Raw genomic sequence first — 40,673 nt, 5'->3', positions numbered from 1 at the left:
AAAGAGAGCTGGGGGAGCGGGGGAGGCTGGGGGAGAAAATATTAATCTATCTGCATAGCCTCTAATCTCCCTCATCTCCCTCATCTCCCTCATCTCCTCACTGGGGATAAATCAATATCTTGTAGGTTTCCGGAGTCGGAGCGATCGCTTGTTCTACGGCTTTTGATAAATTTTGTAATGGGTAGCGATCGCTAATTAATGCTTGCACATCTATGCGCCGATTAAATACAATGTCAACCGACAAATTCTGAAGGCGGTACGATGAACTGTAGCTGCCCATCAAGTCGATTTCGCGGCGATAGAGAATATTGGGATTAATAGGTATTTCTAATTCATCGGGGAATTCCGCGAAAAACAAGATTTTGCCACCTTTGCGGGTACAGTCAAGTGCTTGAGCGAAGGCTTTCTCGCTAGGGACAGCCAGCAGGGTGACATCAACACCCATACCATCGGTAAGGGCATGAATTTTCGCAGGTAAATCGGAATCGCGTGCGTCGAAAGCTGCTTCTGCGCCGACATTTACAGCTTTTTCAATTCTAGAGGGCAGTAAATCGGTGGCGATCGCTTTGGCTCCGAAATACTTCACCAACATCACAAACATTAATCCAATTGGCCCGGCTCCCGTGACTAAAACAGTTTGTCCGGGGGCAATTTGAGCTTTTTTCACTGCTTTGAGACAGCAGTTGGTCGGTTCTACAAAACTCGCTTCTTCAAAACTAATGCGATCGGGAATGGGAATTAACCCACCATTTTGCACAATATGTCCTGGAACCTTGACATACTCAGCAAAACCGCCACCGCTGGCATTAAATCCAGCTGTCGTGGAGATGTTTTTGTAGACATCGCACATGGAAAAATTATCATTTAGGCAGTAAGCGCAACGCATACAAGGGATGTGGTGCATCACCGCTACTCGTTGTCCCACTTGCCAAGCTTTGACTTCAGAACCTACTGCGGCGATCGTGCCAGCAGTTTCATGTCCAAATATACGCGGTGGTTCGTACAGAGGATAACGAATTTTTTTGATATCTGACTGACACAAACCCACGACTTGTACCTGTACCAGCACTTCATCCGGTTCCAGAGTCGGTACTGGGATCTCTTCGTAAGAAAGTTGATTTACGCCTCTAAATACCTGTGCTTTCACGTTGATTTTTTACCGCTCAACGATATTAGATGTAACATTAGCGGTCAACGTTCAGCTATGAATTTTTGGATTTGTACGACAAAATATAGCCAGCAAAGTCTGGTACTTTTTTGCTCAATAGTTCAAGTAGTGTAGTTGTGCAAAATTCATCGGTAGCTTTTTGAGACTTTGAGACTGTAATTCCAGTATTTTAACCATTTTCTCTGGATCGAGGTTGTATAGCTAAGTCAGAAATTGATCTGTAGACTGCGCTTGTATCTTCCTAAAGGCAAGATCCTTTTCTTCAAAGTGCTTAATATTTACTGTTGCCAATGTGTTGGACTGGGGAACATTGGCTGCTCGCAGAGGTCTAAGTGAATACGCCTTTCCTCTACTTTAAAAAGGTGCTTCTTAAATTTTGTATTTTTCTCATGAGGAGAAAAACGCATACAACAACATTAGCATGTTACACTGAATAAAATCGCGCATAACATACTAAAACAGCCCTTGTGCTGTTTTTATCAGAGAAGCAGACTTCTATGCCACTAGAAGCCCACTTCTTCGTCAAAAACAATTTACTGTAGTTGTTTTTGACGACTAGTTGTTGTCATCTACATATAGGGGGCTACTTCCCCCTCTGCTATTATGCCCCATAACACTCGGAAATGGGACGCAAAATCTTCCCAACGATTAAAAACTTACGTTGCTTGTACGGATAAGCCTACGGAATTTTACAGAAAACTATTCCTAAAATACTACTCGTGCACCGCAATTTTAGCAAAACCAGGTTGCGGTGATTCGTTTCTTCTATGGAGAACGGCATTCCGACAGCCTGTTTTAGAGATGTCTGATTTATTAGTGAATAAATAAACAAAACAAATGTTCATTTTTATGAAATTTGAAAAATGAGCGTTTGTTTAATATTTGTTGCTCGTTGATTTTGAAGGATTAATCGGGGGATCTATTTCGATGTCCAATGACTGCAATGTCTGTGTTCTCGAAAGTCCTATAAAAAGCACCATGACTCATTATGTCTTTAATGAGGTGCTGGTGACTGATCCCACAGGACATTGACCATGAAAAACCATAACAACAAACAGCAACCGAGAAAATTTGTCTGGCAGTGGTGGTTGCAAGATCATAACCCTTTTAAAAAAATAACGTACCCCCATTACCAGGTACGCAAACAGCAGCGCCAGAAACGCTACGTTAAAAACGCACCGCCGCGTACCTGGCAGCAGCGAACGGTCGATATATACCGTGATATCGCATCTTTTGCAGCAAGCGTTTACCGCGAAGATATTATCCAGCATTCATTAACCACCCGCTATACCCTGATTGGCAGCATGGTGGTTTTAGTAGGCAGCGTTGCAGCGCTCGGCGGCTTCATGACGGGGTATTACTTATTCGCAGGTTCCGTGCTTGGAGCATGGGCGACAGCAGCAGTGGTAGGAACGGCGGTTTTTTTGCTGGATAAAATGGCCGTGTCAGGACGTAAAAAGAAAGCAAAATGGTGGTTCAGTCCTGGTATTTGGGTAGAAATCTGGGGAACCCTGCTCCTGCGCCTAATGGTCGGGGGGATCATTGGTGCTTTTTTCTCAACATCCCTTGTCATTTTTGCCTTCAAAGATAACATCAAGCAATACCTTGAAAAAGAAATCGACCGTAAAGACAAAATAGTATCCATTCAACAAGATCAGGTAAATCGCGTAAGAACAAGAGCTAGAATAAGTCCTTCTGGAAAGACAGAGTTCTATAAGGATGAAGCCGCAGGAAAAAGAGTAGAAAAATATGATGCGGAAAGACAACGTCTTCAAAAAGAAAGAGACGCTATTCGCAGAGGTGACCCGGCCGTTTTGAGTTATGGCAGGATGCTCAATGCCATTGTGGAAATGGGCTTTACACGCCTCGATGAAAACTCAAATATTCCTGCCAATATCTCTGCAAACCAGTACAACAAGAAAGGTGAGTTACAAAAGGGGTTAACCGACGCGCAATCAGAAGGGAGGCGGCATTTTGACATAACCCCAGAAGGAAGAATGCACCTGATTATTTTTGCCGTATTTTTTGCTATTGATTCAGCGCCTATTCTCTATAAAACTTTCTTCATGCACTTTGATTCAATTGATGATTTTTTTTGGAAATTACAAAATGAAAATATTAAAGTAAATGAATATAATGCTTTATTGATAGTGCGCGAAAGAAATAAAGATGTTGAGACATATGTTAGCAGGAAGCATCAGTATAGGATAAAAGAAGATGCAATTTGGGAGAGTGTCTTTGATGAAGTTTTTAGCGAAAAGGCACAAGCAGAATATAGACAGGAGCTAGTTAAGAAAATTTTGGCAGAAAGGGAAAAAGCAAAGGAATCTATTGGTGAGACAGATAGTGAACAGGAAAACAATCATAAAGAAAATGGAAATGTGTTTGTTACTGCTGAACATGTTCATAAGGTTGGAAATAAAAATGGACAATATAAAGAAAATAACAATCAATCAGTTAACTTTGACGATTTCATGACGGATTTAAAGCGCAATCACGAAAAAGATGAGCCAGATTTTAAGTTATAAAGGAAGGTTAGTAAATGAGTTTTTTTAATGAGCCAAAATTTGGTATTACTCGTAAAAACAATGAAGCAAGAATTTCTAAAAATTCTGGTAACGACGATATTATCAATAAAATAAAGACATACATGATGTATACATCAAACGGTAATGTACTAGAAGGTATGGGTCTTTTAGAAAAGATATTTCCTTCTCAAGAACAACGTGCCTTGCGAGAACAACAAGCTCAGGCAATTTATGATGGAGGGCAGGCACAACGCCGGATGATGAAAGTTTTATACGATTCCGTATCAAGCGAAATTGAGCAGGCGGCACGTTCACGATACGAAATAGCCCAAGTGCGACATGATGCGGCTTTTGCGGAGGAACAATTACGATTGATAAAAAAACTGTATGGGGACGCAAAACCACAATTAAAAGAAGCTGTCGATCACCTTCTTGATGGACTTGAACAAATTGAACGACTACCAGAAGAATACAGAGTGCAATCAAAAATGTTTGTGGACGAGATGTATTATTCACAGCTAGCACAAGTGATTACAACAGTTCGTATGTTTAAAGAGCGTACTGAGGCTTTGTGCGCTTAATTCCTTTACTTTGTTGCGTTTTTATAACAGCGCAACTTGTTCTGATGTAGAAATAGTCGTGATATCGGAGGTGTCCTCTTTGGAGGGCACTTTCTGCTGCTGATAATAGCGCACTGCTTTTTCATAAACATGCTTGCCATCTGTGAAGTTGGCATTTCTGTCTATTTTTTGGTGGGTTGTACCTGCTTCCAAGCTAGGAGCTTCATCTATAACGCAATATCCGAAACGTATATAAAGACACCTACCACTTGGCATTTCAAAGAGTGAGGTTAAAATACTAGGCATTCTTCTAGTAAGTGTGTCTTTTATGCTTGGTCAGGTACTAGATGGACGTTATAAAATTATTCGAGTTTTGGGTGCTGGTGGTTTTGGTCAAACATACATCGCTGAAGACACGAAACTTTACAACAGTCTTTGTGTAGTTAAACAACTCAAACCGATGGCAACTGACCCCATGACTTTGCAAGTTGCCAGGCGCTTATTTGAATCAGAAGCACAATTGCTACATAAATTAGGAACCCACGACCAAATTCCGCAATTAATGGCTCATTTTGAAGAAAATCAAGAATTCTTTTTAGTTCAACAATTTATTGATGGTCATCCTATCGGCGATGAACTCATTCCTGGTAAGCCATTGAGTGAAGCTTATACTATTTCGCTATTACAGGATATTCTGCAACCATTAGCTTTTGTCCATAAAAATAATGTCATTCACCGAGATATTAAACCTCCTAACTTAATTCGCCGCAACAGCGATCGCAAGGTTGTATTAATAGATTTTGGGGCGGTGAAGGAAATTAGTACTCAGATGGTAAACGGTGAAGGCGTAACTAAAATGACTGTGGGTATTGGTACTGCTGGTTATATGCCTAGCGAACAGAGTCGCGGTAGCCCCAGATTAAGTAGTGATGTTTATGCTGTGGGTATGATTGGCATTCAAGCTTTGACAGGGTTAATGCCCCATCAGCTACAAGAAGATGTGCAGACAGCTGAAATTATTTGGCGTAACTCGGTAGAGGTGAGCCAGACCTTAGCAGATATCTTAGATTGGATGATACGTTATGACTTTCGTCAACGCTATCAATCAGCAACAGAGGCTTTAGCTGGGTTGCTGCAGTTGGGTGCTGACATGCCAACACAAATATCCACTTCTCCAGGATACGCAGTAACACTACCTTATACACATCCTGGCGATGTACCACAACCGCAGCCAATTAATTCTGAACCCCCACTATATTCCCCACCTCCAACAGTTCCAGCCCAGTATCGTCAAGAGATTCCCCAACAAATTCAACCATCTCAAGCTAAAAAGCTACAAGTGGGAGTAGGTTTTTATCTTCAATGGGTGTTAGTGAATATTGTAGGTTTATTTGGGGGCGGTATTTTGGCAGCGATCGCCCATATGACTGTACAGCCATTCGGTAGCATTCCACGAAGATTGGCCGTTGCTATTACAGTCGGACTAACATTAGGGTTCATGCAATTGTTAGTGCTACGACGGCAAGTTTCCGTATCTGACAAGTTGTGGATATCAGGAACTACCCTTGGTTTTTGTATTGCCGTTCTTTTATGCGGCCCTAACCCTTATAACTCCATGTTTTTGATTGGCCCTGCAATTGGAATTATCCAATGGTTGATTTTGCGGCAAGTAGTTGAACAGTCTGGTTGGTGGATTTTTGTCAATGCTTTGGGCGGTTGGGTTGGCGGAATTTTGTCGGGTGCAGTACTAGTTTTACTATTAAGAAATCTCAAAAATACAAAAAACATTCTGTAATTGGTAATTCCTCATTCCGCTTTACAAAATTTTTACAAATTCAGTAGATTCACATAACCAAGATCCCCAAAATGATTGCTATTCTAAAAGCTCAAATCAAAACTTGAATATTTACTAAAAAAGTTGTAAATATGCAATTAAAATTTTTATTGGGCAAGGGATACTTAGTTTTTAGCCAACTAGTTATTTGGGGCTATATTATTAGTGCTTTGCTTACTTTTGTTTTGAAGATAGCACCATTAGCGAATATTATAGGTTTTGTATCATTAATTTATTATAGCGCTACTATATATCCTTCAATATTCAAAATAGTTTTTCCTCATTTTCATAAACATACTTTTATAAAATTACTATCTAAAAATCGTCGTTACTTTGGGATTGCCGCTTTTTGTTTTGCAAGTCATCATAGTGTTCTTGTAATTTTTAATAAAAAGTTAAACTTATTAAATTTTGGTACTTGTATACATACGTTCACAGGTTTGTCAATACTTGTAATTTTTACATTATTAGCAGTTACATCTAACGATATCAGTATCAAGTTACTAAAGAGTAATTGGAAAAAGCTACACACCTTAACATATTTAGTAATATTTATATTGCCTTTGCATATATTATTAAAAATGTATGGAAGTTGGACTTACATTACTCCTATCGCTATGATAATTGTACTAATTAGTTTTTTTATGCTTTCCCAAAAACTTACAATACAATTTATTCAGTCGCTTAATAAACAATTGATTAATGTGTATATTAGAAGATAATAATTTTAACTGTTAAAAGCTTGGCGATCGCGGAGATTTTTTACTTATTTTTTGCCGTTAGCATATATATTTACATTTACACAAAATAAAATACAAGCTAGATAAATAAAAGGCAGTTAAAAGCCAATTTTTCAGAATTTATGGTTAATCAAAAATATACAGCCGATGTCTTAGTTGTTGGTGGGGGAACTGGAGGTACTGCTGCTGCTATTCAAGCAGCACGAAGGGGAGCTAAAACTATCTTAGTCAGTGAATTTTCTTGGTTGGGAGGAATGCTGACTTCGGCTGGAGTCTCTGCACCTGATGGTAACGAACTAGCTGCTTTTCAAACTGGTTTATGGGGCGCTTTTTTACAAGAATTGCAACACCGACAAATAGGAGGATTAGATAATAGTTGGGTAAGCTTTTTTAGTTACGATCCCCGTCTAGGGGCAGAGATTTTTGCAGATTGGGTACAGGAATTGTCAAATCTGCATTGGATTTCCGGACGAGTGCCTTTAGAAGTTTTTCGGGGCGAAAATTGTATAACTAGCGTTCGCTTTGCCGATTTCATTGTCGAAGCCAAGATTATTATCGATGGTACAGAATTAGGAGATTTATTAGCTCTGGGGGAGATACCTTATTGTTGGGGTTGGGAGTTGCAATCTGAATGGAAAGAACCCAGCGCCCCAGTTGAGTTTAATTCCCTTACCGAAAGATATCCATTGCAAGCGCCCACGTGGGTAGTAATTATGCAAGATTTTGGTGAAGCAGTCGCCCCAGAAATTCCGGTTGCTCCCAACTACAATCCATCACAGTTTGTCGGCGCTTGGGATGACTATGGTGCAGAGCGATTTTTAAACTACGGGCGTTTACCACAGGGCTTATTGATGATTAATTGGCCCATTTGTGGTAATGACTATGGCGAAAGCGTAGGGCGACTGATAGAGTCAGAAGCATCTAAACGCGAGTTTCTCCAAGAGTGTCGCTGGCATAGCCAAAATTTCGCTCATTATATTCAAAATCAACTGGGTCGTCGCTATGGCTTGGCAGAAGAAGTTTTTCCTCATACGCCTACTGCTTTTGCACTGCATCCCTACTACCGCGAAAGCCGACGCTTGGTAGGACTGACTACCGTCCGCGAACAAGATATTTTACCAATGGCGGAGGGTAGGGTGGCATCAATTTACCCAGATACAATTGCGATTGGTAACTACGCCAACGACCACCATTATCCTGGCTTCACTTTGCCACTGCAACCCAAATCTATCCGCTGGGGCGGGCGTTGGACTGGGACTCCCTTCACTATTCCCTATCGTTGCTTGATTCCAGCAGCTACAGATGGCTTATTGGTTTGTGAAAAGAATATTTCTGTCTCCCATATTGCTAACGGTGCGACTCGGTTACAACCTGTAGTGATGGGGATAGGTCAAGCAGCGGGAATGGCAGCGGCTATGTGCGTTGAGTTGGGCGTACAGCCTAGAGATTTACCTGTAAGAGCGTTGCAAGAAGCTTTATTGCAAGATTTACACTCGCCTGCCGCGATTATACCTTTATTTGATTCACTGCCCGATCGCCCTGAATGGTTGCACTGGCAAATTTATTACTTAGATGAGCCGCAAGCTTATCCTTTAAGTGGGAATTGCCCCGCTGCATATTTGAATAAATCCGATCGCTTAGAACAAAAAAATGATTGTTTCACAGGCGTTTTCCATCGTCTGAATCAGCAGGATTACAAATATACGATCGCCACACCAATCCAATATCAAGGGCAAGTGTGGCAGCTTGTGACTTTGCGATCGCATATAGACGATCTGCTACAAACTACTGTCAGCGAACAACTAATGACTGTTCGAGGTCGCTTAAATCATTCCGGTCATTGGTTATTAATTGAAGATATAGGAAAATTGCCAAAATAATTTATTTCTGTAAAACACAATACTTTTTTAGAAAATTTTCCGGACACATATAGAGAAATTAAGTAGCAGTAGATAAGACAGTTCCAAAATAAACATCTGCTATGCGTACTTCCCTTTCTCTTTTAATTTCGAGTCTAGCGTTCAGTTCCTTGACTATTAATTGCTCAGTAGTAAATAGCTCATCTTTTGTAGCGCTAGCTGATTCTAGTTCCCAACAGTTGGTTTCAGCTAAACCTCAACCTAGCGAGCCAGAAAGCCCAACACCATATCGGGGTGGAGGACGTAGAGATTTAATTCAATCCAAGAATGCCCGTTCTAATGGTTAATAATCTCAGGAGCGCGCTTGTTGTACTATCGGGAGAAGTCTCACGATAAGCCAATTTAAAATCGGTAAAATATTGTACCTAACTTATCTCCTAGAGACTGAATATTGACACACAAAAAACTTCAATTTTCACTGAGTTTTTCATCACTGCATTTGGATATCGAATTAAAATCACTGCCTGTATCGACAGCATCACCAAATATATTTTTGCTCTTCACAGGATGTCGCTATTCAGGCGATCGCTTCACATCAAGGGCATCTATTGTAGATATTTTTCTTTGCGAACAACCAACTATCATGATTGGAAAATAGTTGATTTTTGATCCACTACTAGTTGGGTATGATTTGCTGACTCATCAACATCTAATATTTTAGGATTCTACTTTGTTACAAAAATAGGTAAGGCATGATTTATAAAATAAACCTTAAATTGTAGGGTGCGTTATAGCTACGCTTAACGCACCGATAAACATGGTGCGTTACGGCTACCTCTCACTCTCTCAAACTCCCAAATACTTGCATGGCCGTAACACACGCTACTTAATATTTACTTTATAAATAGCCTCTAAGGTTTAAGCCTTACCTAGCTAGTTTTATACAGTTTTTTTGTTGTCTTTCTTTGTACCTTGAATGCCGTTAAGGAACATGGGTACAAACTTCTCCATAAACGCTTGTGGATCGCGCTGCCATGCCTTTTGTGCAGCTTGAATCCTAGTAAACTGCAATTCAGGTGCTAGCAAAGTTTGTGGTAAGCGCTCCATGAGATATTTAGGGCGTTCCCAAAGTGGCATTGTATTTGCTACTTCTACAAGGTTAGTCACCCGCCGCAGCTCTGCACCTAGGGTAATATCCATTCCCGATTCAAATGCCGCCTGTTCTATTGCGGCATATTTGCGCTTGGCTTCCTCTACCTTTTGCCGAAGCTCTGGACTTTGATTTGCTATTTGTCCTAACCATCGATTACCCCAGCGAACGTGTCCGGCTTCTTCTGGGAGAATTTTTTCGATGGTTTCGCGGATTTTGATGTTTTCTGCTGTTTGCGGTGCTTGTTTGAGTGCGTAAATATGGGCAGAAAAATATTCACAACCCCGTTTTTCAGTGATGTTAATTGCTGCCAAGCCAGCTATTAAGGTGTCTTCTAAATTGCTTTTTGGATCGTAAGTATCTTTGTCTAACAGGCGATCGAATTCATCAATATAAGAAATTCCAGGGGGAGTTCCGATATTAGCTCCTAAATCGAAGAGCAAATCGGTTAGCCACATAGCATGACGAGCCTCATCCGAGATGTGGTGAGACAAATCCCGTATTAGTTCTCGTGGTTGTCCATCCAGCTTTTCAACTACCTCAGTTAGGTCTTTGCAACTGCGTTGCTCGCTGTAGCGGTAGCGATTGAGGGTAATTAGATGGAGTTCGCGATCGCTTACTACCCGTTTGAGAATCTCCCTCGCACCCAAAGTATTCTGAAATTTACGTGGATAAACAACTGTCATAGTTTTTGTTGACTTTTGTAAAGTATGTTATCTAATGCTAACTTTGTTGGTTTTAACTTCTGTACTAGTACAGTCAGACAGAAAGCTCAAGACCAGAATAAGTTACATAACAAATAAAACAAGCACTGTAGGTATTTAAGATCGTACATTTATTTCTGTTGTTGTGTACTAGTAATTCCAAACCATAATACTTATAAGTAAAAAATAAAACTTTAAATCAAACTATGTACTTAAAAATTGCCGATGTATAAGTTTAACTTTCTAAGTGTAAATAAATGTAACGAACAAATTATTGACCCTGAGAAAGATTTTTCGCTAGAGGCGAACTTGACACAAACAGGATACGGGAACGAAAAGATAGGGAATGCAGGGAATTTATCGCAAAAACTCTCCCCATCTCCATTGTTTTCTGCGTGAAAGCAAGTTAAACCAAGATTTCAGCCAGTAATTGTCTAATTGACAACTTTGAAATATAAATTTTTATTTCAGAATAGCGATTTTGTAACTTTCGTTACAGAATTATTGTTAATATGATTTTGTAAGGATAGCTAGCTAAAGATATATAACTAAAAACATAGGGAGGACTGTATTATGTCTATTCAAGAAAAATCTCGTGCGTTAATGGTGCGTCAATATCACCAAATCAAGAATCGTCAACAATCGATGATGATGCGCGCTGCACAAGAACTCGGTCTTCCTGAAGAAGCATCCCAGTACTGGAATCCCATTCAAGGGAAAGTAGAGCATACGACACGGATGATTTATGGAAGCAGCCATGCTTCGATGAGCTAGGTTGGCAGAGTTCTTAGCTATATTTTTAAGTGATTTCTACTCTAAAAAAAGCCACCCTCTAGGGTGGCAAAATTTATGCTTTAAGATACAGCTATTAACTAGGCATCGTAATACAGATTAAACTCGTAGGGATGAGGACGTAGCTGCAAAGGCTTGACTTCGTTAGCTAGTTTGTAGTCAATCCAATTTTCGATGAAGTCTTCTGTGAACACGCCTGACTCTGTCAAGAAAGCATGATCTTTTTCTAGTGCTTCTAATGCCAATTCTAGAGAACCGGGAGTAGAAGGAACCTTCGCCAGTTCTTCTGGAGAAAGTTCATAGATATTTTTATCTAAGGGTTCGCCAGGATGAATTTTGTTCTTGATGCCATCGATACCAGCACAAAGCATGGCAGCAAATGCCAAGTAGGGGTTAGCAGTAGCATCTGGACAACGGAACTCTAAGCGTTTAGCTTTTGGGTTATCCCCAGACAAAGGAATACGGATAGAAGCCGAACGGTTCCCTTGGGAGTAAGCCAAGTTCACTGGTGCTTCATAACCAGGTACTAAGCGCTTGTAGGAGTTAGTGCTGGGATTGGTAATTCCTAATAGCGCTGGTGCATGTTTGAGCAGACCACCAATGTAATATAGTGCTGTTTCACTCAAACCAGCGTACTTATCGCCTGCGAATAGAGGCTGACCATCTTTCCAGATGGACTGGTGGGTGTGCATCCCAGAACCGTTATCACCAAACAAGGGTTTTGGCATGAAGGTGACAGTTTTTCCATGTTTCCAAGCTACGTTCTTAATAACGTATTTGTAAATCAGTAGCCAATCAGCTGCTTCGATCAATTTACCGAAGCGGAAACCCAATTCGCACTGACCGCCTGTGGCTACTTCGTGGTGGTGCTTTTCAATAGGTACGCCTAATTTTGCCATCGTCAACAGCATCTCTGTACGGATGTCTTGCAGAGAATCTGTTGGTGAAACTGGGAAGTACCCCTCTTTGAAGCGTGGTTTGTAACCCAGATTCGGCTTTTCGTTTTTACCAGAATTCCAACGACCTTCTATAGAATCTACGTAGTAGTAGCCTTCATTGGCGGTTTGATCGAAGCGGACACTATCAAAGATAAAAAATTCAGCTTCCGGGCCAAAGAAGGCTGTGTCACCGATACCAGTAGAAACTAAGTAGTCTATAGCTTTTTGGGCAATAACGCGAGGGCAACGGTTGTACCATTCACCTGTACGGGGTTCTTTAATGCTACAAACAATGCTTAGTGTCGGCACTTCCATGAAGGGATCGATCCAGGCAGTATTCGGATCGAGTACCATTGTCATGTCCGATTCGTTGATTGCCTTCCAACCCCGGATACTAGAACCATCGAATGGTACGCCATCGGTAAATGAACTCTCATCGATTTGGTTTTGGTACAGAGTCAGGTGCTGCCAAGTTCCTGGTATATCGATGAATTTCAGATCGATCAGTTCAATCTTTTCATCTTGAATTCTCTTCAAGACTTCTTGTGGGGTTGTCATTGTTACTCCTTCTCTACCAATTTTCTAAAGTAAAACTAGAATCTTCCAAAGCATTCTAACCCTGACGATCTGAACCCAGTTGATGACACACCTGCAATATCGTAAATACTGGACATTAAAGAATTTTGTAGTATTTGTTACAGATTATCTGGATTACAGGTTATATTAACCTTTCCTCAGTCATGTGTACAAAACAGTAAAGTTCGTCTCATAGGGGTCAACTTTGGCATAGAATCCTTAAGTAGCGGATGATTATTTTTGTGCCGAATCTAATTTTAAATAGCACAAAAATTTGCTGTTGCGTAAGTGCAGCCAAATTAATATCAAACCATAGATAGCAACGATTGGGAGAAGAAGGAATGCGCGATGCAGTAACAAGCTTGATTAAGAATTATGACGTAGCAGGCCGATATTTCGATCGCAATGCGATTGATAGCCTTAAATCATACTTTGAAAGTGGTACAGCACGGGTGCAAGCTGCGGGGGCAATTAATTCTAATGCAGCTGGACTTGTGAAGCAGGCTGGTTTGAGGTTGTTTGAAGAACTGCCAGAATTAATTCGTCCTGGTGGAAATGCTTATACGACTCGTCGTTATGCGGCTTGTCTGCGCGATATGGACTACTACCTGCGCTATGCTACCTACGCTTTGGTTGCTGGTAATACGAATGTGTTGGATGAGCGAGTACTGCAAGGACTGCGGGAAACTTACAATTCTTTAGGAGTACCCATTGGCCCAACCGTTCGCGGTGTCCAAATTCTCAAGGATTTAGTTAAGGAACAAGTGCTAGCTGCGGGTGTAGCTAATACTGCTTTTGTGGATGAACCTTTTGACCATATCACTCGTGAGTTAAGCGAGAAGGATATTTAGAAGAAGGCAGAAAGAAAAAAGTTTTAGACACAAGTTTTTACTTCATTTCTGACCTGCTGTACAAGTAATTTGACAATTAGTATAAAATTAGCGCGATCGCACTTTGACTATGACAGCAAGTAGCGATCGCTTTTTTTTACAAACTGTAACTCAGTTAATGATTTAGATTTGTAACAATCCTTCGGGATTCACCGAGAAAAGCGATCGCCTCTGCAAACCCTCACGATATAAAATTTCATTAGCTGCTAATAAACCACTACTAACAGCACGTTCCATTAACCCAGAAGGAAAAGGCATTTTTACCCAATCTCCCGCAAACAATAAGTTAGAAACATTGGTGCTAGTTTCGGGACGTTGTGCATAACTGTTGGGTGGATAACCAGAAAAGTTATGTTGATTCACTAATTCTCGGTGCAATAGATTCGCTTGCTTTAACTCAGGAACAATTGTATAAAGTTCGTTTTCAAAAGTTGTTAACAAAGCTTGTTGATTCGGAAACTCTTTTTCTTTATAGCAGTAAGCGTGTAATTCAACGACACTACCACCTGTTCGTTGTGCCCAGTCGATGAATTGTTTTTGGATGCGATGATAAAGGGTGATACTATCAGTTAATTGATACCCAGATAAAGAAGTAAAATTACTTTGTTCCCATGTAAAATCGCGGTCAAACCAAAAACGACAGACAGCAAATGGGTCAGCGATACTCAATTTTTCAACCTGCGATCGCACTTTTCGATCTACGTCTCCACTCACTAGTTTAAATAGTTGTTGTACTCCAGGAACATCGGTAGCAAAGACGTAATAATCTGCTTTCATAATTTCTGGTGATGCTGATTCCTTTGCTGCTACCAATTGCAATTCATCGTTTTGTTGTTGTACTATTTGCAATTTTGATAAATCTCGTTGAGCAGGCCCTTTTAAAACTTTACCATCAGCAGTAAAAATTGCTCCATGACAAGGGCAATGAAACTTACCATCTGCTGCCATTTGTACGGTGCAGCCTTGATGAGTGCAGGTAAGTGAAATTGCTTCTTTACTATTAGATGATACAGCAAATAATTCATCAGCTGCGCCAAAATATTTTATTTCTTCAGTCTTAACAGAGGAATTCCGCTTTACCCAAAAAGGAACATTATTTTTATTGCTACCAATATAATATTTTAAAGCATCGATTTTCCCTTTTGCAACAGAGACTTCAGCCACATTTGCATCAGTAATAATTTTGCCATTATTTCTTTTAATTGCCCTGACGATAGGTTGCACTAAACTTGTACCCATATCGTCTTTCGTACCATTAAAAGCTAGCCCTTCTGGATTGCCAAAAAAATAAAAATGGAAGAATTGCATGAGTTCTCCTACACTCATTATATCTGGTGCATTCAAGCTAGATTTAGCAAAAGGCAGAAAATACAAATCGTATAAACCTTGAGGAAATTCTGTTTTTACCCAATCGGCAACTGAGATATTATCAAACCGTTGATAGTTCTTTTCTCGCTGAAAACCAGAAATTGCTTGAAACACTTGCAAATGTTTGAGTTTAGTGAGATTAATTCCCCATTTGAAACGATTGGGAGAAGCGATCGCTAAATCTATAATATTCCAGGGAAAGGCAGAATTACTAGGATGAAATACTTCTGGTTTATATTGGCGATCGCGGTAAATAACTGAATAAGAATTTAACGATTCAAAGTTATCATTTATCCCCAATTCTGCAACTATGTTATTCAAGTTATAGTACTGGGGAAAAAAGCCATGAAACCCATGTTCCATCATAAAAGTTTCACCAGCAGCTTCTATTTGCCAACTAGCAATTTTGCCACCTAATTGAGGAGATTTTTCTAAAAGCGTAACTGCAAATCCCCGCTGACTCAATTCATAAGCACAAGCTAAACCTGCTAAACCACCGCCAATAACTACAACACTTTTTTGTTGATGAAGTAGCCGTGGTAAATTGAGTGTATCTTTTTGAAATACTGTAGGTTTTGGCTTACTAAACCGAGAGTATCCTGTTACCCCTGCAATCGCCCCAATACCAAATACTTTGAGTAGCGTGCGACGGTTGATAGTAGATGATTCTGATAAATTAAATGGTTGACTCATTGGTTACAAAATTAATTATCCACGATAAATTACTAGCAATAAATCAGAGCTGTTAGCTAGCAGATTGCTTGTGTTTTTTCATTGTCGCGTTCAGCCCAAACGGATTTATTTTTGCAGAACGGTAAAAATTGTCAATAGCTAGATGTAACTAAAGAAAAAATCAAGGATGAAATCAGAGTGAAAACTGGATATAAATTCCCAAATTTTACTGTAGAGTCTTTACTTTCCACTTTATCTTTAGTTGACAATCTCTTGACTTATTCCTCATTAGCTGTTATTTAAGCGTTATTTTCCAGAACAGCTTACACCGGATCTAAGCCCCAGCGATATCCGTTTCTACGTCTAAGGATATAAGTTTGTTTAATTTTGAGAGATTAATGAGATATTAAATTTAAAAATCAATTCAGATAGAAATTTATGGCAACCGAGCAAGAGCTTCAATCCCTTTTTAATGAATTAGATACCGATAGAGATGGCAAAGTCTCCATTAATGAGCTTTTTTTAAGTCCTGGCTTAAGTGCAATCATCTCAGCAGAAACAGGTATCACTAGCCCCCAGGAGTTGGTATTACAGTATGATTCAGACGGGGACCGTAGTATTACCTTTGAAGATTTAAAGCGAGCAGTTGAGAAAGCAAATAATTTAACCTAGCAGTCAAAAATCCAATACCAAATACCCAATACGCCAAATCCCTTTCTAGCCGACGCTAAGAGGGATTTGCAATTTCTAAGTAATTAGACTTATGGGCAAAAATGCTTTTTGCTCATAGGTGGGAAAAGGGAAAAGGAAAATACCAAACCTTTCTCCTTTTCCCAATCTCTAATCCCCAATCCCCAGTCCCTTTTACTGCGATCGCGGTTTGCGCTGGTTATGTTTGCACTGAGATTTGTGTAAACTTAGTAACACTAGCAGGTTTTCAATATGCGCGTTCAAATAGCTGTAGTTTTGATATTGGCGGTGTTGGTGTGTGGGGATCGAGAAGCGCGTGCAGATTTTCCAGCTTCTACTCAGGATGGATCTGGTAGTGTCGTATCCTGGGGGTATGCCCAATATGGTGATTACATTAGACCAACTGCGGTAGAGATACCCACAGTCAAAAATGCCCAGACTATTGACTTCTCTCAACGAATTATTAAAAATATCCGCATTGTTTTTATTAATGATAAAGGTCAGTCAGTTAATGACAAAGGTCAACTGATTGCAGGACGTACCCAGAAAAAGTTTATTATTGGTCTTTTAAAACTCAAATCTGGTCAGGTATTTCGTGAAGATACATTTCAGAAAGACTTGCAACGACTGAGAAGATTAGAGTCATTTGATGAAGTCAGAGGTTTTTTTGAAGAAGATGCTTCAGGCGTTAATATCATCTATGAAATTAAAGAGCGTCGCTTCCCCTCTTTAAATTTCGGAGGTGGTAGTAGCGAAGATATTGGGCTTTACGGTGAGGTTGGTTATAAAGATGCAAATATTAGCGGTTTAAACGATCGACTAGATTTAAAATTTCAAATAGGTGAAAAAGGTTTCCAATATAACACTCAGTTTACTAGTCCCTATCGTCGCGGAGAACCAAACCGCCTAGGTTACAGCATTAGAACTTTTCGCAGTCGAGATTTATCTCAAACCTTCAACGAAGATATTAGATTAGCGAATGGAGATAAAGTACGCGAAGGGAGAATTGGCGGTTCTGTGGCAGTTTTAGGGGCTTTGGATGACTGGGATACAGCTATAGGTTTGAACTACAGCAGAATCAGCTTGCGCGATCGCGATTATAATGTTGCACGAGTCGATAGATTAGGCAGTCCCCTTTCTGTTAGCGGTACTGGCATTGATGACTTATTTACAGTATCCTTTACTGTATCTAAAGATGAGCGCGATCGTCGTGATAATCCTACACAAGGTTCAATCCTTACGCTGAGTACCGAACAAGCAATTCCGATCGGACTGGGCAACATTTTTAGTAACCGAGTGCAGGGAAATTATATTCAATATCTGCCAGTCAGGTTGATAAGTAAAGAGCAGTCCTCTGATAACCCAGAAATGTTAGCTGTAAACTTGCAACTTGGGACAATCCTTGGAGAGTTTCCACCAGCTGATGCCTTTGAAATCGGGGGATTAAATTCTGTCAGAGGTTATGGTTCTGGGAAAGTTGCCAGTGGTCGTAGTTATGGTTTAGCTTCTGTAGAATACCGTTTCCCAATTCGTCAGTGGCTAGGAGGAGTTATCTTTACTGACTTTGCCTCAGATTTCGGGTCTGGAAAAACAGTGCTAGGAGAACCAGGCGAACTGCGAGGTAAACCAGGGAGTGGCTTTGGTTACGGCCTAGGTTTGCGAGCAAAATCGCCCATAGGGCTAATTCGTGGCGACTTGGGAATTAGCGATCGAGGTGAAGTTAGATTGGAAGTTACTACTGGTCAGCGATTTTGATAAATAGAAGTAGAGATGCGATTAATCGCGTCTTTACAAGAGTCAGTTGTCGTAGAGACGCGATTAATCGCGTCTTTACAAGAGTCAGTTGTTTTATTTCTTCTGCTCTCCCATCTCCTTATTTTTGCGTCCCCAGTCCCTTTTTTAAAGATGAAATATTGGCGTGAAACTATAGCTGTGAGCCGACGCATTTTAACCGAACTATTGCGACGCAGACGCAGCCTAATTTTTTGGTGTATTTTCCCTATCTCAGTGTTAATCCTCAGCGGATTTATTTTGGCAGAAAGAGCAAAATTATCAACGTCCGTTGCTTTTGAATTTGCTGCACCTTCAACATTAGTAGGTGCAGCATTATTTTTTAGCTGCTTGGGTGGTAGTGTGGCAACTGTAGTTGCAGAAAGAGAACAGCAAACTCTCAAACGCCTTTTTGTTTCTCCTTTGAGTGGTACATCATATTTTTTAGGAATTTTTCTTGCTCATAGCTGTATTGGTATGGGACAAACTTTATTGATTTATACCATTGCTGCGTTTTGGGGAGCCAGCTTTCAAGGTTCTATTTTGTTGGGATTGACAATTATTTTAATGAGTATTGTCGCTTACGTTGGCTTAGGCTTTATTTTAGGTACACAATTGGCTCGTCGTATCGAAGATGTCAACGCATTAGTAGCAGCTTTTGGAGTTCCCTTGTTAATTTTAGGCGGGGCATTTTTACCTGCTTCACTATTTCCGCAAACACTACTTAATATTGCCAAATTCAACCCTATTTATCACATGAATGTTGCTTTAGTAGCAGTTTCAGCGAAGGGAGAAAAGATTAGTGATATCAAATCACACTTTTGGTTTTTATTAGTTTTTGCTTTAGTAATGGTTATAGGTGGTTGGTTATCTTATCGACGGATGCTGATAGTTGAAAAGAAACTATAAAAGCCTATTTGTCAAGTAAATATTAAGTCAGGATTAGATATGTTGGTGCGTTAAGCGTTGCTTTATGAATCACCTATAACTATCTTTTTTCCGTTAACAACTAACACCAAGTTTGCACAACACGACCTTTCAATTGTTGTGCTAGCCAAGGTGTATTACTAGAAAGTGTATGTAGATTTTTGCTTTCGACTGTCCAAGTTTGCTGGGGGTCAAATAGAGTAAGTTCTGCTGGTTGATGAGGAGCGATCGCACTCATTTTCTGCCTTAAACACTCTGCTGGCTTGGTACTCAAAGCTTGCCATAATTCTAAAGCTGTAAATTCTCCAGTTTCTACAAGATACTGCCACAGCAAAGGTAACGCTAACTCTAAACCAATTGTCCCCGATGGTGCTTCAGCAAAAGCTTGGACTTTTTCTTCGTAGGTGTAAGGTGCGTGATCGATAGCGATCGCATCTACAACACCCGCACGCACCCCTGCGCGCAAAGCTACAAGATCGCTGGGATTTCCTAAAGGTGGGTCTAAATGCAAGCTAGTGTGATAACTTTTAATTGCTCTGGTATCTAGCAAAAGGTGCATCCAAGTAGTGCTGGCGGTAATCGGTAAACCAGCCGCTTTGGCTGATGCGATTAGTTCTACACTGCGCGCTGTGGAGACACGCATAATATGCACTGGTGTATTTGTGGCGGCTACCAATTCTAATAAAGCAGCGATCGCAGTTGTTTCTGCACTAGCGGGTATTGGTGGCAAACCAAAGCGTAAGGCATTTGGGCCTTCGCGCATAACTCCATTAGCTGCAAGTTGGCGATCGGAAGGATAAAATGCGATCGGTTTACCCAACGGCTGGAGATATTCCAACACTCGCTGCACTAAAGCCAAATTTTCTAAAGGCTTACCATCACTAAAACCGACAATTCCAGCAGCGGCTAAATCTGCCAATTCTGTCATCTGTTTTCCAGCAACATCTAAGGTGATAGCACCCCAGATATTCAGCAGGGGAGCGGGAGAGCGGGGGGTAAGTGAGGGAGAAAAAGTATATAAACTCTCCTGTGATTTCCACTTTTGCAACTGTGCTACAAGAGCAGGGCGATCGATTGGCGGCGATGTATTGGGTAAGATACTAACTCTGGTGAAACCGCCAGCAGCAGCAGCTTGTAACAGAGACGATAAAGTTTCCCGTTCTTCAAACCCTGGTTCGCCAGAATGGCTATACAAATCCACTAACCCAGGCCCTAGAACTAATCCCCGACAATCTCGGATTTGAGTATCGGAACCAATATTAGAAATTTGTGCCGCTACAGCTTGAATTTCACCATCAGCAATTAGCACATCAGCTAGTTGGTCTGTTTTAGAGATTGGGTCGATTACCCGTACTTCTTGTAGCAGTTCAGTCATAAAAATTTTGAGTTAGAAGTTATGAGTTATAGCAAAGTGCTGAGTGCTGAGTAAAAACCCTTTTACTTTAAGGCTTTGAGCAATCACAACTGTCCTAAAGGATGTGGCTACGGCTATAGCAGTTAGAAGTTATGAGTTATTTGCTTCTTGACTCTTAACTTAATTTCTCATTTCTCACTCTTTACTCCTCACTTTTTGACAATGCTCCTGATTCTTGACTTTACTCCTCACCCCTAACTCCTAACTCAGCACTCAGCACTCAGCACTCAGCACTTTTTTACAATGCTCCCGCTGCTGTTTTATCTAGTACGCCTCCACCCAAGTGAGCGGTGATATTCATTGCTTGCAGTACTGGTAAACCATTTAATCCAGTGGAATAGTCGATGACGCTAACTGCGCCATTACCTTGGCGGAAATTCCAGAAATTTTCTGTTGGTAAACCCAGAATATGACACAGCAAAGTTTTATTAGTAGCGTCGTGAGCCACTATTAATCCGGTTTTAAGTTGATTATTTAATGCTGTTTGCACAATTGATTGCCAAGCTGCGACGCTACGCTCCCAAACTTGCTGTAAATTTTCTCCTTCGGGCATTTGTACTGCTGCTGGCTGTGTTCGCCAACGCTGCAACTCTCCCGGAAACTCTTGCTCTATTTCTTCTTCTAATTTTCCTTCCCAGAGTCCGTGGCTGATTTCCCTTAAACCATCTTGTAATTCCAACTTGATATCGGGATGGTGTCGCAGGATAATTTCTGCCGTTTCTTTAGGACGCAGCATTGAGCTACTAACAGCAAAGTCAATTGCCACATCTTGAAGAAATTCACCTGCTTTTTGCGCCTGTTGTCTGCCATTGTCGTTGAGAGGAACGTCAATTTGTCCTTGAAATCTGGTTTGACGATTCCACTCAGTCTCTCCATGACGCACCAGTAACAATCTTACTCCCTGATGATCGGGTCGCAATGTGGGTAACGCCTCTCCCATGTGTTGCGTCTGATTCATTGACTCCAGCTGAACTGCTTCTCCCAATCCTCCGGCAAAATTCAATACAGTCAGTCCACAATTAGATTGCTGTAGGCAATGATAGCGACTTGGAGGAATCCCCAGCGCCGTGCTGATGAGAGCGCGATTAATACCGTTATGCCCAACTATGAGAATGGTTTCGCTTTGATGCTGAGGCAAAATTTCTTGCCAAAATTGCCGCGCTTGTTCGTACAAAGCGAGGACAGGAAAATGTTCTCTGGTTCCCTCTGCCTCATTTAGCAACATCCGCAGTTCGTCAGGATGTTCGTGCCAGATGCGATAGTCTTCAGCAAACTTCTGCTTGACATCAGCCGTGAGCATTGCTTCCCACAAAGGCAAGTCAATTTCCAGCAACTTCTCAGAAGTTTGGAGAACAGCATTTTTTCCAGAATGAATTGCTAGCTCATTGTGGATGATTTCGGCTGTATTTTTGGCTCGCTGGAGAGGACTGCTGTAAATTGCATTAAATAAAATATTACTGAGGGCTTTGCCGACTTTACTGGCATCGTTATGACCTTTTTCCGTTAAAACTGACACATCAGTGCGTCCTTGGATACGCCGCTCGGTGTTGTAGCTGCTTTGTCCGTGGCGCACAATGATGACACGAGCCATCCGTTTTGCCCTCCTCTATCTAAAGGACTAATTTTACTGCAATCTGTTTGCAGAATTAATCTATTAAATAGATTTGGTGTTTGTGTCAGTGGTAGAGACGCGATTAATCGCGTCTGTACAAGAGTCAGTTGTCAGAAGGCAGGAGGCAGGAGGCAGAAGTCGCAAGTCGCAAGTCGCAAGTCGCAAGTTGGAGGTCGGAAGTTATTCTCCCTCACTGCCTTATCTCCCTTGTCCCCTTTGTCTCCCTTGTCTCCCCCCGCTCCCTCTGCTCTCCTACTCCTTCCCTAAATCCAACTGCACTTGCACTCCATCGTTGCCGTTTGAAGACTGAGCCGCTGGCTGTAATAAAATCTGAGTCTCTGGCGATGATATTGTCTGGTTTAAGCGAAGCTTACTTGGAGCCGTATTTTTCTGTTCGTTATTGCTAGGGATGCTGACTGAATTTTTACTATTAAAGAATTTTGTAAAGTCATCCTGGGCTGTTCGATTACCAACCCCTTCTAAAGAATCACCAGTTAATTTATAGCTCTGTGGATTTAAGCTGTTTACTTCTGGTAATTGGGCGCGAACCGGGGTTTCTAAGGTTGCAAAAGCTGCCACAATTGTCAAAGCGGTAACAATTTTAGCGTTCATTAGTTTTATCCCAATTCTTTATTGTTGTTTGTTGTTATTCTCTAAACAAATTATTTGTGCGACTGATACTATTTAGTATGAGCTATGCTCCAAACACTATGGTATTTAAGGAAATTAGCATTGTCAATAATTTTTATCTTCCGATCGATAAAATAAATAGACAAAAGATTATTGTGGAAAAGTTGCAACCTTTCCCAAAATACAACATGAAACAAATTATTATTAAGAATAAAGTAGTTTAATTAGTATAGAACCTATCTTAATGATTAATTAATGTTAAACTAACGAATCAAAAGAGTGATTTTTAGATAATGAGGCATTAAGATAGCTGTAGATATTAAGTTATGAAATATTGACAGGCAAAATAGTCAGAGAATTATCTAAATCAATTGTGAATTGTAGTAGTAGCGATCGCAATTCCTAGTTATCCATAATTGAGTAGTGCAGTTTGGTTGTCATGTCGATAACTTCAAAGCGTAGATGCGTAGCCGCTTTTCATCAGACATCGCCTTGACAACACCATCATTTGCCCTGAGAACGCGAAACTTTGAGCTTGGAACATGACACGTCGAGTTCAGAACACGAAACACCAAGCTTTGAACTCGGAACTACTAGCTCGGAACACGACACTTCGAGTTCTGAAGATGAAACTTCGAGTTCTGAAGGCGGAAGTTAGAGTTATGAAGATGGAAGTTCGAGTTATGAAGATGGAACTTCGAGATTCAAGCTTGACTGTTGAGCCTGAGAACTTGAATTTTTATAATTTGAGGTGAAGCGATGGCTGCGGTGGGCTTCGCCTAGGTAAAGACTTACCAAATTTTCATAACATTTAGCAGTATTGGGATGATTCTCCCTTAACCGTTGCTTAAAAAAGCGATCGCAGCTGCCGTCAAATAAAAGCTAAAGTCCCCTTTTAGAGGACTCAGCTAAGATTTAAGTCCACTTTAGCGAACTGAGGCTACTAGCCCAAAACTAAACTTCTGAACGGAATTACTCACACCCTAACAGGAATATTTGCCTGCTTTACCTGCGGTCTTGCTATCATTTGCATTCCGGCTGGTGCGGCTAAAGTTAGACCGCGGCGCACCGGACGCACCGGACGTTTGTTAACCAGAGATAATTGAAACTGCGACAAAATCGTTGCCAAAGCAATTTTCATTTCATACTGAGCAAATGCCAGACCAATACAGCGACGATTTCCGCCGCCAAAAGGTAAGTATTCGTATGGCGAAAATTGCCTTTCTAAAAAGCGTTCCGGTTTAAACTGCTGGGGCTGGGGGTAAACTGCTTCGCGGTGGTGCGCTAAATAAATACTGGGGATTACTGCTGTTCCTTGCGGCAATTGATAGCCCATAATTGCAATTGGCGATTTGACAATTCGGAAGAAACCACTAAGCACAATTGGATATATCCTTAATGTCTCTTGGCAAACTGCTGTCAAATAAGGAAGTTTATTAATACTACTTGGATCTGGGTTGACACCAAGAGTATCCAATTCCTGTAGCAGTTTTTCCCGCACTTCTGGTAACTGGTCAAGCCAGTAAAAAGCCCATGTCAAAGCTGAAGCCGTAGTTTCATGCCCTGCAACCAACATTGTCATTAATTCATCGCGTAACTCTGCATCTGACATCGGCTGTCCATCAGCATAACGAGCAGAAATTAATAAACTGAGGATATCTTGGCGATGTTGCTTAGATTCAGTTCGACGTTCTTGAATCAAAGCATAAATCAATTGGTCAATTTGTTGTAGTAAGCGAGTAATTCGTCCCCAAGGACTCCACGCACCCAAATCTTTTTGCATGAAATTAAAAAAGAAAATGCTGGACATCAGGGGAGAACTCATGAAATCTAACACAGAAGTGAGTAATTGCCGCAGTTCTTGAAAAAGCGGCCCCTCATCCACACCAAATACCACCCGTAAAATCGCGCGCAACGTGATTTCTTGCATCGAAGCCCGGATTTGGAAAGGCTTGCCAATATTCCACTCATTACTTACCTGCTGAGTGATTTCTCGGATAGCTTCACCGTAAGCCCGCATCCTTTCGCCATGAAAGGGAGGCGTTAATAATTGACGTTGGCGCTGGTGGCGATCGCCATCTAGTAAAATCAGAGAATTATCGCCAAGCAAAAATTGTAAAATTCTGTTTCCCCCACCAGTATCAAAATAGCTAGGATCGGCAGTAAAAATCTGTTCTAGTGCTTGGGGATGACTAAAATACACCAGATGCACATTCCTACTCCCCCAGACAGTAAAGTTATCGCCATAGACTTTAGCGAAATCCTCCATGTACTGCACCGGCTGAGTAATAAACTTGAAAAGCCGCAGCAGACGAGGTATTTTTGGCCCATCGGGCAGACTGTGAGTTACTGTCATAAACTTTTGTCATTGATGGCTGATGAATTTTATTGTTACGAGTTTTTTTAGTTCTGACACCAAATTGACAAAGTAAGTAAGAATAAATCAAAAAAGTATGACAAATTACCTATTTTTTAGCCTTATATTACGTATATTAATTACGAATTAAGAATTACGAATTACGAATTACGAATTAGTGTATATTCATTTAGGGCAGGGTCGGTAAAGTTAAGCAGTGCCAAAAATCATCGCTATTCTCAACGGTAAAGGAGGAGTCGGCAAAACGACTACCGCAGTCAATCTGGCTGCACAGTTTGGGAAAAAGAAAAAAGTACTTCTGGTTGATGCAGATATTCAAGGTTCTGCCAGTTGGTGGGTAGGACGGAATCAGAAAGGCATGGGATTCGATCTATCTCAAGAAACAGATCCGCAACTTTTAAGTGATTTACGAAGAATAAAAGGTTACGATTTAGTAGTGGTGGATACGCCTCCGGCGCTGCAATCTGAAGCATTAGCCACAGTCGTAGCGATCGCAGATTATCTAGTTTTGCCTACACCCCCAGCAGCGATGGATTTAGCTGTCCTTGTTGAAACAGTCAAGACAGCAGTTGTTCCTGCGGGTATCCCCCATAAAGTGCTACTCACTAAAGTAGATATGCGGAGTGTAGGCGAAGCAATAGAAGCACAAAACACTCTCCAGCGGCTGGGAATTCCTGCCTGCAAAGCCTTCATTCGTGCATATAAAGCTCACGAACGAGCAGCACTAGAGGGTGTGGCGATTACTCAATGGCGAGGAAACAATGCTAATGAGGCAGAGTCAGACTACCGCCGCGTGGCTGATGAATTACAGCGTGATTGGAGGAAATAATGGTTAAGAAACGTCTCTCTGACTTATTACAAGAAGAAGCAGAAAAATTGACACCAACACAAAGCGAATCTGCGATCGAAGTTGCTGCTGTGGAAGTTGCCGAAGATACTTCAGAAGCAGAAGAATCGCCAACGCAAACACAAGAACTAACTTCTAATCGGCGTACCAATCCGACTAAGGCTGATTTAGAAGTTACTATCAAAGAATTGAAAGAAACTCTCGAACAATCGCAAAAAAACGAAAAAACTCTCCAGCAGCAAATTACCGAGCTAAAATCCGCTGCATCCGAACAAAAAGCATCGACACAGCGGCTAACCAAAGAGCTTGACGACGCTAAAAAAACAGTACTGCAACTAGCAGAAGCTAATTCCAAACTAATAGAAGAAAACAACTTGTTAAAACAAGAAAAGGAAAATAAATCTTCAACAATACAAGTAAAAGAAAATAAATCTTCATCAATACAAGTAAAAGAAAAATATAACCCTGTTGCCTACAGAAAATCACATCGCATAGCTGAAAAAATGCCAGAACAGCCAGCAGATACCAATGATGATTTTGCTAACAATACTTGGTTGTATGACTAACGTACTTCATGCAAATGATAACCGCTATAGAAATAATTGAGCGAATAGAATTCACACCACACAAACAAAGTCCAACTACTTGGACTTAACAAAATAACCCGCTTAGGCGGGTTTTGTCTATATAGCCAAGCCAGTGCGGTCTTAGGGGTTTCCACGCCACTTGACGGCAGTTGCTACCCTGCGGGAAGCCGCAGAAGCGTCTACAAGTCGGGCATTGCCCGCCCAACGCACTGCCTCCTTTATGCCGGGGAACCCGTCCACCCTACTCTTCGAGAACGACTTCGTCGAACGGCTTGGGCAGTCCCCCAGACGCTCGGTCTTCGCTAACGACGGGAACCACTCTTGTTGTGGGCTGCTTCACCGTAGTGGCTCCCCATGAGCAATTGGCGCGCGATTTCTAATCGCCAAAACTTAGGAGAAGGCAGTGCGTTGGATCGCTTCCCAGCTTGTTCGCTGTTGGGCGTAGCCATTCCCGGAGGGTAAGCGTTCCCGAAGGACAGCAATTGCCGTTCAGAAGTCAGAATTTATAGAAGGTTTGATATTACAAGTACATTCATAAATAAAGTTAGTTCCTAATTCTTCAACTATTTTGACTCCTCAATTCTGATTTCATTTATAGCCAGCAAACACAACTTTCATCGATCTAAAGGAATAAAAAAAATGGATGAGTTGCTCTCAAAAATCTGCTTTGAAAGAGCGGCTTCTGATTGAGAAAATCAATAACATACAGTTGGATAAAAGTCTAGAGTTGGGTAATTAGTCATGAACCTAGATGTAGGAAGATTTTTTCATGCATGTAACCCCAGCAAGACTCTAGTGGTAAGCAAAGCGGAGGATCGACAATATTATATTGATTTCTCCTCGGTGCGTGGTGGCAAGATTATTGAAGAATTAGAAAGAACCATAACGCGTCTGTCACCTAACGATCCTACCTGTCAACTATTTACAGGACATATTGGATGTGGCAAGTCCACTGAGTTACTGCGCTTAAAAGCAGAGTTAGAAAAGCAGAGATTTCATGTGGTTTATTTTGAGTCTAGCCATAATCTAGACATGGCAGATGTTGACGTTACAGACATTTTAATGAGCGTAGCGCAGGAAGTAAGTCAAAGTCTAGAAGCAACAAAAATACACCTTAAACCAGGATATTTTCAAAATCTGTTTGCTGAAATTGCCGATTTTTTACAAACACCTATCGAACTTGGGGTAGAGGGTCAATTATCTGTAGGTATTGCCAAAATTACTGCCAAAACTAAAGATAGTCCTAAACTTCGCAGTCAATTGCGGCAATATTTAGAACCGCGGACCACTAGCATTTTAAAATTAATCAATACAGAACTGTTTAATCCTGCCAAAGAACGACTACAACTGCAAGGAAAAAAAGGACTGGTGGTAATTGTCGATAATCTCGACCGAGTTGATAATTCTTTGAAACCTTCGGGTTATTATCAGCCAGAATATCTTTTTGTCGAACGTGGAGAACAGTTAAACCAGCTGAATTGTCATCTAGTTTATACAATTCCTTTAGTCTTAATTTTTTCCAATGCTTTAGGAAGACTAACAAATCGATTTGGGGTAGACCCTAAAGTATTGCCAATGGTTCCCGTCAACTTACGGGACGGTTCTGAATGCCAAGAAGGAATTAAACTGTTGCAACAGATGGTAATGGCGAGGGCTTTTCCTGGTATTAACTGGGAAGAAAGTCGTCATTTAATTACTCAAGTTTTTGACAGTCCAGAAACTTTAGATCGATTGTGTCTAGTTAGTGGTGGTCATATGCGAAACTTACTGATGCTGTTGTTTCGCAGTCTACAAAAAGAAGATCCGCCACTGTCACGTCAATGTTTAGAAAGTGTTATTAAACAACGTCGGAATGAGCTAACTTTAGCTATTACTCCTGAAGAATGGCAATTACTGCTTGAAGTGGCGCAAAACAAAACGTTTCGAGGTCAAGAAAAATACGAAGTTTTACTCCGCAGTATGTTTGTATTTGAATATCGGGATGAGGATGGTTCTTGGTTTGATATCAATCCGATTTTGAGAGAAGCGAGAGAATTTATGTTATGAATAAACAGCATCAACGAAAAGATGCGAGCGTTGACAACAAACAATCTTTGCAAACTCTGGTTCGGGCAATTAGACTATCTCAAGGTCAATTTTCGCTGATCTTGTTGCGTTGTAATTATGGAAGTTTGCAAAAATACATCATGCAACAATTGCAAGAACTATTTCCAATTACAATTCGAGAAATTCACTTACCTGCTTCTGTCAAAACTCTCTATACAAGCATTTTGACAGAACTGAGAGACGAACAACCAAATGCATTGATGGTTTTTGGATTGGATGCAGTGGAAGAACTCGATACGGTTCTTACCGCAGCAAATCAAGTAAGGGAAGAGTTTAGCAAGCAATTACCCTTTCCGTTGCTGCTGTGGGTTAATGACCAAGTTCTGCAAAAGTTTATCAGATTAGCAACTGACTTAGAAAATTGGGCAACTATTATTGAGTTTGTGTTAGTTACTGATGAATTAATCAGCTTTTTACAGCAAAAAACTGATGAAATATTTGCTGATGATGCCAATCTAAATCCACAAATTTGCCGAGAACTAGAAACTGCTCATAAAGATTTGCAAAGGTGTGGAACAGTATTAGATCCAGCATTGCAAGCTAGTCTAGAGTTTGTACTGGGGTTGAAAGAATACTTACACGATCGCATAGAGCCTGCTTTAGAATACTATCAGTCAAGTTTGAGTTTTTGGCAAGAAAATCATTATTTAGAACGACAAGGAATTTTACTACTACATATTGCATTAGCATATTACCGCAAGGCTGAACAAAATTGGCTAGAAAACCGCTGTTATTGGGAAAAAAGTAGACATTATCTTCAGCAATCTATCGATATATTTAACCAAGCACGCCGTTTAGATTTAGTTGCTCGTTATATTAGTAAATTAGGTGAAGTTTTGCGATTCTTAAAAGCATGGGATGAATTATACAACCTTACCCAGAATGCTTTGAAACTGCACCAAAATTTTGTTAATCCGCTGCAAATAGCTCAAGATTACGGCTTTTTGGCAGAGGTCATGCTCCAGCGATCGCATTATTTAGAAGCCAATCAACTGGCTCAAAAAGCACTGACAATTTTATCTCATACTCCCAATTTACAACCATATGAATGGGGTTTATATAGATTAATTTTAGCCAAATCAGAACAAGGTCTAGGTCAAGTGTCACAAGCTATTTTGAATTTAAAAATAGCGAGAGAAGAAAGTAATCCTCAATACAATCCGCAACTGTATATCTCTATTTTAGAAAAGTTGCGATCGCTTTACTTTCAACAAGGTGAATATCAAAAAGCTTTTAAAATTAAGCAAGAGCAAATCCGCACCGAACATCAGTATGGTTTTCGAGCTTTCATTGGTGCAACTTATTTAAATCCCCAGAAACAGGCAATTAATCCCGCACTCACGCAAGTGAATCAACATGAGACAATTGCCCAAGAAATTGCTGTTTCCGGTCGGCAACAAGATGTCAAGCGGTTAATGACTAGAATTAGTAGTACCGAACATAAACTAATTGTAATTCATGGTCAATCAGGAGTCGGGAAAAGTTCGATTTTAAATGCAGGTTTAATACCTGCGTTGCAAAAGCAAGCAATTGGCGAGCGAGATGCTTTACCTGTAACTCCATTGCGAGTTTATACAGATTGGATAGGGATATTGGGTCAGTCTTTAGCAGATGCTTTTGAACAAGTAAAAGGCTGTAAATTGCCTGTTAATCTAGATTCCGAAGCAGCTGTTATCGAAGAATTGCGAAAAAATGCCGACCGCAATCTATTAACCGTTTTATGTTTTGACCAATTTGAAGAGTTCTTCTTCGTGTATACAGACAAAAGCCATAGGCGGCAATTTTATGAATTTTTGCGTGTCTGCTTAGATATTCCTTTTGTAAAAGTTATTTTGTCTTTAAGAGAAGATTATTTACATTATTTATTGGAATGCGATCGCCTGGCAAATTTCACTGTAACTAACAACAATATTCTCGATAAAAATATTCGTTATGAATTGGGCAACTTTTCTCCAGAAGATGCCAAGGTAGTGATTGAAGTTTTAAATCAAAAAACCCACTCTCACTTAGAGCCAGCCTTAATTGATAAATTAGTAGATGATTTAGCAGGGGAATCTGGAGAAGTACGTCCTATTGAGTTGCAAATTGTAGGAATGCAATTACAAACTGCTAAAATTACAACTCTCCAAGAATATCGCCAGTTTGGTACTAAAGAAAAACTCGTCGAGCAATTTTTAGAAGCAGCAATCAAAGACTGCGGAACTCCCAATGAACGTGCTGCCAGATTAGTTTTATATTTACTGACAGATGAAACTGGTACTCGTCCTCAAAAAACTCGCGCTGAATTGGCAGCAGATTTAGCAGCAGAAACTGACAAAATAGATTTAGTGTTAGAAATTTTTGTGAACTCAGGACTAGTATTGCTGTTGCCAGAAGTTCCTGCTGACCGCTATCAATTAGTTCATGATTATCTAGTATCGTTTATTCGCCAACAACAGGGTTTTCAACTATTAACAGAACTGAGAAAAGAGCAAGAGCAACGAAGGCAAGCCCAAGAGCAATTAAATTATATTCTCAAGTGGGCACTGGTTGTTTCAATTTTAGCAGTACTAGGATTACTTTGGCTGACAGGGCGAGCGGAATCTGAAAAGCAACGAGCAGAAAAATCTCAAGTCGGTCAAAGCGATGCCCTTACTCACCAAGCAGATTTACTTTTTCAGCAAGGGAAAGAGTTTGATGCCCTAATCGTCAGTTTAAAGGCGGGAATACCACTAAAACGTTTGGCTAATGTAGAAGATGATACCCAGTTACGAGTAGAAGGGGCACTGCAACAAGCAATTGATTGGCTGAAGGAGCGCGATCGCTTGGAGGGACATAGCGGTAGGGTTCTTAGCGTCAGTTTCAGCCCCAATGGTCAAATCTTGGCTTCTAGTAGTGCTGACAAGACCATCAAACTCTGGGATGTCGCCACAGCAAAGGAAATAAACTGCTTTAAGGGCCATAACGGTTATGTGAGGAGTGTTAAGTTCAGCCCGGATGGCAAAACCTTAGCTTCCGGCAGTGATGACAAGACTATCAAACTCTGGAATGTCTTTAGGACAAAGAAAATATCTATCCTCAAAGGGCACAGTGATAAAGTCTATCGCATCAGTTTTAGTCCTGACAGCAAAACCTTGGCTTCCAGCAGTTTTGATCGGACCATCAAACTCTGGAATGTTGCCACAGCAAAGGAAATACGCACCTTTAGAGGCCATAGCGGTAAGGTCTACGGCATTAGTTTTAGCCCCAACGGTAAAACCTTGGCTTCCGGCAGTGATGACAAGACTATCAAACTTTGGGATGTCGCCACGGGAAAGGAACTACGTACCCTTAAAGATCGCAGTGGTGAAATTTATAGCGTTAGTTTCAGCCCCGACGGCAAAACTTTGGCTTCTAGCAGTTTTGACAACACAATCAAACTCTGGGATGTTGCCACAGGAAAAGCAATCCGTTCCTTCAAAGGACATAGCGATTATGTTACGAGCGTCAGTTTCAGCCCTGACGGTAAAACTTTAGCTTCCAGCAGCTTTGACCAAAGCATCAAACTTTGGGACATCGCTACAGCCAAGCCAATACAAAACCTTGAGGAGCATAGTGGTGAGGTCCATAGCGTCACTTTCAGCCCCAATGGCAAAACTTTAGCTTCTAGCAGTGCTGACAACACCGTTAAACTTTGGGATGTCACTACAGGAAGGGCATTACACAACCTTGACAAGCATAGCGGTGAAGTCTATGGCGTCAGTTTCAGCCCCGACGGCAAAACTTTAGCTTCTAGTAGTGCGGACAACACCGTTAAACTCTGGAATGTTACTACAGGAAAGGAAATACGCACTCTTAAGGGTCATAGTAATTATGTGATGAGCGTCAGTTTCAGCCCCGACGGCAAAACTTTAGCTTCCGGCAGTTTTGACCGCATAGTAATTTTGCAAAAAGATTGGAATCAAAATCTCAATGAACTAGTAGTGCGCGGCTGCAAATTGGCGAGGAATTATCTACATTACAATCCCAAAGAGAGTAAGAGCCGTAACCTCTGCGATGACTGATGATTACTGTCAATAACTTCGAGCAAGACAATTTATTTTGGGGCGTTGCATATTTGCGGAATTATTTAGCAAGTAATTTATCCCACTGTTCTGCAATCCCATTTTTTGGAATTCTCGGATAGTTTTATTCTCCACTAATGGACAGAATTTGTTTGATAACGATCGCAAATGCAACTGCAATCATCACCAACAGTGTCACTTTACCACCAGGGACGAGTGGTTGACTCATACTATTTAAGTGTTGGCGTTGCTTCCAAGTCATCAGTGCTGGAATGATACCTCCTAAAACTGAGATACTGAAAGTGCCAACGTAATCTAAAGCAGTTAAGAAAATGTTGGGATTAATTATCCCCACGCTTACCGAAGGTAACAGAACAAGTGAATAAAGCGGCAAGCGACTAGAAGATTCATCCTTTGCAACTAAGGAAATATCTTTAAAGAAATCCAACAACCCATATACAAATCCGATGAATGATGTGGCGATCGCAAACTCGGAGAATATAGTAACTAGCACTCCTAACCATTCTCCGGCAACACCCGCTCGTAAAACTTGCAACGGATCGAAAACAATTTTGCGATCGACTGTCTGTATGACATCAGGACTGACGCTTCCCAAAACTACAGCATTCCACGCCAAGAACATAATTAAGGGAATCAGAGAACCAATAACAATCGATTGACGAATTTTGCGCCTATCTCCTTCTAGCTGAGTCACAACTACTGGCACAACATTATGGTAAAACAGCGCTACAAACATTACCGATGCAGCACTTCCTAGCGCACTCCAGTCCTGAAATGAAAACTGCACGCTTTTTACTTGCCCTACTCCTAGCAACAATAGTCCCAAGAACGAGGCAATGACAATTGCCACAAAAACGTTATTTAATTTCTCAACAAATTTTTCGCGCCCCAAATACATCATGCCGCCAAATAGCAACGTGAAAGTCACTGTCCCTACCCATGCAGGCAGAACGTTTTGCATACCCCATTTGCTCAATACAGATACTAAAATCTCACCACCTTGGGTAATATATGCTACAAGCAAGGCGTAATGCAAAAACAAATAAGCACCGCCAGCAATTCGCGCTCCCACAAACCCAAGTGTGTTTTCTACCATTGCTAACAAGCCTACACTCACACGCCCCTCTAGACGCATTGCATTCAAACTCGCTTCCGCAATCAACAAAGCTGAGACTAGAGCGTAGAGCCAAACAGCAATCAGCAGCACTGTCGATGGTACAACACCAGATGGCAAAGTCACGGCAGGTAATGCCAGAATCCCTGCACCTACTGTCGTACCTACAAGCAATGCAGTACTTCCGATGACACTACCTGGTTGATGGCTGAACTTATTGCCATCAAGTTCGAGGTGAGAAAACAATCGAGTAACTTCTTGTTTGCGCGGCTTAAAAACAGTATTTATAAAGGTCATGTTGATATATCGCTCGCACCACAAAATAATATGTTAATTTATGTAACTAAATCCTAGCAAAAACTCTTAATCCCAAATAATCAGAATTTAGCTGTATTGATGACTGTGACAGGAAAAAACTGTTTTCTGGGAAAATTTAAGCATTAGGCAACTGAGGCTGATAAAATACTAGTTGTAGTTTGTATTTGCGCTAAAAGGCGTATATACACTCATGTTATTGAAGCGATCGCTTGCTTGTGGTTAGGTCGAGCGATCGCCTTTTCGAGCTTTAGAGTTAATGGTGTGAGGGGGTAGCCACCACAACCCCTTTTGCATTTCTAGAAATACAATTTTTTTAATTGATTCCTGTGGCTAGGGGTTAATTGGGGCGATCGCTAATACGGAACTGCGATCGCTTCTTATATTTTTTAAGAATAAGGAATTAAACAAACTTCTTCCTCTTTCCCTTTACAGCTCTTACCGAGTCATCAGTCAACATTATTACTAGATTCTTTTTTTACCTTCCACCCTGTAGGAATGCTAGAATCCTCAGGTAGACAGTTAGGATACCTCGATGCCAGTTGTAGCTAACTCAATAAAATTTGGTACAGACGGCTGGCGGGGCGTTATTGGTGATGAGTTCACCTTTGAACGCCTAGCCTTGGTTGCGCCAGTCGCCGCAAAAGTATTATATGATACATATTTTTCTACAGTTGGAAGCCGGACAATTGTTGTCGGTTACGATCGCCGATTTATGGCAGAAGACTTTGCTCGTGCTGTGGCTGATGCTGTCACCGCTGTCGGATTTGATGTTTTACTCAGTGAAACTTATGCCCCAACACCTGCTTTTAGTTGGGCTGCAAAACAACTCAACGCTTTGGGAGCGTTGGTAATCACAGCAAGTCATAATCCTGGTGCATATTTAGGATTAAAAGTCAAAGGATATTTTGGTGGTTCGGTTTCGCCAGAAGTTACAAAAGAAATAGAAGCGCTGTTGTTGGATGGAGTACCACCAGCCGCTACCCCAGGCAAACAAGAAAAGTTCGATCCCTGGCCTAGTTACACTCAAGCACTAGAAAAAAAAATTAATATTACTAAGATTCGGGAGGCGATCGCAGGTGACAAACTGACAGTATTTGTCGATGTCATGCACGGTGCTGCGGCTGGCGGATTGGCGAAACTATTGGGGAATCGCGTTCAAGAAATCAACAGCAATCGCGATCCTCTATTTGAAGGTGGCGCGCCAGAACCCCTGCCAAAATATCTTTCTCGTCTATTCAACGTGATTCAAACTCACCGAGAAACCGATAAATCGGGTTTAGCTGTAGGTTTGGTATTCGATGGAGACTGCGATCGCATTGCTGCGGTAGATGGAGAAGCCAATTTTTTGAGTTCTCAAGTGTTAATCCCGATATTAATCGACCACTTAACTCGACGGCGCAGCTTTAAAGGTGAGATAGTCAAAACTGTTAGCGGTTCTGACTTGATTCCTCTTGTCGCAAAATTGCATAACCTGTCTATTTTTGAAACACCTGTTGGGTATAAATACATTGCCGACAGAATGCTAGCAGCAGAAGTATTGCTGGGTGGTGAAGAATCCGGAGGAATTGGTTATGGTAGCCATATTCCCGAACGCGATGCACTTTTGTCAGCATTGTATGTGCTAGAGGCGATCGTCGAATCTGGTTTGGATTTAGGTGAGTATTATCGCCACTTACAACAACAAACAGGATTTAACTCCGCATACGATCGCATTGATTTACCCTTAGCCAGTATGGAAGTGCGATCGCGTCTTTTGCAACAACTGCAAACCCAACCCTTAACCGAAATTGCCGGCAAAGCAGTCATTGATTGTCAGACCATCGACGGTTATAAATTCCGCCTAGCTGACAACAGCTGGCTAATGATTCGGTTTAGCGGAACCGAACCAGTTTTACGCCTTTATTGTGAAGCCCCGACACTTGAGCAAGTGCATCAAACTCTTGCTTGGGCGAAACAGTGGGCAGAATAATGAGTGCTGAGTGCTGAGGAGCCACTGCGTTGCGGGGGTTCCCCCCGTTGTAGCAAGTGGCGTTGCTGAGTGCTGAGTTTGGTAAATTAGTTATTAGTCAGTTGTCAGTGGTCAGTAGTAACTGACAACTAACGTGTAATGTGAATTGAGTAATGAAATCCTTGTAACTTCGTCAATGGTTCCAAAACCAAGATTTTTAACAAGTCTTGAAACCCTTATGGAACAAGAGACTTTTTTAATTCACATTAGGCGTAACTAACAACTGACAACTAACAACTGACAACTGACACATGACCAAACTACTTGTAGTCGCAACAAGCAATCCAGGTAAGTTGCGAGAAATGCAAGCTTATCTAGAAAATTCTGGCTGTGAATTGACTCTCAAACCTGAAGAATTGGAAATTGAAGAGACAGGCGATACCTTTTTTGCTAATGCCTGTCTCAAAGCTTCCCAAATTGCTCAAGCAACGGCAAGTTGGGCAATTGCTGATGATTCTGGCTTGCAAGTGGATGCCCTGAATGGTGTGCCAGGGGTTTATTCGGCACGTTACGGCAAAACTGACTCAGAACGTATTGCTAGGCTGTTGCGGGAATTGGGTAACGCAGACAATCGGCAAGCACAATTTGTCTGTGTAGTAGCGATCGCCCGTCCTGATGGTACAATTGCTCTACAATCAGAAGGTATTTGTCGTGGTGAAATCCTCTATGAACCACGCGGTAATGGCGGTTTCGGCTACGATCCAATTTTTTATGTTCCAGAAAAGCAATTGACCTTTGCTGAGATGACACCACAGTTGAAAAGATCGATTAGCCATCGAGGCAAGGCTTTTACAGCTTTACTCCCACAACTGAGTACAGTTTCGTAATCCGTAATCATTAGGAGTGCAAGTTATTGCACTCATGCTCAGATTTAATATTAGTTTTATACCAATTCTCTAGCATCCGGCAACATATTTACACCCCGAAACTGAGATATATCTAGAATTTGTTAATTAGGAATTACGAATTGGTATTACATCTTTGTATTTTGTATAAAATCCCAAATCTAAAATCTAAAATTTCAAATGACACCTGAAGAAATTGCCGCTACGCTGACAGAATTATTCGGTGCAGCCTCTGTTCAAGCAATGGCCCCTGGTTCGTGGCAAGTAGATACTTCTAGTTTTCGACTATTAGTACTGCTTTCTGATGATAATTCTTGGCTGCGAATTTTATTACCGATAGTACCAATCCAACAAGCCCAAGAGTTTTTAGCACAGTTTTTAGAAGCTAACTTTGATGAGACTCAGGAAGTACGCTACGCTTTTTATGAAAACGTAATTTGGGGGGTATTTCAACACAATAATAGCACTTTGGAAAATGCAGATTTTGTCAGTGCGATCGCTCGACTTGTGTCTTTACATGAAGCGGGTTTAGATAACGTTTTTAATCGACTGATTGAAAGCCGCATTCGGCAAATTATCCAGGCTGCAAAACAGCAAGGACAATCTCTTGAGGCTACTATGCAAAGCTTAGAACGCTATTATGCAGAAGGATTGATGGGAGAAATCGACCAAACTTCAGACGCTAGAGAAGAAGTGTTAGCAGCTTGGCAACGTCAGTTGGAACGCTTATGGAATGAAGTAAATATCAATCCTCAATAATATTCATATCTGCACTTGTCTAGATATTACACCAATTTTCACATACGTCTATTCATTATGGATATTATTGAAATCCTCAAAGCAGACTATCAAAGATTTCCAGTTAATCAAACGTACAGCATTTACGCTCCAGACGTTTATTTTCAAGATCCATTAAATAAATTTCGTGGTGTTGAACGTTACAAACAGATGATTAATTTCATCAAAACTTGGTTTATAAATCCCAAAATGGATTTGCACAACATTCAACGTTTGGGAGACACAATTAAAACCGAGTGGACGCTCAACTGGAATACACCCCTACCTTGGAAACCACGTATCTCCATTCCTGGTTGGAGTGAATTAGGTCTCAACTCAGATAATTTAATTATTTCCCATATTGATTATTGGAACTGTTCGCGTTTAGATGTACTCAAACAACATTTTTTCTTTAAATAGTTGCTGACGAAAATATAGAAAAAGTAAGGATGCATCTTTATTGGGGAAGGTGGGGTTCCCTCTGGGGATAAGGGGCGAGGGAAAATAACAAACCTTTCCCCCTTTTCCTACTTCTGCAAGAAGTCTACTTTACCAATTGAGCAGCAGAATTAAAAAATTGACGATATAACCCTTTAGTTACTAAGACTGTTGTCAATAAGTTGGCAAAAGCGACCATAAAGATAATTAAAATTTCATAAGAGACAGCATTAAGGGGTTTAACTCCTGCTAATAACTGTCCAGCAGTAATTGCTGGTAGGGTAGCCATACCTACAAGCATCATTTGATTTAAAGTGGGAATTAATGCTGCTCTAATGGCTTCTTTGCGATACTGGCTAACTGCTTGCTGGGGAGTTGCACCTAAGCTTAAGTGTGTTTCTATTTCTACAGGCAGAGTGTTAAGAGTGCTAACGAGACGTTCTCCCGCGATCGCAGCGGCATTCATTGCATTACCTAATAATATTCCTGTTAAAGGAATCACATATCGCGGTTCGTACAATCTATCTGGTTGAATTATCAAAAAGTTAGTATAAAGCACTGTCAAAGCAGTACTCACTAAAATTGCTCCCCATACCAAAGGCAATACATAGGGAATTTTTTGACCGATCCGATTTCGTGCGACAATCGCCGTAATCGTCAGCATGATTGCTAGAATCGCCAAAACCGCCCAAGGATTGTCCAAAGCAAAGATGAAGTCTAAAACGTATCCTAATACAAGTAGTTGGAGAATAGCTCTCCCGGTAGCGATCGCTAAATTCAACTCTAGCCCTAATTTTTCCCAGGCAGATAAACCAATGGCGATCGCCATCAATCCTACAGCAATAGCCAAATCAACTAAATCTAGTTTGATTAAATCCTGCATGAGTTTTCTATCTCCGGGAATTTTATTATCAGTTCGCCGTGTACTTGGTATTCAATAAAGAATGAAAATATCTTTTTTCTATTTCCCATCTTCAAGGTAAAACAGCTGACACATTTGGAACTTTAATTCAAAGTGTTGGCTCTTGGTTGATATGCCTACCTTTTTGGCCAACCAATGCTATCCTTAAGCATAAAATAATCTCAGTAATAACCCTCTTTGATGCGTATCCAGGGCGACAGCTATTTAAATGCTTTTTTATGAATACTTCAAATCAGCAAAAATCGACTGTCGAAGGGCATCCTTTGTATCTTCAGATAAAATCAAAACACATGATCCAAAGTGTAAATTCCGTTCCAGCTTTTGATATCAAGCAACAATACGAAACTATCGAAGCAGAAGTGAGTGCAGCCGTTTTAGAGGTTTTAGCTTCTGGACGGTATATTGGTGGCCCTTTAGTTGAAAGCTTTGAGCAACAGTTTGCTGCCTATCATGGCGTAACTCATTGTATAGCTTGTAACTCTGGTACAGATGCGCTTTTCTTGGCGTTACGAGCTTTAGAAATTGGTGTTGGTGATGAAGTAATCACTACACCTTTTACCTTTGTAGCAACGGCTGAAGTAATTAGCGCCGTAGGTGCAAAGCCGATTTTTGTTGATATAGAAAATACTACGTTTAATATTGATTTGCAGCAAGTAGCCGCAGCCATTACACCCAAAACCAAAGCAATTATCCCAGTGCATCTATTTGGCCAGCCTGTGGATATGACAGCACTAATGGCGATCGCTCAATCTCACAATTTAGCAGTAATTGAAGATTGCGCTCAATCCACAGGTGCAACTTGGGGCGATGCAAAAGTTGGTAGCATCGGACATATTGGTTGCTTTAGTTTTTACCCTACCAAGAATTTGGGTGGTTGCGGCGATGGCGGGGCAATTACAACTAACGATGCGGCGATCGCTGCTAAACTGCGAGTACTAAAGGAACACGGACAGAAAAATCGCTATTATTACGAGGAAGTTGGTGTAAATAGCCGCTTGGATGCTCTACAAGCGGCTATTTTGCAAATTAAGCTGCGTCATCTCGATACTTGGAATAATCAACGACGAGCGATCGCAACTTATTATCAGCAATTTCTCAGCCAAGTTCCTGGTATTATCGCACCTCAAGAGGTAGCTGGAGGTCTGAGCGTTTGGAATCAATATACCATTCGCATCTCAAGTCAAGGTCGCAATGGTTCTAGCAATACATACCGTGACACTGTGCGGAGTCAATTACAAGAACGGGGAGTCAGTACAATGGTTTACTACCCGCATCCATTACATTTGCAGCCAGTTTATCAACATCTCGGCTATCAACCAGGACAATTGCCAGTAGTAGAACAAGCTTGTCATGAAGTCTTATCATTGCCCATGTTCCCAGAACTGGCACAACCACAGCAAGACCAAGTGATTTACGCACTGAAAGATTGTTTGGCGTAAAAGGGATTGGGGATTGGGGATTGGGGATTG

The 40,673-nt window shown here is 41.0% G+C and carries 32 protein-coding genes; 21 read left to right on the top strand and 11 right to left on the bottom strand.

Annotated features, from left to right (window positions below; all coding sequences use genetic code 11):
* Nucleotides 1–97: 97 nt before the first annotated feature.
* Entirely contained in the window at nt 98–1,147 is a 1,050-nt protein-coding gene (locus I8752_RS10670; protein ID WP_214432289.1) for a zinc-dependent dehydrogenase, read from the bottom strand.
* A gap of 1,055 nt (nt 1,148–2,202) precedes the next feature.
* Between I8752_RS10670 and I8752_RS10665 the strand changes: the two genes are divergently transcribed.
* Nucleotides 2,203–3,696, top strand: coding sequence for a DUF4407 domain-containing protein (locus I8752_RS10665; RefSeq protein WP_214432288.1), 1,494 nt, complete (start codon nt 2,203–2,205; stop codon nt 3,694–3,696).
* Nucleotides 3,697–3,710: 14 nt separating this feature from the next.
* Complete coding sequence (locus I8752_RS10660; RefSeq protein WP_214432287.1) at nt 3,711–4,277, top strand: hypothetical protein; 567 nt, start codon at nt 3,711–3,713, stop codon at nt 4,275–4,277.
* A 21-nt stretch (nt 4,278–4,298) separates the two neighbouring features.
* On the opposite strand, the gene I8752_RS10655 is transcribed toward I8752_RS10660, so the two are convergent.
* A complete protein-coding gene (locus I8752_RS10655) occupies nt 4,299–4,562 on the bottom strand; it encodes a hypothetical protein (protein WP_214432286.1) in 264 nt (87 codons plus the stop codon).
* A 22-nt stretch (nt 4,563–4,584) separates the two neighbouring features.
* Here I8752_RS10655 and I8752_RS10650 point away from each other — a divergent pair, with 22 nt between their 5' ends.
* The 5 genes from I8752_RS10650 to I8752_RS10630 all read left to right on the top strand — a co-directional run bounded on the left by I8752_RS10650 (nt 4,585) and on the right by I8752_RS10630 (nt 9,347).
* Nucleotides 4,585–6,051, top strand: coding sequence for a serine/threonine-protein kinase (locus I8752_RS10650; protein WP_214432285.1), 1,467 nt, complete (start codon nt 4,585–4,587; stop codon nt 6,049–6,051).
* Between the two features lie 131 nt (nt 6,052–6,182).
* Nucleotides 6,183–6,812 carry an iron reductase gene (locus I8752_RS10645; protein WP_225895583.1) on the top strand — a complete coding sequence of 210 codons (630 nt, stop codon included), beginning with the start codon at nt 6,183–6,185 and terminating at the stop codon, nt 6,810–6,812.
* Between the two features lie 140 nt (nt 6,813–6,952).
* Complete coding sequence (locus I8752_RS10640; RefSeq protein ID WP_214432284.1) at nt 6,953–8,710, top strand: FAD-dependent oxidoreductase; 1,758 nt, start codon at nt 6,953–6,955, stop codon at nt 8,708–8,710.
* 101 nt (nt 8,711–8,811) lie between these two features.
* The gene (patX, locus tag I8752_RS10635; RefSeq protein WP_214432283.1) at nt 8,812–9,036 is read left to right on the top strand and encodes a heterocyst-inhibiting protein PatX; all 225 of its coding nucleotides are present in this window, start codon (nt 8,812–8,814) and stop codon (nt 9,034–9,036) included.
* Between the two features lie 152 nt (nt 9,037–9,188).
* Entirely contained in the window at nt 9,189–9,347 is a 159-nt protein-coding gene (locus I8752_RS10630) for a hypothetical protein (RefSeq protein ID WP_214432282.1), read from the top strand.
* Between the two features lie 281 nt (nt 9,348–9,628).
* Here the strand turns inward: I8752_RS10630 and I8752_RS10625 are convergent, their stop codons facing one another.
* The gene (locus I8752_RS10625) at nt 9,629–10,525 is read right to left on the bottom strand and encodes a ferritin-like domain-containing protein (RefSeq protein WP_214432281.1); all 897 of its coding nucleotides are present in this window, start codon (nt 10,523–10,525) and stop codon (nt 9,629–9,631) included.
* A gap of 591 nt (nt 10,526–11,116) precedes the next feature.
* Between I8752_RS10625 and I8752_RS10620 the strand changes: the two genes are divergently transcribed.
* On the top strand, nt 11,117–11,317 hold the full coding sequence (locus I8752_RS10620) for a hypothetical protein (RefSeq protein ID WP_214432280.1): 201 nt from the start codon (nt 11,117–11,119) through the stop codon (nt 11,315–11,317).
* 98 nt (nt 11,318–11,415) lie between these two features.
* Here the strand turns inward: I8752_RS10620 and glnA are convergent, their stop codons facing one another.
* On the bottom strand, nt 11,416–12,831 hold the full coding sequence (gene glnA / locus I8752_RS10615; RefSeq protein ID WP_214432279.1) for a type I glutamate--ammonia ligase: 1,416 nt from the start codon (nt 12,829–12,831) through the stop codon (nt 11,416–11,418).
* Nucleotides 12,832–13,190: 359 nt separating this feature from the next.
* Here glnA and apcB point away from each other — a divergent pair, with 359 nt between their 5' ends.
* Complete coding sequence (gene apcB, locus I8752_RS10610) at nt 13,191–13,700, top strand: allophycocyanin subunit beta (protein WP_214432278.1); 510 nt, start codon at nt 13,191–13,193, stop codon at nt 13,698–13,700.
* Between the two features lie 162 nt (nt 13,701–13,862).
* Here the strand turns inward: apcB and I8752_RS10605 are convergent, their stop codons facing one another.
* Nucleotides 13,863–15,800, bottom strand: coding sequence for an FAD-dependent oxidoreductase (locus I8752_RS10605; RefSeq protein WP_214432277.1), 1,938 nt, complete (start codon nt 15,798–15,800; stop codon nt 13,863–13,865).
* Nucleotides 15,801–16,217: 417 nt separating this feature from the next.
* Between I8752_RS10605 and I8752_RS10600 the strand changes: the two genes are divergently transcribed.
* From I8752_RS10600 to I8752_RS10590, 3 genes are all read left to right on the top strand, one after another.
* Complete coding sequence (locus tag I8752_RS10600; RefSeq protein WP_214432276.1) at nt 16,218–16,451, top strand: EF-hand domain-containing protein; 234 nt, start codon at nt 16,218–16,220, stop codon at nt 16,449–16,451.
* Nucleotides 16,452–16,721: 270 nt separating this feature from the next.
* Nucleotides 16,722–18,224, top strand: coding sequence for a BamA/TamA family outer membrane protein (locus I8752_RS10595; protein WP_214432275.1), 1,503 nt, complete (start codon nt 16,722–16,724; stop codon nt 18,222–18,224).
* Between the two features lie 150 nt (nt 18,225–18,374).
* Nucleotides 18,375–19,148, top strand: coding sequence for an ABC transporter permease (locus tag I8752_RS10590; protein ID WP_214432274.1), 774 nt, complete (start codon nt 18,375–18,377; stop codon nt 19,146–19,148).
* 100 nt (nt 19,149–19,248) lie between these two features.
* On the opposite strand, the gene I8752_RS10585 is transcribed toward I8752_RS10590, so the two are convergent.
* The 4 genes from I8752_RS10585 to I8752_RS10570 all read right to left on the bottom strand — a co-directional run bounded on the left by I8752_RS10585 (nt 19,249) and on the right by I8752_RS10570 (nt 25,178).
* A complete protein-coding gene (locus I8752_RS10585; protein WP_214432273.1) occupies nt 19,249–20,541 on the bottom strand; it encodes a dihydroorotase in 1,293 nt (430 codons plus the stop codon).
* A 277-nt stretch (nt 20,542–20,818) separates the two neighbouring features.
* On the bottom strand, nt 20,819–22,171 hold the full coding sequence (locus tag I8752_RS10580) for a histidine phosphatase family protein (protein ID WP_214432272.1): 1,353 nt from the start codon (nt 22,169–22,171) through the stop codon (nt 20,819–20,821).
* Nucleotides 22,172–22,444: 273 nt separating this feature from the next.
* A complete protein-coding gene (locus I8752_RS10575) occupies nt 22,445–22,804 on the bottom strand; it encodes a hypothetical protein (RefSeq protein ID WP_214432271.1) in 360 nt (119 codons plus the stop codon).
* A gap of 994 nt (nt 22,805–23,798) precedes the next feature.
* A complete protein-coding gene (locus I8752_RS10570; RefSeq protein WP_214432270.1) occupies nt 23,799–25,178 on the bottom strand; it encodes a cytochrome P450 in 1,380 nt (459 codons plus the stop codon).
* A 217-nt stretch (nt 25,179–25,395) separates the two neighbouring features.
* Here I8752_RS10570 and I8752_RS10565 point away from each other — a divergent pair, with 217 nt between their 5' ends.
* From I8752_RS10565 to I8752_RS10550, 4 genes are all read left to right on the top strand, one after another.
* Complete coding sequence (locus tag I8752_RS10565) at nt 25,396–26,028, top strand: AAA family ATPase (RefSeq protein WP_214432269.1); 633 nt, start codon at nt 25,396–25,398, stop codon at nt 26,026–26,028.
* Nucleotides 26,028–26,612, top strand: coding sequence for a hypothetical protein (locus I8752_RS10560; RefSeq protein ID WP_214432268.1), 585 nt, complete (start codon nt 26,028–26,030; stop codon nt 26,610–26,612). Before I8752_RS10565 ends, I8752_RS10560 begins: the two co-directional genes overlap by 1 nt.
* Nucleotides 26,613–27,374: 762 nt before the next feature.
* The gene (locus tag I8752_RS10555; RefSeq protein ID WP_214432267.1) at nt 27,375–28,679 is read left to right on the top strand and encodes a P-loop NTPase fold protein; all 1,305 of its coding nucleotides are present in this window, start codon (nt 27,375–27,377) and stop codon (nt 28,677–28,679) included.
* The gene (locus tag I8752_RS10550) at nt 28,676–32,761 is read left to right on the top strand and encodes a WD40 domain-containing protein (RefSeq protein ID WP_214432266.1); all 4,086 of its coding nucleotides are present in this window, start codon (nt 28,676–28,678) and stop codon (nt 32,759–32,761) included. Before I8752_RS10555 ends, I8752_RS10550 begins: the two co-directional genes overlap by 4 nt.
* Before the next feature lie 124 nt (nt 32,762–32,885).
* Here I8752_RS10550 and I8752_RS10545 read toward each other — a convergent pair whose 3' ends face one another.
* Entirely contained in the window at nt 32,886–34,193 is a 1,308-nt protein-coding gene (locus tag I8752_RS10545; protein WP_214432265.1) for an amino acid permease, read from the bottom strand.
* 553 nt (nt 34,194–34,746) lie between these two features.
* Here I8752_RS10545 and I8752_RS10540 point away from each other — a divergent pair.
* The 4 genes from I8752_RS10540 to I8752_RS10525 all read left to right on the top strand — a co-directional run bounded on the left by I8752_RS10540 (nt 34,747) and on the right by I8752_RS10525 (nt 38,264).
* The gene (locus I8752_RS10540) at nt 34,747–36,183 is read left to right on the top strand and encodes a phosphoglucomutase/phosphomannomutase family protein (protein WP_214432264.1); all 1,437 of its coding nucleotides are present in this window, start codon (nt 34,747–34,749) and stop codon (nt 36,181–36,183) included.
* A 290-nt stretch (nt 36,184–36,473) separates the two neighbouring features.
* Complete coding sequence (rdgB, locus tag I8752_RS10535) at nt 36,474–37,049, top strand: RdgB/HAM1 family non-canonical purine NTP pyrophosphatase (RefSeq protein ID WP_214432263.1); 576 nt, start codon at nt 36,474–36,476, stop codon at nt 37,047–37,049.
* Nucleotides 37,050–37,247: 198 nt separating this feature from the next.
* Nucleotides 37,248–37,826 carry a hypothetical protein gene (locus tag I8752_RS10530; RefSeq protein WP_214432262.1) on the top strand — a complete coding sequence of 193 codons (579 nt, stop codon included), beginning with the start codon at nt 37,248–37,250 and terminating at the stop codon, nt 37,824–37,826.
* A gap of 57 nt (nt 37,827–37,883) precedes the next feature.
* On the top strand, nt 37,884–38,264 hold the full coding sequence (locus I8752_RS10525; protein WP_214432261.1) for a DUF2358 domain-containing protein: 381 nt from the start codon (nt 37,884–37,886) through the stop codon (nt 38,262–38,264).
* A 124-nt stretch (nt 38,265–38,388) separates the two neighbouring features.
* Here I8752_RS10525 and I8752_RS10520 read toward each other — a convergent pair whose 3' ends face one another.
* Nucleotides 38,389–39,165 carry an ABC transporter permease gene (locus I8752_RS10520; RefSeq protein ID WP_214432260.1) on the bottom strand — a complete coding sequence of 259 codons (777 nt, stop codon included), beginning with the start codon at nt 39,163–39,165 and terminating at the stop codon, nt 38,389–38,391.
* A gap of 329 nt (nt 39,166–39,494) precedes the next feature.
* Here I8752_RS10520 and I8752_RS10515 point away from each other — a divergent pair, with 329 nt between their 5' ends.
* A complete protein-coding gene (locus tag I8752_RS10515) occupies nt 39,495–40,643 on the top strand; it encodes a DegT/DnrJ/EryC1/StrS family aminotransferase (RefSeq protein WP_214432290.1) in 1,149 nt (382 codons plus the stop codon).
* Nucleotides 40,644–40,673: the final 30 nt, after the last annotated feature.

It is taken from the genome of Dendronalium phyllosphericum CENA369, assembly GCF_016056275.1.
GTDB lineage: Bacteria > Cyanobacteriota > Cyanobacteriia > Cyanobacteriales > Nostocaceae > Dendronalium > Dendronalium phyllosphericum.
Note: the sequence above shows the minus strand (reverse complement) of the source record. Positions and strands in the feature narration are given on the sequence as shown.

Excerpts from the sequence above, each read along its gene's own strand:
- I8752_RS10665 (WP_214432288.1), top strand. The coding sequence starts at position 2,203 with ATGAAAAACCATAACAACAAACAGCAACCGAGAAAATTTGTCTGGCAG.
- I8752_RS10660 (WP_214432287.1), top strand. The coding sequence starts at position 3,711 with ATGAGTTTTTTTAATGAGCCAAAATTTGGTATTACTCGTAAAAACAAT.
- I8752_RS10655 (WP_214432286.1), bottom strand. The coding sequence starts at position 4,562 with ATGCCTAGTATTTTAACCTCACTCTTTGAAATGCCAAGTGGTAGGTGT.
- I8752_RS10650 (WP_214432285.1), top strand. The coding sequence starts at position 4,585 with ATGCTTGGTCAGGTACTAGATGGACGTTATAAAATTATTCGAGTTTTG.
- I8752_RS10645 (WP_225895583.1), top strand. The coding sequence starts at position 6,183 with ATGCAATTAAAATTTTTATTGGGCAAGGGATACTTAGTTTTTAGCCAA.
- I8752_RS10640 (WP_214432284.1), top strand. The coding sequence starts at position 6,953 with ATGGTTAATCAAAAATATACAGCCGATGTCTTAGTTGTTGGTGGGGGA.
- patX (WP_214432283.1), top strand. The coding sequence starts at position 8,812 with ATGCGTACTTCCCTTTCTCTTTTAATTTCGAGTCTAGCGTTCAGTTCC.
- I8752_RS10625 (WP_214432281.1), bottom strand. The coding sequence starts at position 10,525 with ATGACAGTTGTTTATCCACGTAAATTTCAGAATACTTTGGGTGCGAGG.
- I8752_RS10620 (WP_214432280.1), top strand. The coding sequence starts at position 11,117 with ATGTCTATTCAAGAAAAATCTCGTGCGTTAATGGTGCGTCAATATCAC.
- glnA (WP_214432279.1), bottom strand. The coding sequence starts at position 12,831 with ATGACAACCCCACAAGAAGTCTTGAAGAGAATTCAAGATGAAAAGATT.
- apcB (WP_214432278.1), top strand. The coding sequence starts at position 13,191 with ATGCGCGATGCAGTAACAAGCTTGATTAAGAATTATGACGTAGCAGGC.
- I8752_RS10605 (WP_214432277.1), bottom strand. The coding sequence starts at position 15,800 with ATGAGTCAACCATTTAATTTATCAGAATCATCTACTATCAACCGTCGC.
- I8752_RS10600 (WP_214432276.1), top strand. The coding sequence starts at position 16,218 with ATGGCAACCGAGCAAGAGCTTCAATCCCTTTTTAATGAATTAGATACC.
- I8752_RS10595 (WP_214432275.1), top strand. The coding sequence starts at position 16,722 with ATGCGCGTTCAAATAGCTGTAGTTTTGATATTGGCGGTGTTGGTGTGT.
- I8752_RS10590 (WP_214432274.1), top strand. The coding sequence starts at position 18,375 with ATGAAATATTGGCGTGAAACTATAGCTGTGAGCCGACGCATTTTAACC.
- I8752_RS10585 (WP_214432273.1), bottom strand. The coding sequence starts at position 20,541 with ATGACTGAACTGCTACAAGAAGTACGGGTAATCGACCCAATCTCTAAA.
- I8752_RS10580 (WP_214432272.1), bottom strand. The coding sequence starts at position 22,171 with ATGGCTCGTGTCATCATTGTGCGCCACGGACAAAGCAGCTACAACACC.
- I8752_RS10575 (WP_214432271.1), bottom strand. The coding sequence starts at position 22,804 with ATGAACGCTAAAATTGTTACCGCTTTGACAATTGTGGCAGCTTTTGCA.
- I8752_RS10570 (WP_214432270.1), bottom strand. The coding sequence starts at position 25,178 with ATGACAGTAACTCACAGTCTGCCCGATGGGCCAAAAATACCTCGTCTG.
- I8752_RS10560 (WP_214432268.1), top strand. The coding sequence starts at position 26,028 with ATGGTTAAGAAACGTCTCTCTGACTTATTACAAGAAGAAGCAGAAAAA.
- I8752_RS10555 (WP_214432267.1), top strand. The coding sequence starts at position 27,375 with ATGAACCTAGATGTAGGAAGATTTTTTCATGCATGTAACCCCAGCAAG.
- I8752_RS10550 (WP_214432266.1), top strand. The coding sequence starts at position 28,676 with ATGAATAAACAGCATCAACGAAAAGATGCGAGCGTTGACAACAAACAA.
- I8752_RS10545 (WP_214432265.1), bottom strand. The coding sequence starts at position 34,193 with ATGACCTTTATAAATACTGTTTTTAAGCCGCGCAAACAAGAAGTTACT.
- I8752_RS10540 (WP_214432264.1), top strand. The coding sequence starts at position 34,747 with ATGCCAGTTGTAGCTAACTCAATAAAATTTGGTACAGACGGCTGGCGG.
- rdgB (WP_214432263.1), top strand. The coding sequence starts at position 36,474 with ATGACCAAACTACTTGTAGTCGCAACAAGCAATCCAGGTAAGTTGCGA.
- I8752_RS10530 (WP_214432262.1), top strand. The coding sequence starts at position 37,248 with ATGACACCTGAAGAAATTGCCGCTACGCTGACAGAATTATTCGGTGCA.
- I8752_RS10525 (WP_214432261.1), top strand. The coding sequence starts at position 37,884 with ATGGATATTATTGAAATCCTCAAAGCAGACTATCAAAGATTTCCAGTT.
- I8752_RS10520 (WP_214432260.1), bottom strand. The coding sequence starts at position 39,165 with ATGCAGGATTTAATCAAACTAGATTTAGTTGATTTGGCTATTGCTGTA.
- I8752_RS10515 (WP_214432290.1), top strand. The coding sequence starts at position 39,495 with ATGATCCAAAGTGTAAATTCCGTTCCAGCTTTTGATATCAAGCAACAA.